This is a genomic window from Lactobacillus sp. W8093 (genome assembly GCF_016100925.1).
Classification (GTDB): domain Bacteria; phylum Bacillota; class Bacilli; order Lactobacillales; family Lactobacillaceae; genus Lactobacillus; species Lactobacillus helsingborgensis.
This window is the reverse complement of sequence record NZ_JACFRL010000002.1, coordinates 115,344-173,014: the sequence shown is the minus strand read 5'-3', so window position 1 is coordinate 173,014 and position 57,671 is coordinate 115,344. Positions and strand designations below refer to the sequence as shown.

General features: G+C 37.0%; 48 protein-coding genes, 1 tRNA gene and 1 pseudogene (2 of these 50 cut by a window edge). 14 read left to right on the top strand and 36 right to left on the bottom strand.

The annotated features are described in order from the left end of the window. On the top strand, positions 1 to 206 hold the 3' end of the coding sequence (locus H3T47_RS02075; RefSeq protein ID WP_199282381.1) for a hypothetical protein. It extends 349 nt beyond the left edge of the window; 206 of the gene's 555 nt are visible here — the last part of the coding sequence; its start codon lies beyond the left edge, outside the window; the stop codon is at positions 204 to 206. Between the two features lie 186 nt (positions 207 to 392). On the opposite strand, the gene H3T47_RS02070 is transcribed toward H3T47_RS02075, so the two are convergent. The 4 genes from H3T47_RS02070 to H3T47_RS02055 form a co-directional block, all read right to left on the bottom strand. Continuing rightward, positions 393 to 1,877, bottom strand: coding sequence for a restriction endonuclease subunit S (locus tag H3T47_RS02070; RefSeq protein ID WP_199282380.1), 1,485 nt, complete (start codon positions 1,875 to 1,877; stop codon positions 393 to 395). Position 1,878: 1 nt separating this feature from the next. Further along, on the bottom strand, positions 1,879 to 3,354 hold the full coding sequence (locus H3T47_RS02065) for a class I SAM-dependent DNA methyltransferase (protein WP_199282379.1): 1,476 nt from the start codon (positions 3,352 to 3,354) through the stop codon (positions 1,879 to 1,881). An 11-nt stretch (positions 3,355 to 3,365) separates the two neighbouring features. Then, positions 3,366 to 5,669, bottom strand: a complete 2,304-nt coding sequence (gene hsdR, locus H3T47_RS02060) for an EcoAI/FtnUII family type I restriction enzme subunit R (RefSeq protein WP_199282378.1) — start codon at positions 5,667 to 5,669, stop codon at positions 3,366 to 3,368. A 305-nt stretch (positions 5,670 to 5,974) separates the two neighbouring features. Further along, positions 5,975 to 6,047: transfer RNA gene (locus tag H3T47_RS02055), tRNA-Thr, on the bottom strand. A 154-nt stretch (positions 6,048 to 6,201) separates the two neighbouring features. Between H3T47_RS02055 and H3T47_RS02050 the strand changes: the two genes are divergently transcribed. Together H3T47_RS02050 and H3T47_RS02045 are read left to right on the top strand one after the other, a co-directional pair. Continuing rightward, positions 6,202 to 6,903 carry an MgtC/SapB family protein gene (locus tag H3T47_RS02050; protein ID WP_199282377.1) on the top strand — a complete coding sequence of 234 codons (702 nt, stop codon included), beginning with the start codon at positions 6,202 to 6,204 and terminating at the stop codon, positions 6,901 to 6,903. Between the two features lie 116 nt (positions 6,904 to 7,019). Beyond that, positions 7,020 to 8,219 (top strand): DUF2974 domain-containing protein, encoded by a 1,200-nt coding sequence (locus H3T47_RS02045; protein ID WP_199282376.1) that lies wholly within the window; start codon positions 7,020 to 7,022, stop codon positions 8,217 to 8,219. Positions 8,220 to 8,298: 79 nt separating this feature from the next. On the opposite strand, the gene H3T47_RS02040 is transcribed toward H3T47_RS02045, so the two are convergent. The 16 genes from H3T47_RS02040 to H3T47_RS01965 all read right to left on the bottom strand — a co-directional run bounded on the left by H3T47_RS02040 (position 8,299) and on the right by H3T47_RS01965 (position 27,322). Then, positions 8,299 to 8,457, bottom strand: a complete 159-nt coding sequence (locus H3T47_RS02040) for a CsbD family protein (protein WP_109585634.1) — start codon at positions 8,455 to 8,457, stop codon at positions 8,299 to 8,301. Positions 8,458 to 8,626: 169 nt separating this feature from the next. Then, positions 8,627 to 10,006, bottom strand: coding sequence for a replicative DNA helicase (gene dnaB / locus H3T47_RS02035; RefSeq protein WP_038520455.1), 1,380 nt, complete (start codon positions 10,004 to 10,006; stop codon positions 8,627 to 8,629). 37 nt (positions 10,007 to 10,043) lie between these two features. After that, entirely contained in the window at positions 10,044 to 10,499 is a 456-nt protein-coding gene (rplI, locus tag H3T47_RS02030; protein WP_199282375.1) for a 50S ribosomal protein L9, read from the bottom strand. 12 nt (positions 10,500 to 10,511) lie between these two features. Next, positions 10,512 to 12,533, bottom strand: coding sequence for a DHH family phosphoesterase (locus H3T47_RS02025; protein WP_199282374.1), 2,022 nt, complete (start codon positions 12,531 to 12,533; stop codon positions 10,512 to 10,514). 285 nt (positions 12,534 to 12,818) lie between these two features. Then, entirely contained in the window at positions 12,819 to 13,058 is a 240-nt protein-coding gene (gene rpsR / locus H3T47_RS02020; protein ID WP_038520445.1) for a 30S ribosomal protein S18, read from the bottom strand. Positions 13,059 to 13,080: 22 nt separating this feature from the next. Next, positions 13,081 to 13,590, bottom strand: a complete 510-nt coding sequence (ssb, locus tag H3T47_RS02015) for a single-stranded DNA-binding protein (protein WP_038520442.1) — start codon at positions 13,588 to 13,590, stop codon at positions 13,081 to 13,083. 54 nt (positions 13,591 to 13,644) lie between these two features. Then, a complete protein-coding gene (gene rpsF / locus H3T47_RS02010; protein ID WP_034978626.1) occupies positions 13,645 to 13,938 on the bottom strand; it encodes a 30S ribosomal protein S6 in 294 nt (97 codons plus the stop codon). A 205-nt stretch (positions 13,939 to 14,143) separates the two neighbouring features. Then, positions 14,144 to 16,627 carry a DNA gyrase subunit A gene (gene gyrA, locus H3T47_RS02005; RefSeq protein ID WP_199282373.1) on the bottom strand — a complete coding sequence of 828 codons (2,484 nt, stop codon included), beginning with the start codon at positions 16,625 to 16,627 and terminating at the stop codon, positions 14,144 to 14,146. 9 nt (positions 16,628 to 16,636) lie between these two features. Then, entirely contained in the window at positions 16,637 to 18,601 is a 1,965-nt protein-coding gene (gene gyrB / locus H3T47_RS02000; protein ID WP_199282372.1) for a DNA topoisomerase (ATP-hydrolyzing) subunit B, read from the bottom strand. Beyond that, on the bottom strand, positions 18,591 to 19,730 hold the full coding sequence (gene recF, locus H3T47_RS01995; protein ID WP_199282371.1) for a DNA replication/repair protein RecF: 1,140 nt from the start codon (positions 19,728 to 19,730) through the stop codon (positions 18,591 to 18,593). The genes gyrB and recF overlap by 11 nt, the downstream gene beginning before the upstream one ends. 6 nt (positions 19,731 to 19,736) lie before the next feature. Next, positions 19,737 to 19,946 carry a S4 domain-containing protein YaaA gene (gene yaaA / locus H3T47_RS01990; protein WP_199282370.1) on the bottom strand — a complete coding sequence of 70 codons (210 nt, stop codon included), beginning with the start codon at positions 19,944 to 19,946 and terminating at the stop codon, positions 19,737 to 19,739. A 224-nt stretch (positions 19,947 to 20,170) separates the two neighbouring features. Then, positions 20,171 to 21,301: a DNA polymerase III subunit beta gene (gene dnaN / locus H3T47_RS01985; protein ID WP_199282369.1), complete on the bottom strand. Its 1,131-nt coding sequence runs from the start codon at positions 21,299 to 21,301 to the stop codon at positions 20,171 to 20,173. Positions 21,302 to 21,473: 172 nt separating this feature from the next. Then, positions 21,474 to 22,841: a chromosomal replication initiator protein DnaA gene (gene dnaA, locus H3T47_RS01980; protein ID WP_038520426.1), complete on the bottom strand. Its 1,368-nt coding sequence runs from the start codon at positions 22,839 to 22,841 to the stop codon at positions 21,474 to 21,476. Between the two features lie 663 nt (positions 22,842 to 23,504). Further along, the gene (locus tag H3T47_RS01975; RefSeq protein WP_199282368.1) at positions 23,505 to 24,161 is read right to left on the bottom strand and encodes an ABC transporter ATP-binding protein; all 657 of its coding nucleotides are present in this window, start codon (positions 24,159 to 24,161) and stop codon (positions 23,505 to 23,507) included. Positions 24,162 to 24,163: 2 nt separating this feature from the next. Further along, positions 24,164 to 26,353, bottom strand: a complete 2,190-nt coding sequence (locus H3T47_RS01970; protein ID WP_199282367.1) for a hypothetical protein — start codon at positions 26,351 to 26,353, stop codon at positions 24,164 to 24,166. 120 nt (positions 26,354 to 26,473) lie between these two features. Beyond that, positions 26,474 to 27,322 (bottom strand): helix-turn-helix domain-containing protein, encoded by an 849-nt coding sequence (locus H3T47_RS01965; RefSeq protein ID WP_199282366.1) that lies wholly within the window; start codon positions 27,320 to 27,322, stop codon positions 26,474 to 26,476. A gap of 466 nt (positions 27,323 to 27,788) precedes the next feature. Here H3T47_RS01965 and rpmH point away from each other — a divergent pair, with 466 nt between their 5' ends. The 8 genes from rpmH (at position 27,789) to H3T47_RS01925 (ending at position 37,857) form a co-directional block, all read left to right on the top strand. After that, positions 27,789 to 27,929: a 50S ribosomal protein L34 gene (rpmH, locus tag H3T47_RS01960; protein WP_003549412.1), complete on the top strand. Its 141-nt coding sequence runs from the start codon at positions 27,789 to 27,791 to the stop codon at positions 27,927 to 27,929. A 52-nt stretch (positions 27,930 to 27,981) separates the two neighbouring features. Next, positions 27,982 to 28,350, top strand: a complete 369-nt coding sequence (gene rnpA, locus H3T47_RS01955; protein ID WP_038524829.1) for a ribonuclease P protein component — start codon at positions 27,982 to 27,984, stop codon at positions 28,348 to 28,350. Between the two features lies 1 nt (position 28,351). Further along, positions 28,352 to 29,215 (top strand): membrane protein insertase YidC, encoded by an 864-nt coding sequence (locus H3T47_RS01950; protein ID WP_046327842.1) that lies wholly within the window; start codon positions 28,352 to 28,354, stop codon positions 29,213 to 29,215. A gap of 106 nt (positions 29,216 to 29,321) precedes the next feature. Continuing rightward, positions 29,322 to 30,707 (top strand): tRNA uridine-5-carboxymethylaminomethyl(34) synthesis GTPase MnmE, encoded by a 1,386-nt coding sequence (gene mnmE, locus H3T47_RS01945; protein ID WP_199282365.1) that lies wholly within the window; start codon positions 29,322 to 29,324, stop codon positions 30,705 to 30,707. A gap of 12 nt (positions 30,708 to 30,719) precedes the next feature. Beyond that, the gene (mnmG, locus tag H3T47_RS01940) at positions 30,720 to 32,618 is read left to right on the top strand and encodes a tRNA uridine-5-carboxymethylaminomethyl(34) synthesis enzyme MnmG (RefSeq protein ID WP_038524822.1); all 1,899 of its coding nucleotides are present in this window, start codon (positions 30,720 to 30,722) and stop codon (positions 32,616 to 32,618) included. 275 nt (positions 32,619 to 32,893) lie between these two features. Next, on the top strand, positions 32,894 to 34,708 hold the full coding sequence (gene spxB / locus H3T47_RS01935) for a pyruvate oxidase (RefSeq protein ID WP_199282364.1): 1,815 nt from the start codon (positions 32,894 to 32,896) through the stop codon (positions 34,706 to 34,708). A 109-nt stretch (positions 34,709 to 34,817) separates the two neighbouring features. After that, positions 34,818 to 36,203: an NADP-dependent phosphogluconate dehydrogenase gene (gene gndA, locus H3T47_RS01930; RefSeq protein ID WP_046327839.1), complete on the top strand. Its 1,386-nt coding sequence runs from the start codon at positions 34,818 to 34,820 to the stop codon at positions 36,201 to 36,203. A gap of 97 nt (positions 36,204 to 36,300) precedes the next feature. Further along, on the top strand, positions 36,301 to 37,857 hold the full coding sequence (locus H3T47_RS01925; RefSeq protein WP_199282363.1) for a ClC family H(+)/Cl(-) exchange transporter: 1,557 nt from the start codon (positions 36,301 to 36,303) through the stop codon (positions 37,855 to 37,857). Between the two features lie 168 nt (positions 37,858 to 38,025). Here the strand turns inward: H3T47_RS01925 and H3T47_RS01920 are convergent. From H3T47_RS01920 to H3T47_RS01905, 4 genes and pseudogenes are all read right to left on the bottom strand, one after another. Next, positions 38,026 to 38,815 (bottom strand): annotated as a pseudogene (locus H3T47_RS01920) (MFS transporter); the annotation flags it as partial. A gap of 166 nt (positions 38,816 to 38,981) precedes the next feature. Continuing rightward, positions 38,982 to 39,317, bottom strand: a complete 336-nt coding sequence (locus H3T47_RS01915; protein WP_199282362.1) for a hypothetical protein — start codon at positions 39,315 to 39,317, stop codon at positions 38,982 to 38,984. 98 nt (positions 39,318 to 39,415) lie between these two features. Beyond that, the gene (locus H3T47_RS01910) at positions 39,416 to 40,726 is read right to left on the bottom strand and encodes an NCS2 family permease (RefSeq protein WP_109918971.1); all 1,311 of its coding nucleotides are present in this window, start codon (positions 40,724 to 40,726) and stop codon (positions 39,416 to 39,418) included. 303 nt (positions 40,727 to 41,029) lie between these two features. Next, positions 41,030 to 42,337 (bottom strand): NCS2 family permease, encoded by a 1,308-nt coding sequence (locus tag H3T47_RS01905; RefSeq protein ID WP_046327835.1) that lies wholly within the window; start codon positions 42,335 to 42,337, stop codon positions 41,030 to 41,032. Between the two features lie 223 nt (positions 42,338 to 42,560). Between H3T47_RS01905 and H3T47_RS01900 the strand changes: the two genes are divergently transcribed. After that, on the top strand, positions 42,561 to 43,352 hold the full coding sequence (locus H3T47_RS01900) for a Cof-type HAD-IIB family hydrolase (RefSeq protein ID WP_199282361.1): 792 nt from the start codon (positions 42,561 to 42,563) through the stop codon (positions 43,350 to 43,352). On the opposite strand, the gene H3T47_RS01895 is transcribed toward H3T47_RS01900, so the two are convergent. The 5 genes from H3T47_RS01895 to H3T47_RS01875 form a co-directional block, all read right to left on the bottom strand. Continuing rightward, positions 43,349 to 44,197: an amino acid ABC transporter substrate-binding protein gene (locus tag H3T47_RS01895; protein WP_199282360.1), complete on the bottom strand. Its 849-nt coding sequence runs from the start codon at positions 44,195 to 44,197 to the stop codon at positions 43,349 to 43,351. The genes H3T47_RS01900 and H3T47_RS01895 overlap by 4 nt on opposite strands. Then, positions 44,198 to 44,851: an amino acid ABC transporter ATP-binding protein gene (locus H3T47_RS01890; protein ID WP_046327832.1), complete on the bottom strand. Its 654-nt coding sequence runs from the start codon at positions 44,849 to 44,851 to the stop codon at positions 44,198 to 44,200. 15 nt (positions 44,852 to 44,866) lie between these two features. After that, complete coding sequence (locus H3T47_RS01885) at positions 44,867 to 45,508, bottom strand: amino acid ABC transporter permease (protein ID WP_038524791.1); 642 nt, start codon at positions 45,506 to 45,508, stop codon at positions 44,867 to 44,869. A 266-nt stretch (positions 45,509 to 45,774) separates the two neighbouring features. Then, positions 45,775 to 46,464, bottom strand: coding sequence for a deoxynucleoside kinase (locus H3T47_RS01880; protein WP_046327831.1), 690 nt, complete (start codon positions 46,462 to 46,464; stop codon positions 45,775 to 45,777). Between the two features lie 12 nt (positions 46,465 to 46,476). Next, positions 46,477 to 47,127, bottom strand: coding sequence for a deoxynucleoside kinase (locus H3T47_RS01875; protein WP_038524784.1), 651 nt, complete (start codon positions 47,125 to 47,127; stop codon positions 46,477 to 46,479). 763 nt (positions 47,128 to 47,890) lie between these two features. On the opposite strand from H3T47_RS01875, the gene H3T47_RS01870 reads away from it, so the two are divergent. Next, positions 47,891 to 49,519 carry an ABC transporter ATP-binding protein gene (locus tag H3T47_RS01870; RefSeq protein WP_199282359.1) on the top strand — a complete coding sequence of 543 codons (1,629 nt, stop codon included), beginning with the start codon at positions 47,891 to 47,893 and terminating at the stop codon, positions 49,517 to 49,519. A 233-nt stretch (positions 49,520 to 49,752) separates the two neighbouring features. On the opposite strand, the gene H3T47_RS01865 is transcribed toward H3T47_RS01870, so the two are convergent. The 6 genes from H3T47_RS01865 to H3T47_RS01840 all read right to left on the bottom strand — a co-directional run bounded on the left by H3T47_RS01865 (position 49,753) and on the right by H3T47_RS01840 (position 55,655). Beyond that, positions 49,753 to 50,265, bottom strand: coding sequence for an Asp23/Gls24 family envelope stress response protein (locus H3T47_RS01865; RefSeq protein WP_199282358.1), 513 nt, complete (start codon positions 50,263 to 50,265; stop codon positions 49,753 to 49,755). A 24-nt stretch (positions 50,266 to 50,289) separates the two neighbouring features. Next, positions 50,290 to 50,472 carry a DUF2273 domain-containing protein gene (locus tag H3T47_RS01860; protein ID WP_038524776.1) on the bottom strand — a complete coding sequence of 61 codons (183 nt, stop codon included), beginning with the start codon at positions 50,470 to 50,472 and terminating at the stop codon, positions 50,290 to 50,292. An 11-nt stretch (positions 50,473 to 50,483) separates the two neighbouring features. Beyond that, positions 50,484 to 51,038 (bottom strand): alkaline shock response membrane anchor protein AmaP, encoded by a 555-nt coding sequence (gene amaP / locus H3T47_RS01855; protein WP_046327830.1) that lies wholly within the window; start codon positions 51,036 to 51,038, stop codon positions 50,484 to 50,486. 156 nt (positions 51,039 to 51,194) lie between these two features. Next, entirely contained in the window at positions 51,195 to 51,920 is a 726-nt protein-coding gene (locus H3T47_RS01850) for a glucosamine-6-phosphate deaminase (protein WP_046327829.1), read from the bottom strand. A 161-nt stretch (positions 51,921 to 52,081) separates the two neighbouring features. Then, on the bottom strand, positions 52,082 to 54,427 hold the full coding sequence (locus H3T47_RS01845; RefSeq protein ID WP_199282357.1) for an ATP-binding cassette domain-containing protein: 2,346 nt from the start codon (positions 54,425 to 54,427) through the stop codon (positions 52,082 to 52,084). 136 nt (positions 54,428 to 54,563) lie between these two features. Beyond that, positions 54,564 to 55,655, bottom strand: coding sequence for a YdcF family protein (locus tag H3T47_RS01840; protein WP_370567560.1), 1,092 nt, complete (start codon positions 55,653 to 55,655; stop codon positions 54,564 to 54,566). A 217-nt stretch (positions 55,656 to 55,872) separates the two neighbouring features. Here H3T47_RS01840 and H3T47_RS01835 point away from each other — a divergent pair, with 217 nt between their 5' ends. Continuing rightward, positions 55,873 to 56,550, top strand: coding sequence for a CPBP family intramembrane glutamic endopeptidase (locus H3T47_RS01835; protein WP_199282356.1), 678 nt, complete (start codon positions 55,873 to 55,875; stop codon positions 56,548 to 56,550). A gap of 71 nt (positions 56,551 to 56,621) precedes the next feature. Here H3T47_RS01835 and H3T47_RS01830 read toward each other — a convergent pair whose 3' ends face one another. Continuing rightward, positions 56,622 to 57,671 carry the 3' portion of a heavy metal translocating P-type ATPase gene (locus H3T47_RS01830; RefSeq protein WP_199282355.1) on the bottom strand. 822 nt of this gene lie beyond the right edge of the window, so only the last 1,050 of its 1,872 coding nucleotides appear in the window; the start codon falls outside the window, past its right edge — the gene reads right to left on this strand; it ends in the stop codon at positions 56,622 to 56,624.

The window sequence follows — 57,671 nt, the reverse complement described above, 5'->3', positions numbered from 1 at the left end:
TAATTGCTTTCACTAATGACACAATTTCAGACAAATTTTTTTTAAATTTAAAATTCAGTCAAGAACTTCTTTATATAAGCTTTACAATTAACAGCAAAAACATTTTATTAACTCTTTCTTCAAACGATTTAAAAAAATTAATATTAAAAAGCAACGATTTTTCCTTTGCAGTTAAAAGTAGGCAAAACCAAGATGCCATACTTTAATATCTGTTTTTAATAAAAATATTAAAAATAAATTTGACAGATTTAAGAATAAAGTTAAACACTTCTGTTCATTAAAGAATAATCTTTTTACGCTAGATGAATTATTTTAGTGCAAATTAGATTGCATCAATTAATAAGTTAATGTAGGTGTTCAACTTAAAATTGCAATTTACGTAAATTATATTTTTAAAGTTGATTAATTAAATAATCTAATTTTTCAATTTTTGCAACGATACGTTTTTGTTCCTCTAAAGGAGGTAAAGGAATTACAATACTACTAAGTTTAGTACGATTTACTATAGGCAACGTTGTCTTTGATGCTTTTTTCCATAAACTTTGTTGCACGATTCTACTATTTATGCATGCAAGTATATATTTGTAATAAACGTGTTGTAACGGCGTTATAGTATTGATTTGTTGGTTACACGATACCGGACGATCTGTTACGTATGATTTACCTATCGATCCAATACAAACCGTTAAAATAGAATGTTTTTCTATCAATCTTCCATTTTTTAAGCCTTTTTCAGATAAGGCTTGGTTTTTGTAATTTATTCTATCTTCATATATATCGCCTGGTTTAATAAAAGGTATATAGTTTCCTAAGTAATTATTTTTGCCAATTGATGGTGTTGTTCCAGTTTGTAAATAGCCAATTTCTTTAATTCTTACCCACTTCCAACCATCAGGAATATCAAAAGGCTTCTCTTCATCAGTTATTTCAGGTAATTTCTTAGTCTTTTTGATCTTGCCTTCTTGAATTAATTTTTCTTTTTCAGTCTTTATTTTTTCTAGCAATACACTAGCTGGCTCATCATCTGGGTTCTGCTTAACTAGCTTACCTTCCATTGAATACTGTAAAATAGATTGCTTTAGCCTATCGTCAAATTCATCATCGATTTTCTTCAAGCGATTATATGCTTCAGCATACTTATCAACTAATGGCATTAGCTTTTCAATCTTTGCTACTATGCGTTTTTGCTCTTCAAGTGGGGGTAATGGAATAAGTATGCCCATTGTTTTTGTTGATCCAATATTTCCTTGATTAGCTGTTCCTGTTTCATTTTCAAATACTTCATCTAAAATTAGAGGAGACTTCAAAATATAGTTTAGCCAATCTGGATCACATAAAATATATCTTAAACATCCTACTCTTTGATTCAAAAACATGCGATTACTATTTAAATCTTTTTGTTTAACAATTAATGTAAAAAAATAATCTCTCTTTTTTCTAGTACCTGTCATTGTAAAAAGAATATCATTATCTAATATTCTATATTGTGACGTACTTTCGGCATATTCATCATCAATGTAAACCGGCTTAGCCGACACTAGTAATCTATTATTTTTTACATTTCCTAATCTAATAACTTGGTTTTTAGAGATTTTTACATAATTTTTACTCTTATATGCAAACCCATTAATAAAAGTAGCCAACCCTTCTAATCTCACCCATTCCCAGCTATCAGGAATATCAAACGGCTTCTCGTCTTCTTCAATAGCATGTAACTTTTTGCTCTTCTTAATCTTACCTTCCTTGACCAATTTCTCTTTTTCGGCCTTAATCTTTTCAAGTAAGATACTTGCTGGTTCATCATTAGAATCTTGCTTAACCAGCTTACCTTCCATGGCATATTGCAAAATAGAAGCCTTTAATTGCTCTGGAGTCATCTTAATCATCCTCCTCAAGCAATTTCTTAATTACAGCTAATTGCTGATCAATCTGTTTATTCAACTCTGCACGCTCATCTTGATATTTATCCATCAATTCAAATGGAGGTAATACTTCTTCGCTCTCAATTGGAAAACCGCAAAGATCAAAGTTATAGTCATTATCAGCTAATTCTTCAGGAGTATACGCACGTGACTTGTAATTATCATTTTCATCTTTAAGCTCATGACGATTATTCCACCATTCATGCACTGGATCAAAGTGTTCTAGCTTCATTGGACGAGTCTTTGAAAAATGTTTGTAACCTTCTGGCATATCTAAACGATAGAACCAAGTTTGTTTGGTAGACCCAGTTTTATCAAAAAACAAAATATTAGTAGCAATTGAAGTATATGGACTAAAAATACTACCAGGTAAACGGATAATTGTATGAAGATTGAAGTCTTTAAGCATACGCTTTTTAATATTTACCTTTGCCCCATCATTACCAAATAAAAATCCATCAGGTAAAATGACACCTACACGACCATTTTCCTTTAATCGGTACATAATTAAAGCTAAAAATAGATCTGCCGTTTCGCTACTTTGAAGATCAGTTGGAAAATTTTGTTTAATAATTGGTAATTCAGACCCGCCAAATGGTGGATTCATCATGATCACATTAAACTTATCTTTTTCAGTATATTCAGTTACTTTCTTTTCTAAGGAATTACCATGAATAATGTCAGGATTATCAACATCATGTAGCAATAAATTAGTAACCGCTAAGATATAAGGTTGCCCCTTTTTCTCAATACCAAAGACTGCATTATCATACTTTTGTTGGTCTTCGACAGTATTAACTTGTCTTTTCAAGATATTCAATGAGCTAATGAGGAACCCACCAGTACCACAGGCTAAGTCAGCTATTCTTTCACCTAATTTTGGTTTTAAAGTTTCCGCAATGAAATCAGTCAAAGCACGTGGCGTATAAAATTCACCGGAACTACCAGCACTTTGTAATTCTTTTAAGATGCTTTCATAAATGACGCCAAATAAGTGACGATCCTTAGGATCAGTGAAGTCAACTTCATTAACAACATTAACTACCTGACGCAGCAACACCCCATTTTTCATATAATTGTTAGCATCAACAAAAGCATCTTTAACAATCGCTTTACTAATTGGTGTATCAGGCGTTACCGTGGTTTCTTTTAAAGTTGGCAAAAGCTGATTGTTAATAAAATTAAGCAATTCATCACCAGTTAAGGCTTTACCATCTTTATTATCCTTAGCCCATTCACGCCAGTGCATCCCTTCAGGAATAATCGATTCATAATCATCTTGATTAATCTCCCAAATAAGTTCACGGTCATCATAAACCTTTAAAAATAAAATCCAGGATAGTTGTTCAATTCTCTGTGCATCACCATTAATCCCTGGATCATTTCGCATAATATCTCTAATTTTCTTAACAAACTGAGTTGTACCAACCATTAAATATCTCCCTAACTATAAATTTTTTCTTTTATTTGCTTTATGATGTTTTCATAGTTTTTCTTACCACCAAAAGTCAGCATAATTTTTACTGCGCCACCATACTGATCAAATTCAGGTAAGCTCAACACTTGATTACTTTCCAGATCAGCAATTCCATTATTCTTGTACTTATCTATTAATTTATTTAATATTTCACGAGCAGCACCTTGATACTTATCTAACAAACCTGATTTTTTAACATTGTTAATTCGTTCAGCTTTCGTCAATGGCTTCTGGTTATAAGCTAAATGAACAATTAAGTCAAATGGATCTAGATCTTTAATATTTTCTTGTTTCATAATTTCTTGGTAAAGAATTCCATGCTCTTCTAAACTATCAAGTAACTCTTGTTTTTTAGTAGCAGAATTCCAATCTTGTAAAAATTTATCAAGTGTTGCATATTTACCTAGAATATTTTTCTTTGTATAGTCCGTTAATGACGTAGTGATCAAATCACCATGATCATCTAAATACTGTGTTTGATCACCTAATACTTTAACTGAATGACTTACTTCATATTTTGTATGTAAGCCTTCATTAACTTCACTACCACTATTTTTACGATCATGACCAGAACTATTATTACCATCGGCAATCTCAATTGGTTCACCATCAAAGGCTGGATCAGCAAATAATCTTGAAACGCCACGAAAATCAATAATAGTAAAATATTCTTTTCCATGTTCAGGATCAAGTCGAGTTCCTCTACCAATAATTTGTTTAAATTCTGTCATTGAGTTAATGTTTGAATCTAACACAATTATCTTGCAAGTTTTCACATTAACACCAGTGGTCAATAACTTAGATGTAGTCACAATCGTCGGAAATTTACTAGTTACATCTTCAAAGTTGCTTAATTGAGCCTTACCTTCCTTGTCATCGCCAGTAATTTGCATGACATATCTTGAATCTTGTGCCACTAGATCAGAATTTTCATTCACAAAGGCTTGGCGCATTCTTTCTGCATGCTCGACATCCTCACAAAAGATAATTGACTTATCCCAACGACTATTATTATCTTTCATATAATCACTAACATATTTAGCTACTCGTTCAGTTCGTTGTTCAATTATTAATGATCTATCAAAATCACTTGAAGTATAGAGCTTTTTATCAAAAATTCGGCCGTGTTTATCTGTTTCACCTTTAAGTGGATGAAAGCCATTAACATCAACATCTAAGTTAACTCTAACTACCTTATAAGGGGCAAGGAAACCATCTTCAATCCCTTGTTTAAGTGAGTAAGTGTAAATAGGTTCTCCAAAGTAATCAATATTTGAAGCCCCTTTTTCTCTTTTAGGTGTAGCTGTCATACCAAAATGGGTTACATTAGGACCATCAAAATACTCTAAAATCTTATGCCATTGACTATCTGCTCTAGCTGAACCACGATGAGCTTCATCAATAACTACCAAATCAAAGAAATTTGGTTTAAATTGTCTAAATGGTTCATGTCCAGCATCTTCCTCTTTACCTACTAATTGCTGATAAAGTGCAAATTGAATAGGATAAGAACTATCCAATTTTCCGCCTTGAACTTTAGTTATTTTTCCACTTAATGGACCAAAATCATCACTCATAGCTTGATCAACTAAAATATTACGATCAGCCAAATACAATACTCTATGTTTAATCCCGGCTTTAAGCAATCGATAAACTATCTGAAATGCTGTATAGGTTTTACCCGTTCCTGTTGCCATAACTAACATAACTCTTCGTTGCCCGTTAGCTATCTTTTCAACAGTCCTATTTATAGCGATCCTTTGATAATATCTTGGAGCATAAGTATCTCTTGAAGAATAAAATGGAACTTCTATTGCCTTGATTTGCTCAGGACTTAAAGATAATTCCCTTTGATATCTCTGCCAAAGTTCTTCTTTAGTAGGAAATTCATCTAATTCAAGAGTTCTTTCTGTACCTGTGATCATGTCATGTTCAGCAAAAGCATCTCCATTTGAAGCATAAGCAAAAGGAACTTTTAAATCTTTTGCATAATCTATACCTTGTTGTAATCCTGCACTAGGAGATGGATGATTTTTCCTATCTTTAGCTTCAACAACTGCTAATGGATAGTTAGGCTTGTAATGTAATAAGTAGTCTACTCGCTTTTGTTTTCCTCTTTTAACTACATTATTAACAACATTAATACGACCATCAGTGTATGAATATTCCATTAATGAATCGGATTTATTCCATTTAGCAGTCTCAAATATTGCTGGAGAGATGTATCTATTTTTGATATCTTCTTCAGATAGAGTCATCTTTGAATCCATAATAGCTCCCTATTAATTAAGTAAAATTATCGTTTATTTAAAAGATTAGTTATCTTAATTATAACAAAACACACAAACTAAATTCACTCAAATACAAAAAAAGCGGGTATGAAACCCGCTATTTAGTCATTTTGCCACTCTTTAAAATTACAAATTTTCCTAACAATAATACTTGTGTGTTTCTGTTTATTCATTTCAATATTTTCAAAAATGTTTCATTTTAGTTTAAGACAAGCAAAAAGTCTTTCAATCAATACTTCTAAGTACCGATTAAAAGGCTTTAAATAATTTATCGCATAACATAATGCTGACTAGAGGATTCGAACCTCCGACCTCATCATTACTAATGACGTGCTCTGCCAACTGAGCTAAGTCAGCATTGTCATATCTCGACAACGATATTAATTAAAACATATTCTATTAGTTTACGCAAGCATTTTTTGACTTTTTCCCAGTTTTTGTGATAACTGATATTTGGCGTACTTTTTTAAGAGTATAATATAAGAATAGATTTAGAAATGGAGTGGATGTAATGGCAAATTTAGCATCGATTAACGCAGAACTCCCATGGCTATTAAGAATTGTAGTAGCTTCTTTGTGCGGAGCGTTGATCGGTTATGAACGTGCGATTCAAAGAAAAAGTGCCGGAGTGCGGACACATATTGTAGTTGCCTTTTCTTCCGCGCTATTTATGATAGTTTCAAAGTATGGTTTTGGCGATTTATTAAAAATGTCAGACGTTGCTTTGGACCCTTCTAGAATTGCTGCGCAAATAGTTTCAGGTATTTCATTTATTGGTGCCGGAACAATTTTAATTAAAAAGCAACAGATTTCCGGTTTAACAACTGCTGCTGGTATCTGGGCAACAGCTGCTATCGGGATGGCAATTGGTTCTGGTTTATACTTTATTGGTATTTTAGCAACTGCCTTGCTCTTTGTTATCCAGATGATGTTTCACGATGATACCATAATTGATAAAATCATCATGCATATCAGGTTTAATATCCAGATAGAAGCCATCAATAAACCGAATATTTTGCACACTATTGAGCAGGAGCTTGAAGCAAATCATGTTGAAAATGTTTCTGTCAAGATACTGTTTGTTAGTGACGAGCGAATTATCTTTTTTGTAGATGGTATTATTAACAATAATATTGATGAAAATGATATTATTATGGCTCTACGCAAATATCCTGATATTAAGCGTATCAGTTATGCCAGTATAGACAAATAGTACAAATAATCTTTAAGCAATAGTTAATTCTATTGTTTTTTTTGCATTAATTAGCTACTAATTACTTTTACTTATTACAATGTTAATATAAGTTTTTATTCGAAAGGAGAAATGTTATGGCTGGTTCCCTTGACTATTTACGTTGGCGTGGTGATTTAACTTTTTCTGAAAAACCATTTAACAGTGTTGATGCCTCACTGCTATCATCTATTGCTTATTTACCAGCTGACAGTTCTGCCAACGGGCATACACTAAAAGAAGTGGCAGAAAAACTCCGCAATTTGCCCTCTTTCCAGCATCAAATGCATACAGAAACGGCGACCGAAATTTTTTTATTACCTGAAAGCCCCCGAATTGGAAATATTAAAATTTTAGATTGGACAGACAAACTGGCAAAAGACCCACATCCCTTGCAATTCACTGCTGCCACCTTTTCGCTTGATTCAGATACCATTGCCATTGCCTTTCGCGGAACAGATGGTACCATGATTGGCTTAAACGAAGACATGGGCATGAATTACCTGCCGGAAATTTACGGTCAAGATGTCGCAGCCAAGTATCTCACCGCTATTGCAGAAAAATTTACTAACCAAAAGATTTTTTTACTTGGTCATTCAAAGGGCGGCAATTTTGCTCAATATGCTCTAAGCGCTGTTGAGCCTGAAATTCAGAACCGCGTAATAAAAGCGATTAGTTTTGACGGACCGGGCTTTTTCCATAAAGTATATACGAGTTCTGGGTTTACCGCTTCAATGTCTAAAATGAAAACCTATATCCCTCATGGTTCAATTTTTGGTGCTATGCTTGATCATCCCGAACAAACTTTAGTGGTCAAAAGTACAGTACCAATGCGCAACCAACATGATCCGCGCCGCTGGTCTGTAGGTAGAGACAGTTTTACCTTAGCTGACGGACTCTCATCAGGCAGTCGCGTAATTAGACACGCGCTCATTAATTTTAATAATTCTATACCTGACCAAGAAAGAGGCACTGCCTTTTCAGATCTATTTGAGGCCTTTGAAAATTATGACATTGATGAATTAAACCAATTAACCAGTAATAAAATAGTGGGAACATATCGGTTTGGACGCGTCTTTCTCTCTCTTGAACCCCAAGAGCGAAAATTGCTGACCCAAGTCTTGAGCAATATCTGGAATTCATATAAAAGGAATATGACTTTGCCCTTGATGGCCAGCAATTATGAACTTTATCCTAAAAGCAACGATTCAAATAAAGCACCAGTGTTTTACGAATTTTACGACCCAGATCGTCCGAACCTTAAACTACCAGAAAGTGTTCTACGTAAATTAAAGTAAATTGTTTCATGTGTAACCCAAAAAGAGGCTGGAAAACTAAAATGTTTTTCCAGCCTCTTTTATTTAACTAATTAACTAGTTATTTCTTCATTTTATCCTTAACGTCATCAACTTTATCTTTGACGTTTTCAGTAGCTTCTTGTGCCTTGTCTTTAACATCTCCAGCAGCTTGTTGAACCTTGCCTTTGACTTCTTTAGCTTTGCCAGCTACCTTGTCTTTAAATCCTTTATCGGCCATCTTAATCGGTCCTTTCCCAAAAAATTAGCGAAAATTTTCTATTCACACCTTAATAGTACAATGTTGTAAAAATATTGTCATCAAAAACGCTTTATTTTTTGTTAAAAAATGCAATTAAAATAAAAAGCTGTGGCATTTTAGTCTAAATTACCACAACTTTTATTACTTATTATTCATTAGGCTGATCATGACTATAATCGAGGTTTGAAAAGCGATTATACGGTTTGGAAAACATTAACTTGACTGTTCCCCTACTACCTGAACGGTTCTTTTCGATAATAACTTCCACTTCACCGTTATCATCTTCTGCCGCCACTTCTTTATCCTTATTACCATCTTCCTCATCACGATAATAATCATCACGATAAAGAAACGAAACAATATCCGCATCCTGCTCAATTGAACCGGACTCACGAATATCAGATAAAACTGGTCTCTTATCTTGTCTTTGTTCAACTGACCGCGATAACTGTGACAAGGCAATCACAGGCACGTGCAGCTCCTTGGCCAATTTCTTTAGTTGCCGTGAAATAGCTGAAACCTCCTGCTGACGTGATTCACTGTGAGGACCTTCAATTAACTGCAAGTAATCAATGACTATTAATCCCAAATTGCCTTTTTCTTTGGCGAGCCTGCGTGCCTGCGCTCTAATTTCACTCATTTTAATACCGGGAGTGTCGTCAATGTAAATGCTGGCTGTTGCTAAAGAACCCGAAGCTGCAACCAATTTAGGCCATTCATCTTCATCCAGTTGACCAGTTCGCAAATGTTGCGAATTAATCAAGCCTTCTGATGCCAGCATTCTTTGAACCAGCTGTTCGCCACTCATTTCCAAAGAAAACATTGCCACTGTTTTATCTGTGTGCAAGCCTACATATTGCGCCACGTTAAGCGCAAAAGAAGTCTTACCTACTCCGGGACGGGCAGCCACAATTACCAGTTCATCATCGTGAAAACCAGTAGTCATTTTATCAAGCTCAACAAATCCAGTGGGCAGTCCCGTAACCATGTTGCCATCTTCTGGAATATCATTGATTTCATCAATAGCTGAATTAACAATATCCTTGATATTGCGAAAACCATTGGCATTATTTTCTGATGAAACATTCATGATCTCGCTTTCGGCGTTATCTAAAATGTCAGTAACATCATCAGAATCCTGCATTGCATTCGTTATAATTTTTTGGCTGGCAGAAATAAGCCGCCGCAGCAGCGCCTTCCGATGAACGATTTTAGCATAATAAGTGACATGGGCAGCTGTTGGTGTTGCCATAGCTAATTCAGAAACGTAAGCAATACCGCCAATATCGTCTAGTTGATTTTTCTTAGTTAATTCATCTTGCAGAGTTAACGGGTCGATTGCATCCTCACGATCAGATAGATCAAGCATAGCCTGAAAAACCAGCTGATTGGCCTTTTTATAAAAATCGTCGGGTTGAACCTCTGCACTCGCATCAGCAATTGCATCAGGATCAATAAAAATTGCACCTAAAACTGCCTTTTCCGCCTCATCATCGTGCGGTATTTGCTGTGAGACAATATTATCCATTAATCACGCCCACTTTTTATCAGAATCTATTTCAGGGCTAATCCTGTTCAGTAATATGAACGCGAATTTTGCCTTCTACGCCCTTGAATAACTTAACCGGTACATTAGTGTAGCCCAATGATTTAATCGGTTCAGGCAGGTTCAATTTGCGCTTGTCAATTTTAATACCAAATTGCTGCTCCAAGCCTTCCACAATCTTTTTTCCTGAGATCGAACCGAATAACTTTGAGTCAGAACCGGCCTTAGATTTGAAATTAACAATTGTTTCATCCTTATCAAGTTCAGACTTGATTTTTTCAGCTTCGGCCTTTTCACTTTCGTATGCTGCTTTTTCATTAGCAGCTACTCTTTCCAAAGTGTGCATGTTAGCTTTGGTAGCTGCTTTAGCTAATCCTCTTTTAAATAAAAAGTTTTGGGCATAACCATCAGGAACATTTTTAACTTCTCCACGTTTACCGCGACCTTTAACATCTTTAGTAAAAATAACTTTCATTGTGCTCTCCTTTTATTCATTTTCTTGTTCATAAGTATTCACTGCATCAAGTAATTTGGCAAGTGCATCCTTAACAGTAATCCCTTTAATTTGGGTGGCAGCATTAGACAGATGACCGCCGCCGCCGAGTTTTTCCATTATCACTTGGACATTAATATCACCCATTGAACGGGCTGATATACCAATTGTATCTTTGTCACGCCGAGTAATAGCAAAACTAGCTTCAACGTTTTCCAAATCCAGAGCAGTATCCGCAGCCTGAGCAGTAACAATTGGATCTATTTCCTTGTCATCAGGTCCGCATAAAACAGCCATCTTAGGCTTGATCATCTGTAAGCTGCTGACAAGACGAGTGCGTTCCAGAAAACTATCAATATCTTCTTTTAGCAACTCGCTAACACCCATCGTACTTGCACCAATTGAACGTAAATAGCTGGCCGCATCGAACGTTCTAGTACCCGTACGCAATGAAAATTCTTTGGAATCAACCGTAATTCCTGCCAGCATTGCCGTAGCGTCAAGATCTGTTAAAACGCGCTTACCAGAACTAGGCTGCTGGTATTCCACCATTTCAGTTACCAGCTCACAAGCTGACGATGCATAAGGCTCAACGTATGTCAGCATTGGATTTTCCGGAAATTCCTCGCCGCGTCGGTGATGATCAATCACAATAATTCTGTCTCTAAGCCGTTCGTATAATTCTTTTGAATATGTGATAGAGTATTTCGAATGGTCAACCATGACCAGCATTGACTTGGCAGTCAACTCATTTAGTGCATCATCTGGGGAAATGAAAATATCATTATCTCCCTTTACTTTTGCCATTTTCGCAACTAAACGACTGACATCATAGTTGGTTTTATTGACATCTAGGACAAAATTAGCTTTTACATGGTGCAAACGGGCGATTTTGACAACACCTATCCCACTACCAACCGAATCCATATCTGGGCTGGCATGACCAACTACAAAAACGCGATCCGCTTCTTTAAAAAGCTCGCTAATTGCTTGTGAAACCATTCTGGCTCTGACCCTGGTTCTCTTTTCCATCGGATTAGATTTACCACCAAAGAAACGGGCAGCCTTTCCTGGCTGGCTAAGAACAACCTGATCGCCGCCCCGACCCAGTGCCAAGTCAAGGTTAGATTGCGCCTGATCAGCTAATTCGGTAATCAAACTACTACCAAAGGCAATTCCAATAGACAACGTCAAAGGGGTATTATTACGACTTGTTTCCAAGCGTATTTTATCCAAAACAGAAAATTTATCTTTTTCCATCTGAGTCAAATCTTGCATATGAAGCAAAAGCAAAAAATGATCTTCGTCGATACGCTTAAGATAGGCGTTGAATTTTTTCGCATAATCACTCAGAGTATTTTGCACATAAGCACTGGTAGCGGTCAGCTCTTGATCATGCATTGTTTCACTTAACTCATCATAATTATCAATAAATATTTGTCCGATGGCTAATAATTCATTCTGATAGCGTTCTTCAATTTTGGCATAACGCGTAATGTCAAGCAAATAGACAACGCCGAGATTGTCCTGAATAACCATTTCAAATTGATGACCATCCCAATTTACTATATGATTTTCGGCAGTTTTTGCCTTTAATGATTCATCAATTAATTTATCTAGTTCTGGGTCAACCGCGGCTATTGTATGACCAATTAATTCTTCATTTTTTAAATAGAGTTGTAAGTAAGGATTCGCCCACTGAATTTGGCGATCCTTATCATATAGCAAAATGCCCAGAGGCATTTTAATCATTGCTTCTTGCTCGCTGCGCTTAATCCGATAAGATAAACTGACAGCAAAGTTATTCGCATTGCCAGCTAAGATATATGCGCCATAAACAACACACGCCACAGTCAAAATAAAGATCAAGACCATAGCCAAGCCAAATAATGGGCTCATAATCATGGCAACGATGCTGCCTAAAAGCGACAAGGCTAAGATGATAATAACAGAAGCTGTTAGTCTGGAATCTTTAATAAAAGCAGGAAATTCAAGCTTACGTAAAAAATCTTTCATGTAAGGTCCTTCCTAAATTAATGTATAATACATCATTATTATTATACATTGGATTGACTGGATAAGAAACTCCCCAATATTAAGGTTAAAAATATCACTATGTCAGTTTCAGTTACTCTAATTTCACGTCCTGCACTATTGTTAAATTACTGCGATCCTGTTTTAGGTAAAATAAAATCTCGAAATTAAGTAAGCTTAATCTCGAGATTTATCTCATTAACAGTCTATATTTTGATATTAAGTATTCAGTAGCACTACTTAATTCCTGTTAGTTAGTTGCTTTTATTAGTCTTCAGTAACAAATGGCAACAAGCCCATAATGCGAGCTCTTTCAATTGCCTTAGCTACTTTACGTTGGTTCTTAGCGCTGGTGCCAGTGACACGACGTGGTAAGATTTTACCTCTTTCGGAGATAAAACGTTTCAACAAATCAACGTCCTTGTAGTCAACGTAATCAATATGGTTGGCAGCAATGTAGTCAACCTTACGACGACGATGGGCGCCGCCTCTTCTTTGTTGAGCCATATCCTAGGTCCTTTCTATCAATTTAGAATGGTAAATCATCATCAGAAATATCAATGGTATCGCCTGAACCGGCAAATGGATCCTGAGTATTATCTAGGCCATTGTTCTGGTTTGGCGTACCCATATTAGGGTTGTTATTGGTATTTTGATTACCATAATTACCATTATTATTTGGTGTGTAACCACCATTTTGACCACGGGCTTCACGATCTTTACGTGATTCAAGCAATGAGAAATTATCAACGATAACTTCCGTTACATATACTCTTTGCCCGTCTTTATTATCGTAGTTTCTGGTTTGAATTCGGCCATCAATACCAACAAGTGAACCTTTAGACGTAAAATTACAGAAATTTTCTGCTGCTTTGCGCCAAATGACACAACTGATAAAATCTGCACCTCTCTCACCTTGAGCGTTAGTATATTGACGATCGACGGCAAGAGTAAACGTAGCAACCGAGATTCCACTCCCAGTAGTACGTAATTCAGGATCACGTGTTAAACGGCCAACAAGTACAACTCGATTAATCATACTTTAGGTCCTTCCTTTCCTAAATCACGAAAACGATAACGTTTTTGTTCTTAATTATCCAACTTTAACAGTCATTGAACGTAAAACGGCAGTATCAATCTTGGATAAACGGTCAAATTCGTTAACTGCGTCAGCGTTATCAGCAGTGAAAGTCATAACGTGATATAATCCCTCACGATATTTATTAATTTCATATGCGAAATGACGCTTTTCCCAGTCTTTTGACTCAACCATCGTACCACCATTATCGGTAATAACTTTATCGTAGTTTTCAACCAACGCCTTTTTTGATTCTTCATCAATGTCAGGCTTGATAATATAAGTTATTTCGTACTTAGTAGTTGTCATACTAGTGCACCTCCTTCTGGACTAAATGGTTCTTGCTAAAAATCAAGAACAAGGAGTAATGAAGTTTATTACTCGCAATCTCTAATTCTAGCACATAAATAAAAAATTACCAAACTATCTTCACGTGATCCACTAAGAAATTTTCATCTCTTACTAATAAATACGTTAAATAATTTGCTAATTTTTTAAAATTTTATTTTAGTAGTTAATCCTGTTCGTCCTCAGTTTCTTCAGCAGCGACTTCTTGATCTTCTTCGGCAGGAACTACCGCAAGACTGGCAACTTTATTGTTGTCATTAACTTTGATCAAGCGAACACCCAAAGTGCTGCGCCCTGTTTGAGAAACATCCTTTGTCTTAAAGCGGATCATGATACCATCATCAGTAATCACCATGATATCCTGGCTGCCATCAATCACTGTCACACCAGAGAGTGGACCATTTTTCTCGGTAATATTTGCAGTCTTGATACCTTTTCCGCCGCGACCTTTAGTTGGGTATTCGGCAGCTGCTGTTCTCTTGCCGTAGCCTTTTTCTGAAATGACTAACACTTCATCGCTATTCTTAATAACGCCAGAGCCAACCACATAGTCATTTTCGCGTAAATTAATTCCGCGAACACCGGCTGCTGTCCGGCCCATTGCACGAACTGTCTGCTCATTAAAGCGCACGGCATAACCTAAGTGAGTACCGATTAAAATATCTTGTTTGCCATCAGTAGCCAAGACATTATTCAACTCATCGCCATCACGCAAGGTTAAAGCAATTAAACCGCTATTGCGGATATTGCCAAATTCACTGACATGTGTCCGTTTGACCGTCCCCATCTTTGTAATGAAGAATAAGTATTGGTCATCCGCATCTTCAGGAATATTAACAATCGTTTGGATCTTTTCGCCCTTTTCCAGTTGCAATAAGTTGACTATCGGGAGACCCTTGGCTGTACGGCCAAATTCCGGAATTTCATAGGCTTTCTTCGAATAAACTTTGCCCTTGTTGGTAAAAAACAGCAGCATATCATGGGTACTGGAGTATATGAGGTTGGCAATAAAGTCACCGTCTTTAACGCCCATGCCCTTAATACCTTTACCACCACGATTTTGGGTCTTAAATTCAGTAATTGGCATCCGCTTAATGTAGCCACTATGAGTTAAGGTCAGTAAAACATCTTGTTTTTCAATTAAATCTTCATCTTCAATTGAAACAACTTCACTGGCACCGATCTTAGTCCGCCGATCATCACCAAAGCGCTTTTGAATATCCAGCAATTCATTGTAGATTATTTCGTTAATGCGCTCCGGCTTTGCCAAAATATCCTTATAGTCGGCAATTTTAGCTTGTAATTCCTTATATTCAGCTTCAACCTTGTCACGCTCAAGACCAGTTAACCGTACCAAGCGCATGTCTAAAATGGCTTGTGACTGCTTGTCATCAAGACCAAAACGACTGATTAAGGCAGCTTTAGCAATATCACTTGATTGACTCTGCCGAATGATGTGGACGATTTCGTCAATATGATCAAGGGCAATTTGGAGACCTTCAAGAATGTGTGCTCTAGCTTCGGCTTTGGCTAATTCAAATTTAGTTCTACGGGTAACAACATCTTCTTGGTGCTCCAAATAATATTGCAGCATCTGCTTGAGGCTTAAAAAGTGCGGTGCGCCATCGACGATTGCTACCATATTCATACCAAAGTTAGCCTGCATTTGCGTCAGTTTAAACAAGTTATTTAAAACCACACTAGCGCTGGCATCACGGCGGATATCAATAGTAATTCTCATCCCCGTTTGATCTGATTCATCACGCACACCAGTAATACCATCAATTGTCTTCGCACGCGCTAAATCAGCAATTTTCTTAACCAGTTCAGCTTTATTAACCAAGTATGGTATTTCAGTGACGACTATTCTTTCACGGCCACTTTTTTCAGTTTCAATATTGGTATTAGCACGGACAACAATATTGCCGCGACCAGTTTCATAGGCGCGATATATGCCGCCGCGACCCATGATCGTTCCACCTGTAGGAAAATCAGGACCTGGGATTGCCTTCATCAGTTCTTTAGTAGTGACAGCAGGATTGTTCATTAGCATGTGCAGTCCCTTAATCACTTCTGAAAGGTTGTGTGGCGGAATATTGGTAGTCATACCAACCGCAATACCGCTAGTACCGTTAACTAAAAGATTTGGTATTCTAGCCGGCAATACTACCGGTTCATTTTCAGAATCATCATAATTACGTTGCCAATTGACAGTGTTTTTATTGATATCCCGCAGCATTTCAACGGCTATTTTGCTCATGCGCGCCTCAGTGTAACGCATTGCGGCGGGCTCATCACCATCAACCGAACCAAAATTGCCGTGTCCGTCAACGAGCATATAGCGGTAGCTGAAGTCTTGGGCCATATGAGCCATTGCCAAATAAATTGAGGAATCGCCGTGAGGGTGGAATTTACCCATAACCTCCCCTACAATTCTGGCAGACTTCTTGTATGGTTTATCTGGTGTAACACCTAGTTCACTCATACCATATAAAATCCGGCGTTGAACCGGCTTTAAGCCATCACGCACATCGGGTAAAGCCCGTGCGACGATAACGGACATGGCATAATCCAAGAATGAACTATTCATTACGCTGGTCAAATCAACGTTTCTTATTCTGTGATCTTGACCTTGATTGTCGTTATCCATTTAAACCTCCTATGCATCCAAGTTTTCAACGTATTTAGCGTTAGTTTCAATAAAATTGCGCCGTGGTCCTACTTCATTACCCATCAACAATTCGAAAACCTCATCGGCATTTTTAGCATATTCCGGGCTAACACGGTCAAGCCGTCTATTCTCAGGGTTCATAGTCGTATCCCATAATTGTTCAGGATCCATTTCACCTAATCCCTTATAACGTTGTACCAACGGTTTGGGACTCGGCTGCAAACTGCCCAGGTAATCATGCAATTCTTCGTCGGTATCTAAATATCTGACCACTTTGCCTTGGCGCACTTGATATAGAGGCGGACGTGCAATATAAACGTAGCCCTTTTCAATCATCGGCCGCATATAGTTGTAAAAGAGGGTCAAGAGCAGTGTCCGAATATGAGCCCCATCGACATCGGCATCTGTCATAATGATTAATTTGTGATAACGTGCCTTAGACACATCAAAATCTGCGCCAAAACCGGTTCCTAAAGCTGTAAACAGTGACCTAATTTCTTGGTTAGCCAAAATTCTATCCATTGACGCTTTTTCAACGTTCAAAATCTTACCACGGATTGGCAAAATCGCCTGTGTTAATCTTGACCGACCTTGTTTAGCAGAGCCTCCAGCCGAATTACCCTCGACTATAAATAATTCAGAAATGCTGGGGTCATTACTAGTGTTGTCAGCTAACTTACCAGGTAAATTAGCGATCTCCAATCCGGATTTCTTACGTGTCATTTCACGCGCACGTTTAGCAGCTGTTCTAGCACGTTCAGCCAGTTGTGCTTTTTCAACAATCTTCCGGCCAACTTGCGGATTTTCCATTAAGAAACGGTTGAAGGTTTCAGAAAAAGCGTGATCAACGGCTGTTCGAGCGTCCGAATTTCCTAATTTGGTCTTAGTTTGACCTTCAAATTGCGGATTAGGGTGCTTAACCGAAACAACAGCAGTCATTCCTTCACGAATATCTTCCCCTGAAAGATTATCATCACTATCTTTTAATAACTTGGTCTTATGGGCATAATCATTAACTACCCGCGTTAAGGCTGTCTTGAATCCTGCTTCGTGCATTCCGCCTTCATAAGTATGGATATTATTGGCAAAGGTCATTAACGTTGTTTTATAGCCTTTTGTATACTGCAAAGAAACTTCAACGTTGATATCGTTATCGTTACCTTCTACATAAATCGGCTCATTGAATAATACTTCTGTATCACGATTTAAGAATGAAACGTATTCCTGGATTCCGCCTTCATAGTGATAAACATCGGTTTCCGCGCTTTCTTTACGCTTATCTGTAAACGTTAATTTCAGGCCCTTATTTAAAAAGGCTAACTCACGGATACGGTTTTTGAGGATCTTATCATCAAATGAAGTGGTTTCAGTAAAAATGTCTGGATCTGGGAAAAAATGGACGATAGTACCATGCTCAGATAATGGAACTGTCCCAATCATTTTCATTTCGTCAACTACACGGCCACGGCTAAAATCAATAAAATATTTTTTACCGTCACGCATAGTCGTAACGTCTAGTTTGGTTGAAAGAGCATTAACGACTGACGCACCTACTCCGTGTAAACCACCAGAAACCTTATAGCCGCCACCGCCAAATTTACCACCGGCATGTAAAACAGTAAAAACAGTTTCAAGAGCTGGTCGGCCAGTTTTCTTTTGAATATCTACCGGAATACCACGACCATCATCTTGAACAGTAACACTGCCGTCTTCATTGATAGTGACTTCAATTTTAGTAGCAAAACCGGCTAGACTTTCATCAATACCATTATCAATTATTTCCCAAACCAAATGGTGCAAGCCCTGAGAACTGGTAGAACCAATATACATTCCTGGACGCTTACGAACTGCTTCAAGTCCGCCTAAGACTTGAATCTGACTGGCATTATATTTATCGGCTTCTTTTTCATATTGCTTAATTTGATTGAGATTTTCTTTTTCATTATCTGCCATGCAATTTCCCCTCTTCTAAATAAATTTGTCCAGATTTAATTTGGTATATTTTCGGTTTTTTAATTATTTCCCAGGAAATACCCGCAAGATCTGTTGTCGTAATAAATGTTTGTGTTTTGCCGTGAATGTAATTAAGTAAGGCACTTTGTCGTTTATGATCAAGTTCGCTCATAACATCGTCAAGCAGCAATAATGGATATTCAGCAGTTATCTGGTGCACAAGCTGTATTTCGGCCAGTTTAAGACTGAGCGCTATGGTTCTTTGCTGCCCTTGAGAACCATACAAATGCGCATCTTTACCATTAAGTGTAAACTCAATATCATCTCTGTGAGGACCACTCAAAGTAGTACCTTTGAGAATTTCAACCTTCTGATTTTTTTGGAAGTTAGTCAGTAACTTATGATAAACTTCTTCAACACTATCTTTTTCTGTTATTTCCTTAACTGACGGTTGGTAAGTTACCTGCAAATTTTCTGCACCGGTACTAATGTGATTATAGGCATCTTGAGCGTACTCATCTAAGCTTTTTAGGAATTGAAAACGGCGAACAACTACTTCTGCTGCAACTCCGGCCAATTGATCAGATAAAACTTCCAAGAACATGGTATCGTGTGCATCACCCTTTGCTAATTGCTTTAAGTAATTATTTTTTTGCTGCAAGACTTGCTTGTACTTGCCAGCAAAATAGAGGTATTCTGCACTAATTTGCCCAAATTCCTGATCCATAAAACGTCTTCTCAGACTAGGTGCGCCTTTAATCAAATCTAAATCTTCTGGAGAAAATAAAATAGCGTTCAATTGTCCCACATATTTGGACAACTTCGCTTGTTCAATCCGATTAACCCAAACTTTTTTACCCTTTTTAGTAATTAGAACCCGCAGAGATAAGTCAATTTGGCTTTTATATACATGACCAGATACATTGGCATAATCTTGACCAAAAGCAATTAATTCTTTGTCATTACTAGTTCTGTGAGAACGTGTTAAAGCCAAAAAGTAAATTGCTTCGAGTAAGTTAGTTTTGCCCTGCGCGTTTTGACCTATGAAAATATTGACGTTGGGATCAAAATCAACCTCAAACTGCTGCAGATTACGGTAATTTTGTGCAATAAAATGCTTGAGATACATTTAATGCTACCGCAATTCATAAGTTTCTTGGTTTACTTCAAGCTTGTCACCAGAGTGCAATTTCTTGCCGCGTCTTTGTTCTTTGACCCCATTCAGTAAAACTGGATTATCTTGCAGGTACCACTTAGCCTGACCACCAGAAGAAATGATACTTTCTTCTTTTAAAAATTGCCCTAGAGTGATGTACTCACTCGTTAACTTAAACTCTTTGATCATAACCACCTTCACCACTTTAAATACCTATAATAAGTATATTCGTTTCACAAGTAAAAAACAACTAAAAGCCCGTATAAAGCCATATAAACGGCTTTTTTTTAAATAAACAATTCATAGTAAATGACATTAAAAATAAACTGACAAGCATTTTCGGTCGATTATAAAAAGTTGGCTCTAAAAAAAGCCATCAAATGATGACTTTTTATTTATGCTCAATTTAATGATTAAAATGTTCTAACTGGGGTAATCAGTTGGACAAAATCAATAGCGCTTTTATCTGGGTTGACCGTAAATGGTCGCAGCGGTTGCGTGAATGACATCACAACCGAATCAGTTACTGAAGCTTTCAAGGCATCACGCAAATAATCTGGATTAAATGAAATTTTCAGATTTTTACCTGTCAGCTTTTTAAAGCTGACATCTTCTTCAACATTACCAATTTCAGCGGACTCACCAGACAATTTGGCAATTTGCTTGTCGACATCAAGAGTTAAATCAACTACGTTATTGCGTCCAGCATGTGTCAGTAAACTTGCCCGATCTAGTGCGCTGGAAAGTTCCATTAAATCAAATTCCACAATTGTTGTGCTATCTGTTGGGATTAGGCGCTCAGTATCAGGGTAGCTGCCTTCAAGTAAACGTGAATAAAACAGAATATTGCCGATTTCAAAAAGAACCTGATTTTCTCCCGGACATACTCTAATTTCAGGATTAGTTTCACCAATAATCCGAGCAAGCTCAAGCAAGCTTTTTCCAGGAATGATCAGATCAGTCTTGGATTGCGGACCATTTTCTAAAGCTAAGGCCCGGCTGGACAACCTATGGGAATCGGTGGCTACAGCATGAATCTTATCTGGGCTAAAAGTAAAATGCACTCCCGTTAATACTAAGCGGCTTTCTTGAGTTGCAACAGCAAATTGAGTTTCATTGATAATTTCGCGGAAAGTTTTCCCCGAAATAACAAAAGAGGACTCGTCAGGAATTTCCGGTAATCTTGGGTAGTTATTGGCATCTAAACCATTAATTGTAAACTCACTATTTTCAGAGATAATTTGAGTTTGAAAGCTTTCTTTAACTTCTAAAGAAAATTCTTTTCCAGGTAATCGTCTAATAATTTCACTAAAAAAGCGTGCTGGCAACACAATTGAGCCGGTAGAGCCCACAGTTAGATCTTCACTAACCGGAATTTTAATTTCTATTGAAATATCAGTATCACTACCAGTTAAGAGTAATTCATCTTCAGATAAGTTAAGCTTAATTCCACTGAGAATAGGGATAGTTGCTCTGGAAGAAATGGCATGCATTACATTGTTTAAATTGTCTAGAAAAAGATTTCTGTTTACGGTAAATTTCATTTGGAGCCTCCTGTTATTTTGTCTATTTCTTTTATATTAATTATATATTTAATTAGTAGTATTAGTAGGTCTTGTGACTTCTGTTGAAAAGTTATCACAGCCTTAAAATAACGTAATTATTGCGGTTAAGAAAATGTGTACAACTCTGCTATTTTTCCACAGTGAATAACTTTTAGCGGTCAAGCATCTGCTTTAAATCAAAGACAGCGGTCTTAATATCGGAATTAGTTTTTATTTCCCGGCTGATTTTTTCATAAGCATGCATAACGGTTGTGTGATCCTTACCACCAAATTCCTGGCCAATTTTAGGAAGACTGGAATCCGTTAGTTCACGGGACAAATACATTGCTATTTGTCGTGGTACCACAATTTGGCGTACACGCTTTTTACCTTTTAATTCATGCGTTGAAGTTTGAAAATAATTTGCAACTACTTCTTGAATTTTAGAGATTTGCAAGCCCTGATTTTTCTGGACTAATTTGAGATCAGCCAGCGCCTCACGCGCTAGATTGACATTAATGTCTTCATGTTCAATTGTGGCGTGTGCTTGGACTTTTACTAAAGCACCTTCAAGTTCACGGATGTTGGTATCAACTTGAGAAGCGATATAGTCTAAAGTATTGTCATCAATAGTTAAGTTTTCGGCTTCAGCTTTTTTGCGTAAAATTGCAATTCGGGTTTCTAAGTCGGGTGGGGTGATTTCAACCTGTAGGCCCCAGGTAAACCTTGATACCAAACGTTCGGACAGATCTGGTATCTCGGTTGGAAGCCGGTCGCTTGTCATGACTATCTGCTTTTGGTCATTGTAAAGCGTTTCGAATGTATGGAAAAATTCTTCCTGAATACCTTCTTTTTTTGCAAAAAATTGAATATCGTCAACTAATAATAAATCGCATGTGCGGTATTTAGCGCGGAACTGATCCTGAGTTTTGTTCTTAATTGAGTTAATGAAGTCATTAACGAAAGTTTCACTTTGGATGTAAACGACTTTTGCATTGGGGCGCTCAGCCAGCATTTGATGGCCAATAGCCTGCATCAGGTGCGTTTTTCCTAAACCGACACCACCAAAAATAAAAAGGGGATTATAAAAGCTACCGGGACTATCAGCTACTGCCAAGGCAGCACCTGCTGCTAATTTGTTTCCTTCACCTTGAACAAAGTTGTCAAAAGTATATTTTTCATTGAGTTTCAGGCTGCGCACAAATGCATTATCTGTTTGTGGGCGGGTATTCTCAGAAACTACTTGAGTTTGCACTTTTGGAGTTACTAGTCTTTCTGTACTTTTATCACCTTCAATTTGAAAAACTGGCATAACTTCAATATTGGCATACCCGTAAGCAGATTGAATTAATTGCGACGCCAAATTTTTTTCCCAATATCCCTTGGTTACAGGATTTTGGACTGCAATTTTCAATTCATGAGTTTCCTTATTATAGGAAAGAGGCCTGGTGTTTTTAAACCAGGCGTTATAAGCTACCTCATTAAAATGTTCGTGCATTTCGCTAATAAAATGATGCCAAAATTTATTAATATCAAACAAAATATTTCCCTCCGCTTACGTTGAGCAACACATATTTTACCATCTAATAAAAATGTTTTCCACAAGTGAACAACATTAATTCAGAATTAACAAGTTGTGGATAGATTAATAGGGAAAATGCACAAAAAAATGCTGAATTTTGCTAATTAATTATTTATGTACAATAAATTTGTGGAAATTTTATACTGCTATGACAGTAAAAGAGCATTCTTGGGTGACAATATATCCACATACTGTGCATAAAATTTTAAACAGCTTGTAGATTGTGGATAAAAGTGTGGAAAATCATGTTAATTGCAAAATGTGGATAATTTTTAGAGCGAAAATGTAAACAGACTTAGTGCAAAATAGTTAGCCAATGAAGAACAAAATATTTTGTCATGACATAAAAAGATTAATCTTCAGTTCGAAGGGGGAAAGTAAAGGTAATAATCATTAATTTAAAAGCTTATTGCTGCTTTTGATAATTAATAGCTTATAAGTTATTTTTCGTATAACTTTAGTATTACAGTCTGCAATTTTAAAAGCTACAGAAATTGTTAAATAAGATATAAGTTATATTCCTTGTTATAGCAGAAGCGCAAAAAGACATATTTGAAAAATAGCAAATATGTCTTTTTGGTTAGTTAATTTCTTACGGCATTCTGCATTAACCTTCGTTAATTATTGCCCCTTTGTGAGTACAATTTGGTAGTCTGCTGCCTGGGCCAGTTTCATATCATGAGTGACCATGATGATAGTTTTATGGTGCTCGTGCTGCAATTTTTGGATCAATTTCAGCACATGAAGAGCAAGTTGTGGGTCAAGCGAGCCAGTCGGCTCATCGGCAAGGATTAGCTCACCGGGCTTTAAAAATGCACGTGCTAACGCAACGCGTTGCTTTTCACCAACTGACATTGTTGCAACCGTATCATCCAGCCGGTTTTGCAATCCGACTTCTGCCAAAATGTCTGCAATTTGTTTGTCAGTTTTATTTTTGGGAACGCGGCTAAAGTTTAGAGCCAACTTGAGATTCTGCCGCACGGTCATGTTGGAAACGAGCGCAAACGTCTGAAAGAGGTAATTGATATCATTGCGTCTCGCCAAAGTTGCTTTTCTGCTGTTAACCCCCGGTGCAGCCTTGTTATTTAAAAGGTAGGATCCGCTATCGAACTGCTCCAGTAGCCCGATGATGTTCAAAATGGTTGATTTGCCAGAGCCTGACGGACCAATCAGGGCAGCAAAATCGCCATGATTAACGGTCATTGAAAAATGGTTGAGAATGGTCCGTTTGCCGTATTTTTTCGTAACTTGTTCGAGTTTAACAATTGCTTGGGCCATGGTTATTCCTCCTTTAAGCTGTATAACAGCTGCTTGGTGCTGCTTTGCCGCAAGTAAAGCAAACAAAATAATATTTGTATGATGAATTTAATAATAATAACCAATGTTCCGGCTTTTGAACGGATAAAAATGGTTGTCAGCAATTCAACTACAAAAGTGATGCTCAAAAAAGCTAGCGGCTTGGTGTAAATACTATAAATGCTGTAACCTAAGAATTTTTTGATATTGAAAAGTTCCTGTTGAGATACTTGGTAGATTTTAATAATAGCGTAAATCATGACCAATGAGAGAGCCAAAAGGATGATCCCCACGATACCAAAGAGATAGAGCGTGTAACTAAGGTCTTTTTGGATACCTTTAATATAGTTGCCGATAGTGGTAAAGGCAGGCTTATAGGGGCTAATTCGGGGGCTGGAAAAAATCTTTTTCTTGGTTGTATTGGACATTTTACTAGTAGAAAATTTTGCAAGACCGCCAAATCCCTGCGCACTTAAGTTGTCACTTTCAAAATAAGACATGTTAGCTGGCGTTGCGACCAAAATAATTGCCTGTTTCATCCGTAAGGGCTCTGCAGTCTTAGTTGCCCAAGTGAAGAAATCTGTTTGTGGTCGATAGGAACCAAAGATAAATTGCCGCTGCTGGTTAAAAACGGTAGGAGTATCTTGCGGACTAATCGACTGTGTGTCGTCTTTTTGCAGCCATTTTTTAAATTTAGTAGTTGTTGAGAGTGAAAGCGAGGATGGAAGTAGGTAGAGACGTTTACCTTGTTCAGCAGCTTCCAGCTTTTTCGTGGAGACTGTTATCCCTAATTCTTTCAAGTAGTTAGGGGAGACCGTCAGTTTTAAGAAGGGTCTTTTGCTGGGCATATTAGTCCCAGCGGCTACCAAATCTTCAATCATCTTGGTGGTATAAATAGTTGTACCAACAAGATATACGCCATTTTCTTGATAAATATCCTTGTACCATTTATAGAAATCTCTACTTCTTTTTTTGAAAGCCTCTTGCTTGCTTTGATTTTGTTTGCTAAATTGGGAACTTTTTAGAATGGTTAGATGTGAAACATCTTGCCAACTTTTGGACATTTGATAAGTGTTATTAAGTGTTTGTAGCGGCCCATCGAGGGCGTAAGAACCAAAAATAATGCTGGCACTTAGTAGTATATAGCCTAAAATTGATAATGAGAGTAACGCTTTGCGCGGAAACTTATGCTTTAAGATGTCAAGAAAGGACATATTCATTACTAGAGAGCTGGCGAGCAGGGCTAACAGTATGACAAGTGCAGTACTTATGAGATTGACTGTAAAAAATAGCGACCATAAGGACAGGTACTTGCCGGAAATGATAGTGCCAAGCGGTACAGTAACAATGCTCATCGCGAATGCGGTAATGACATAAGGCAGGTAAAGTCGCAATAAAAAGTTGACTTTTGACCAGCCCAACAAAACCAGATCGCCTAAAAGTGCTAGTGACTGCAGAAGATTGAGCAAGAAAAGAACCAAAAGCCCCAGAATGTTCAAGGCTAACCCAGTCAACAAGATAGTTGGCATCATACTCTGTTCTACTCCCAAGCCGCTTAATTTCATCTGCAACTGTTTTCTAGATTTCTGGGTGCACTTTGCCAGTCCCGTTAAAAAACTAACCTGCTGTTTGCCGCTAAGCCCAATCACTTGGTAGGTGCCATTGATGCTGTGGTTCTGTTTGACCAGATCTTCAAGCTTGAAGACTGTCAGATGCTGCCCACCAGCGAAATTTGGTGTTTTGGCAATGCTTTTGTAATCTAGTGCATTGCCAATAGTTTGTGTATCTGGAGATTGCAGCAGCTTTTTCAAAGTTTCGGGTCTAATAATGGTATGACCAGCAAAGGTTAATGGTAAGGGATGCTTATCAACATCTCCCATAATACCAAGCTGGGTTTCTTGAATGCTGCCATTTTGACCTACACTTTGATCTGCGCGAACGATTACTAACTTATTCTTGATCGCTTGTTCGGCGAGAAAGTTCAAGACTTTGTTTTGCTGTGTGTCTGCAACATTTTTAAGGTAAAAAGTTGTTTTGGGCACATTGGGATAGTCGCTAATAGCGTAGTTATAGTTTCGTCCGATAAAAAAAGCCGCCAGCAAAGCAAACAAAACACTTTGGCAGGCAACCAAAAAAAGAGTAAGTAATTTAATCTTTTTATTTTGAAAATTCACGGCAGTTTATCCCTCTCCTTATTTTATCTATACAAGTTTAGTATATTTGTAAAATATTAAAATAATATAAAAAAGTCATATTTGATATTTTTGCTCAAATATGACTTTTCAACTAATTGATTACTTGTTTTCTGAAAAAAATTTAGTTAGCTCTTTGCTATACGCAGGCATACCTATAAATGAAAGAAAATCAATTGCCTTCAAACAGTTATCAATATAAGATGGTTCTTTAGTGAAATGGTAGTTGAGCAAATTAATTGGTACTAGTAAAACATCTTTATAAAAGCATAATTCTGGTATAGTGGAAATATTATTTGCAACTTTTACAAAAGGCTTTGTCTCGTCGTAGCGTTTGTTTTCGATACATAAAAATAACAAATTGCCGATAATTCCTAAAATTCTTTTTTGTATTTCAACATCAGTGCTGTTTTGAAACTGACTAACAATTTTTCTAGCGATCAGTAAGTTATCATCAATATTATAAAGTTGCATAAAAGCACAATATATGGCTAAGGATTGCTTGTCAAAACCTCTGAGGCTGAAAATTTCTCTTTTGATAATTGCTTTCGTTTCATCATCTAATTTTTCAATATTGCTTTTTGCAAGAGCGGACAAGCTTTTAGCCAAGGTAAATAAGTTATTTTGATGAGGCAATTTTTCGAGTTCAATTACACGTTTTAGTTGTTCAAATTTACTGTTTGAATTTTGATAATAAGCATTGACTAGCAAATTTATCAGTTCTCGTTCGCGTTCATACTGCAACTTTCTTTTGGGTCTTAGTTCGCTAAAAAAATTCGCAGCCGAAATTCCGTTGTGATCAAGCAGGTCAATTAAGTTATCAGCTGAGATGTGATTGAGTCCTTTTTCTACCTTAGAATAAAAGGAGGGACTGACGGTATTGCCGACCCATTCCTTTTGGGTCTTGTTAGCGCGCAAACGATATTGTTTTAATAGTTCACTGGTTGTCATTGTTAGTTCCTCGCTCGTAAGATAATTTAATAATTAAGTTTAATTCTAATAATTATATCAGAATATTATTATAGGAGCTATTTAGTTATCAATATGATAGGGAACTCAATGAATTGAAAAAATGAACTGGTAGATTTGCCTGCTTGGCACCGATTTGCCTTTTCTTAATCACTAGCCATTAATTGAAATTACACATAATGATTTATCCTAGAAAATATTTTTACTATTAATGACGTATAATGACGTAAAATTAAAAACTGCCACACGCTTTAAAGAGTGAAATCAAGACTATAAAAGTGATTGAACATCCTGCTGACATGGCTTAGAATATTTTTGTGTTAAGGCTAATATATTTAGGTAATAAATTCGCAATTTTTTGTCTTTTTACTTGGTTTTTTACTTTAATCATGGTATTCTAGATATTAAATTGTGCAGTCTGCATACAAAAAATTGGAGGTGTAGTTTAATGACAACTAAAAGAACTTACCAACCTAAAAAGCGTCACCGTTCAAGAGTTCATGGCTTTATGAAACGGATGAGTACATCTAATGGCCGTAAGGTTTTGGCTAGACGCCGTGCAAAGGGTAGAAAAGTCTTATCTGCTTAAACCACTGAAATCCCAGTGGTTTTTTTAATTTATAAGAGTGGAATGAAACGTTTTGAGAAAGTCTTATCGCGTTAAAACAGAAAATGATTTTCAAACAGTTTTTAAGTCGGGCAATTCAGTAGCCAATCGGGCCTTCGTTATTTATCAATTAGATAAACCGGAAAATGAACATTTTCGTGTTGGTATTTCCGTTGGTAAAAAAGTCGGTCACACTGCTGTAGTCCGCAATCGCCTCAAACGTTATATTCGTGCTGTTCTTACGGAAAACAGGTCTTTAATCAATCCCCAGATTGATTTTTTAGTAATCGCTAGACCTTATGCGCGTAACTTTAAATGGGTGGACGTTCGTAAGAACCTATTGCATGCACTCTTTTTAGCCAATATAATTAAAGAGATACCGAATAAAGTTGAGGAAGATTAGAGTGAAAGACATTTTAACCAAAAAGAATGTCAAGCGTCTACTTGTGCTGCTGACAGTAGTTGCTTTAGCAGTTGTTTTAACAGGTTGTGCGTCATCTAACAATACAGAACCCGTTTCACATACAAGCGGCAGCTGGTGGAATCGCTGGGTCATTTATTATATGTCCACGTTTTTACTTTGGCTGTCTAAATTAATTGGTAATAACTACGGTTGGGCAATTATCATCTTTACTGTTATTGTGCGGCTTATTTTGTATCCTCTTAGTGCCATCCAAATTAAAAGCACTACTAAGATGCAAAAAATTCAGCCGGAGATGGACGCTCTCCGTAAAAAGTATCCTGGTAGCGACACAGAATCGCGTACTTTGCTTTCACAGGAGACTAACAAATTATACAAAGAGGCTGGAATTAATCCTTATGCTGGCTGCTTGCCTTTAATTATCCAAATGCCGGTTATGCTTGCTTTATACGGAGCAATTGCTCAAACACCGCAGCTTATGACCGGACATTTCATGTGGATGGATTTGGGTGTACCCGATCCCTACTATATTATGCCGATTTTATCTATGGTTTTAACCTTCTTATCGACATATATCAGTCAGTTGTCAACACCAAAGGAATCACAAACTCTGTCATCTAAAATAATGACTTATGGTATGTCAATCATGGTTGGTGTAATGGGTATTTATTTCCAATCAGCCATTGTAATTTACTGGGTAGTTTCAAACTTATTCCAAGTAATCCAGACCTTCATCTTGCAGAACCCGATTAAATACCGCCGTGAGCAGGAGGAAAAGGCACGCCAAGAGCGTGAACGCAAGCGTCAGTTGAGAAAGACTTATAAACGGCTGAAACGCAAAAAATAATTTTTAATCTAAAGTATTGATTTAGATAAAGTAGTCAAAGTGCTTTATCCATCATGATTATTCATGGTGGAATAATGCGCTTTTTTTATTGAAAAAGGAGAAAATCATGGCCCAAACTTTAACGGAGTTTGATACGATTGCAGCAATTTCAACACCAATTGGTGAAGGTGGCATTTCTATTGTCAGAATGTCTGGTGAAGATGCAGTTAAAATTGCCAATCAGGTTTTCAAAGGTGCTAATTTAACTAAGGTACCAACACATACTATTCATTATGGGCACATAGTTGATCCAATAAGCGGGCAAGTCATTGATGAAGTTATGGTTTCTGTGATGCTTGCTCCTAAAACATTTACCCGTGAGGACATTGTTGAGATCAATTGTCATGGCGGTATTGTTGTTACCAACCATATTTTGCAATTATTATTAAAAAATGGTGCGCGGATGGCTGATCCCGGCGAATTTACTAAAAGGGCATTTGTTAATGGCCGGATTGATTTGACACAGGCTGAAAGCGTGATGGATATCGTGCGTGCCAAAACTGATAAGGCTAGACAAATAGCAGAAAAGCAGCTGGAAGGTGGCTTGCTTGAAAAAATAAGGGCAATGAGGCAGGAAATTTTGGATACGCTGGCTAATGTAGAAGTTAATATTGATTATCCAGAATATGATGCTGATACCGTAACGGCTAAACAAATGACGAGTGTTTCTCAATCAGTTATTAAGAAAATAGATCGCTTGCTCAAAACGGCAAGTGAAGGAACGGCGTTACGTAACGGCTTGGCCACCGCGATTATTGGTCGACCAAATGTCGGAAAATCATCTTTGCTTAATTATCTAACGCAAAGCGATACGGCTATCGTAACGGATGTTGCGGGCACAACGCGGGATACGCTGGAAGAATATGTTTCGGTTAAAGGCGTCCCCTTAAAATTAATTGACACTGCAGGTATTAGGCATACCGAAAACAAGGTAGAAAAAATCGGTGTCGAGCGCTCGAAGAAGGCTTTGGCAAAAGCCGACTTAGTTTTGCTTTTGTTTGATTCAAGTAAGGAACTATCAGCAGAAGATAATGCTTTAATTGCTGCAACAGCGGAGAAAAAGCGGATTGCCATTTTGAATAAGACGGATTTAGGGCAAAAAATCACTGCCGCTCAAATTAAACAGCTGACTAAGAGCCCCGTAATTGCTATTTCAATCTTGCAGAAACAAAATCTTGAGCAATTAGAAAAGACAATTAAAGAACTATTTTTCCAGGGGATTGAGAATTCTAATGATCAAGTAATGGTAACCAATCAAAGACAGGTTGGACTATTAGAAAAGGCTAAAAAGCAGCTCCAAGACGTTATTCAAGCACTAAAAGACGAGGTGCCGCTGGATATTGCGCAAATTGACTTCAATGGTGCTTGGGACACTTTAGGTCAGATAACAGGTGAAAGCAGTCCGGATGAGTTGGTTAATGAACTGTTCAGTCAATTTTGTTTAGGAAAATAGGTGTGAAAATTAATGATTAAAAGTTATGATTCAAATGATTATGATGTCATTGTAGTCGGTGCGGGACATGCTGGTAGTGAAGCGGCTCTAGCAAGTGCCAGAATGGGGCAAAAGACGCTGCTTTTAACTATTAGCCTGGATATGGTAGCTTTTATGCCCTGCAATCCTTCAGTAGGCGGACCTGCTAAAGGAACAGTGGTACGCGAAATTGATGCCCTGGGCGGTCAAATGGGTAAAAACATTGATGCTACCTATATTCAAATGCGCATGTTAAATACTGGTAAAGGCCCTGCCGTGCAAGCATTACGTGCACAGGCTGATAAATGGCAATACCACGAGCAGATGAAAAAAGTGATTGAGGACACGCCAAACTTAACTTTGCGGCAGGCGACAGTTGATGAACTGATTGTTAAAGATGGAGTTTGCTCAGGTGTAATTACTAATACAGGCGCTAAATATCATGCTAAAAGTGTTGTTTTAACTACCGGAACATCAGCTCGCGGACGCATTTTTATTGGCGAATTGAATTATTCATCTGGTCCCAATAATACTATTCCTGCAATTAAACTATCAGAAGATCTAGAAAAGCTGGGCTTTAAACTGCGCCGTTTTAAAACGGGAACGCCACCACGTGTTAATAGCAATACTATTGATTATTCTAAAACAGAGGAAGAACCCGGTGACAAAATTCCGCGACACTTTTCTTATGAAACTAAAGATGAAGATTATCTCAAGGATCAAGTTTCTTGCTGGATGACTTATACTAATAAAACTACACACAAGATAATCAATCAGAATTTGACCCGTTCTCCTATGTTTTCAGGAGAAATTAAGGGCGTGGGGCCGCGTTATTGCCCGTCAATTGAAACTAAGGTAGTACGCTTTGCGGATAAGCCGCGTCATCAGATTTTTTTGGAACCAGAAGGAAAAGACACTAAGGAAGTCTATGTCGGCGATTTTTCAACCTCCATGCCAGAAGAAATTCAGCTAGAAATGTTGCATTCAGTAGCTGGGCTTGAAGATGCAGAATTAATGCGGCCAGGCTACGCCATTGAATACGATGTGATTGATCCGTGGCAATTAAAACATACTTTAGAAACCAAAAATATTAAAAACTTATTCACAGCGGGGCAAATGAATGGTACTTCAGGCTATGAAGAAGCTGCTGGGCAGGGACTGATCGCTGGTATTAACGCTGCTTTACGCTCAGCTGGTCAGCCAGGATTTACCTTAGGCCGTGACGAAGCATATATTGGTGTTTTAATTGATGATTTGGTCACCAAGGGAACAGAAGAACCATACCGCTTATTAACTTCAAGAGCCGAATATCGTTTGATTTTACGTAATGACAATGCTGATTTACGTTTAACTGATTACGGCTTTCAGCTTGGCTTAATCTCTGAAGAGCGTTATTCCAAATTTTTAGCAAAAAAAGAACAAATTGCACAAGCTGCTAATGCTGTTAAAAATATTACGGTTCACCCCACTCCCGCAGTACAAGATTATCTTGCAAGTATTGGTGAAGAAAAATTAAAAGCGGGTGTCAAAGCCGACGTTTTTCTTAGAAGACCGCGAGTTAAAGTTGCTGACATTGAACGTTTGACGGGAATGAGTATTTCAAATGAGCGCTACGTGAGAGAACAAATTGAGATTAACGTCAAGTATGCGGGCTATATTAAGAAAGAACAGCAGCAAATTAACAAATTGCATCGCCAAGAAGCAAAGAAAATACCAGTTGATATTGATTACGATGCAATTGATGGGCTGGCAACAGAAGCGCGGGAAAAGTTTGCCAAAATCAGACCGGAAACAATTGCCCAGGCTGAACGTATTTCTGGAGTTAATCCAGCAGATATGGCAATTCTAAGCGTTTACGTGCAAAATGGGCGCTATACCAAAATTAACAAATAAATTTAGTAAAAATTTAAAAATTATAAAAAATATTTTTGCTGACTAATCTAGCCCAAAAAATGCACAAATTTTATGGTAATGATCAAACAATCACAAGTATTGATTATTGCTATTATCAAAAAGTTATAAATTAATTGTACAACATTGTGAAGATAATATTTTTACAAAGCGCTTACACCTTGCAATAATCGTAAATTTTGCTCACTTGAAATTGTGAAATTATATGTTTTAATACAATATGTAAGTAAACATGTATTTAAGGAGATGCACTTAAAATGGCAAAAATTAATGGCGCAAATGCCATGCTCCAAGTTTTATTGGACTGGCATATTGATCATATTTATGGTTTTCCGGGTGGCTCATTTGACTCAACAATGAACGCTATCCATGACTTTAAGGGTAAGTTGAAGTACATTGAAGTTCGTCACGAAGAAGCTGGCGCTTTGGCAGCTTCAGCTGAATATAAACTCACTGGCAAACTTGGTGTATGTTTTGGTTCAGCTGGTCCTGGTGCTGTTCACTTGATGAATGGTTTGTATGACGCAAAATACGACAAGGTTCCTATGGTAGCTATCGTAGCTAACGTTCCAACTAGCCGTCAGGATATGGATTTCTTCCAAGCTTTTGACGAAAAGCCTTGGTTTGATCCGGTTGCTGTTTGGAACCACCAAGTTAAGCGTGCAGAACAAATTCCTTCAATGATGGATGAAGCAATTCGTCAAGCTTATGCAAAGAAGGGTCCAGCCGTATTAATTCTTCCTAAGGACTTCGGTTGGGACAAGATTAGTGACAGCTACCGTGTAAATTACAATGCAATGCAAGCTGTTCCAAACTATGCAGCTCCTAAAAAAGAAGAAGTTGAAGCAGCTGTTAAGCTTCTTGAAGAAGCAAAGAACCCAGTTGTTTACTTCGGTCTAGGTATGAAGGGTCATGGCGATGTCTTAGAAAAATTTGCTGAAAAATTCAAGACCCCATTGATGTCTTCAGTTATGGCTAAAGGTGTTGTTGAAGATAGATGCCCAGCTTATATGGGTTCAATTGGTCGTGTTGCACCTAAGCCAAGTGATGACATTCAAACCCATGCTGATGCAGTTATCTGGGTTGGTAATGACTCACCATTCTCATTGTTCTTCTTTGACCCTAAGGCTAAGGTAGTACAAATTGATGTTGACTCAGAAAAATTGGGTAAGCGTCACGCAGTTGATGTTCCAATTTTGGCTGACGGTGCTAAGACTTTGCAAGCTATGATTGATGCAGGTCAACCTCGTGAAGAGTCACCACTCTACAAAGCTGCTATTGCAGACCGTGAGAACTGGGAAGAATGGGAGCACAGCTTTGACGATTCAGACGAAATGCCAATTCGTCGTGAACCAATTTTTGACATTATTAACAAATACGCTGATGACGATGCACAATTTGCTATTGATGTTGGTAACATCAACATTGACTTCCAACGTTTAGTAAACTTGCATGATGAACAAACTTGGGCAACTTCAGGCTTATACGCAACTATGGGCTTCGGTTCTCCAGCTGCACTTGCAGCAGCAACTGTTCACCCAGAACGCGAAGTTTGGAACTTGAGCGGTGACGGTGGTTTCGCTATGATGAGTCAAGAGTTGTTGACTGAAGCTCGTTACAACATGCATATCTTGAATGTTGTCTTCACAAATGATACTTTAGGTTTCATTGAAGCTGAGCAAGTTGACGAATCACACCAACCATTATCAGGTGTTATTATGCCTAATAACGAATGGGCTCAAGTTGCTGAAGGTATGAACGTGAAGGGTGTAACTGTACGTACTAAGAAGGAATTCGAAGACGCAGTTAAGGAATTCAAGCAAATGGATGGACCAATGTTAATCGACATCAAGTTCACTCATGATATGCCTTACTCAACTGAATTGAACACTCTTGATGACCCAGAATTCGTTAAGAAGTATCAAGCTGAAGGATTGAAACCATTTAGCTACTTTGCTGAAAAGTATGGCTTGGTTGAAGATACTGCTTCAGGCGCTTCAGAAGCTGAAGAAGAACCAGAGCCAGAACCAGAAGAAGAACCTGATACAACTTCAGGTGCTTCAGCTCACTAATAAGCTAAATTATTAGAATGAAAAAAGCGGAACTTTTTGAAAGTTTCGCTTTTTTGCTGTCTTACAAGTATAATAATAAAGTATGATTTTTAATGATGGAGGACTATCAATGCAACAATTCGGTATTATAGGCTTATCGGTTATGGGTAAGAACCTGGCTTTAAATATTAGAAATAATGGCTTTTCCGTTTCTGGCTTTTCAATTGATAAGCCAGAAGTTGATGCTTTTGCTAAATATAAGGATGCTAAACTAAAACCAACTTATACTTGGGAGGAATTTGTTAATTCACTGGAAAAGCCACGCAAAATTTTAATTCAAATTGCCGCGGGTAAGCCCGTTGATGAGACTTTGCAAAAATTATTACCTTTGCTTGATCAGGGTGATATTTTGCTTGATGGTGGCAATTCTAATTTTCATGATACCAATCGCCGTTTTCATGAAATGGAAAAACATGGTATTCATTTTATTGGAATGGGTGTCTCAGGTGGTGAAGAAGGTGCTTTAAATGGCCCTGCACTCATGCCGGGTGGTGATGAAGAAGCCTATAATGAGGTCGCACCTATATTAGAGGCGATTGCAGCTAAAAATGAGGAAGGTCAGCCATGTGTCAGCTTTATTGGTCCAGAAGGTAGCGGACATTATGTCAAAATGGTTCATAATGGTATCGAATATGGCATCATGCAGGAATTTTCTGAAGTCTATGATATACTGCGAAAAGTTGCAGGCAAAACAAATGACGAAATGTCGGCCATCTTTGCTGACTGGAACAAGGGTATAGTCAAGGCGTATCTTAGTGAAATAACTGCTGAAGTTTTAAAGCAAAAAGATGAGTTGACCCCCGACCATGTGATTGATCATATTTTGAATGTTGCATCTTATAAGGGTACTGGTAATTGGATGCTTGAAGATGGTGTGCATTTGGGTGCGCCGATTAGCGTAATCGCTGAAGCAGTTATTAGCCGTTTTATGTCTAAGGCAACTACGCGTGAAGGTGCAGAAGTAAAATGGAGTGGTGCTGTACCTGACGACTTGGTTGATAATCTCGGTCAAGCTTTGCAATTGAGCCAAGCTGTAGCTTATGCTCAAGGCTTCCAACAGTTAAAAATGGCTGCGGATGCTTATAATTGGGACTTACGTTACCCAGCAATTGCACAATCATGGGAGGCAGGGTGCATTATTCGCTCATCAATGTTAAAAGATATTGAAAAAGCTTTTGCTGAGGGTAAAAAGCTTGATAATATGTTCCAAGATCCATACTTTAAAGACTTGATGAACAAGAATATTCCAGCATTACGGGCTGTAATTGAACTAGCAACTAAAGCGGGCATTCCAACACCGACTTTAAGCGCATCACTGAATTACTTAGAATCAATCTTTAACCCGAGTTTGCCGGCAAATCTCATTCAAGGGCAACGTGACTACTTTGGTGCCCATACCTATCTCAGAAATGACCGTGACGGTGTTTACCACACCCAATGGTATGAAGAAAAATAATTTTGTTACACGTGTAACAACTGAAACCAGTTAAGTTCGAGCTTTGACTGGTTTTTTGCTAGTGTGAAAAATATTTTAGCTAAAGAGTGGAGGTACTATGAAAAATAAAAAAGCGCAAATAAAACTTTTGGTCCTAGCCATGGTGGTAGGACTCTGTAGTGGCATAGTAGTTGGTTTTTTTCGCTTTGGCATCGCCAAAATGACAAAGCTATGGTTGACTCTGTTTCACGTGGCACATAAAAACTTTCTCTGGTTTATGCCCATTATTCTTGGTCTGATGGCGGTAGGAATAATTGCAGGCTATTTTGTTAAAAAATACCCGCATGTTGGTGGTTCAGGCATACCTGAAGTAAAACTGCAATTGGCAGGGAACCTGACTTTAAGCTGGTGGCCGACACTATGGCGTAAAGTAGTAGGAGGCATTTTAGTTATAAGTACAGGGCTGTTTTTAGGACCTGAGGGTCCTTCTTTACAAATAGGCTCAACTATAGGTCAAGGTGTCGGAGAAAGCGCTAAAGAGTCTAAAACAAACGCTCGCGTGCTTTTAGCAACGGGAGCAGCCAGCGGTTTGGCTGCCGCTTTTGGGGCTCCGCTAAGTGGAGCCTTATTCGTACTTGAAGAAGTTTTTCACAACTTTTCTCCCCGGGTCTGGATGAACGCACTTGCAGGTGCTTTAGTAGCTGATTTTGTTGTTTCCAATATTTTTGGGCAGAAGCCATCTTTATCGCTTGTTTATCGTCATTCCTTTCCTGTAAAGTTATATGGCTATTTGCTCATTTTAGGTTTGCTCTTAGGATTATTAGGTCATTTATATAAAGCTGGACTCTTTAAGGGTAAAAAGTTATACACAAAAATTACTTTCTTACCTAGCTGGCTCTACGGGTTGATCCCACTATTTTTGTTAATCCCAATTGCCTACTTTTGGCCACTAATAACCGGTCCAGGTAATCGTTTGATTTTAGCTTTACCACAAATAATTAAACACAGTGGCTGGAAGGTAATTGGCATTTTGGTATTTTTCTTTATCATTAGAATAGTATTTTCCATTATTTCCTATGATTCAGGACTGCCCAGTGGCATTTTTCTGCCAATATTGACAATGGGGGCTTTAATTGGTGCAGTCTATGGCTTAACTTTAGTGCAGCTTCATTTATTACCAGCAAAATTGGTTATTAATCTAGTAATTTTTGCTATGGCGGGGTTTTTTGCTGCGGTAATACGGGCACCTTTTACCGCCATAATGCTTATTACGGAAATGGTTGGCTCATTACTACATTTAATGCCACTTGCCGTGGTGGCCTTTGTGGCACTGCTAGTCGATGAATTTTTAAATGGAGAGCCAATATATGGTACGCTGGCACGTGCAATGTTGACAAACAGTAAAAAGCAGCAGGTTAAAATTTCTGGTGAAACTGATCAATTGACTGTGCCTATTTATGAAGATAGTCAATTAAACGGGAAAATGATTATGCAAATCAAATGGCCTCAACATACTTTAGTTAAAGCAGTTTATCGCGATGGCAAGTCTATTATTCCCAATGGTCAGACTAAAATTAAAGCAGGTGATTCTCTGATTTTGACCTTAGATGCAGGTCGCCGAGGGGCCGTATTTAGCCAAATTAAACGGATGCAAAAAGTGCGCTACGACGGCTAAAAAAGACACGCTAGTAGAATAGCGTGTCTTTTATTTCGGCTCTATAATTTATCCTGTTGATGACTTATCCATATGGTAAGCTGTTAATAGGTTTTTTATTGCATAAAAAAGGAGGACATCTTCCTCTTGCTTCTTGTAATAAATATTAACACCATTCAATATTTTATAGAAGGTTTGACAAGCATAAAAACTGCCGCCTACTAGTGTACTTCTGATATACTTTTTGCTAAAAAGTATTGTCCAAGAAACTTGTCCTTGCTTTTTAGAGCGTTTAAAGTGACAAGAGATGCCCCATTTATGACCTAAAATTCTACCAATTAATCGTTTGCAGTTTTAACTTTACCCTTACTTGCTAACCATCTAGGAGAAGGCGGCAAGGGAAAGAAACTACGGAAAAGAGCTGTGAGCAATGCTGGTATGGCACCAGTTGCTAAAATAATTTGCCAGGTATGTTGAGACCATATCCTTCAAGATAAGTCCCAGTTAAGTACGAAACAATAAAGCCTAAAACCCAGTAGATTAATAGGTGACTTTGTCGTTTATTATCCTCACCTTTAGGCAGCCATTCAGTTAATAAAGCATTTCCCGCTGTATAATCAATTGCCATCATCAGTCCAATGCCAAACCTAATTAAAAAAGTCAGCGCTAAACTGCTTGTAAGGGGATGTAAAAGTGAAAGGATAGCTAATATATACATGTTGCTCATCAATAATTGGCTACGACCAATTTTATCGGATAAACGACCGATAAGTGCGCTGCTAGATAAACCAATCAGTCCACCAGCACCGATAAGTCCGATCCACATATCACTAATTTGAATATATTTTGCAGCATTAGTCAATGCGCTGCCAGTAATCCCTAATGAAAAGCCACAGATAAATTGGCCCAAAACAATGGCAGTCAATACCCGCAAATGAACTTTTGAAAGTGGCGCTTTTTTATAATCTTTTTTGGCTATTTTTCCTTTTTTCTAGCATAGTAATAGATTAAGCAATCACTGCTCAACCTACTTTATAACATCCCTTTCAATAAATGACTTAACTGTTATCTAAAATAACAAATTTTTAGTGTTCGTGCAAAAAGACTGGGGAAAGGTAGCTTGAAATTTAAGCGCTGGTTACCCTTTATTTTTGAAAAACTAAGCCGAATAATACCAATATTAAAGCTGCTAAAAGCCAGATACTGAAATTTACCACTGCTTTTGCCGTATTTTTGTTATCACGGCTAATATGATTGATCAAATATTCGCCAGCAAATAGTGTAAAGCTAAAAGTGATGAGCCATAAAATGGCGCAAAGCCTTCCAGTAATAGAATAGGGGAAAAAGGCTGAATTAAAATTGGTTAGTAAAGCAACAAAAAAGAAAGTAGTGGTACCGGTATATTGATTAAGCAATTTTTTGGCAGTTTTGGGCATAGTAATTTCGCTTCTTTCGCTGTTAGTTAAAATATTATGCTGCATTATAATACTAAACAAACAAAAAATAAATATTTATTAAATATGTAGAAAACAAAAAATCACTTCTAAAGAAGTGATCCTTAATAATTAAATTAATATTTTTACATATTTGTGATTAAGAAAAAGAGCACGAACACAACTAGTAAGACGTACATCATTGGTGAAACTTTTTTGGCTTGCTTAGAAGCGATCATAGTAATCGGGTAGGCAATCATACCAAGAGCCAAACCATCTGAAATACTATAAGTTAGTGGCATGCCAACTACAGTTAAAAATGCTGGAAAAGCAATCTCAAATTTGTCCCAGTTAATTTTTTTCAGGTTTCCTGCCATTAGCACACCGACAATGATCAATGCAGGTGCAGTTACAGTGGTAGGAATAACAGCTAACAGCGGGCTGAAAATCATTGAAATCAAGAAAAAGATTCCTACAAAAATGGCAGTTAATCCGGTACGGCCTCCCATTGCAATTCCCGCACTTGATTCTACAGAAGTCCCGAGTGGTGCTGTGCCCAAGACAGCTCCTTCAACCATTGCTAAAGAATCAGAAATAAAGGCCCTGCCGATACGTGGAATCTTACCATTTTCATCGACCATACCGGCTTGTTCTGTCATACCAATCAGGGTACCTGCGGTATCGAAAAATGTAACTAAAAGAAAAGTTAAAACTACCATAAACAATTGTGGAGTATTAATGTCTTTTAAATGAAAAACAGCCTGCCCAAAGGTAGGGGCAATACTGGGAGCACTGGCAATAATACCTTTAGGAACAGCGACTTGACCGATAATCACCCCGAACACAGCTGTTACCACCATGCCGATAAAGATTGAACCGGGAATATTCATAGCCATTAAAATTACTGTTAAGGTTAAACCAAAGAGGGTAATCCAAACAGCTGGTGAATTAAACTTACCTAGAGTAACTAAATTTGAGTCACTGTTTACGATTAATTTACCATTTTGCAAACCAATGAATGCGATAAATAAACCGATTCCAGCTGAAATAGCATATTTCAAATCTTGTGGAATAGCATCAACTACTATTTCACGTAATTTCAAGACTGTTATCAAAATAAACAAGATAGACGCTACTAAAACTGCAGCTAAAGCTGTTTGCCAGTTAATATGCATGCCGCCACAGACATTGTAAGCAAAAAACGCAGCACTACCTAATGTTGGCGCTAAAGCTACAGGATAATTTGCTACCAAACCCATAATGAAACAACCAATTGCAATTGAAATTGCTGTGACAGTAAAAGCTGCTCCTTTATCAATACCAGCTGCGTGTAAAATGTTAGGGTTAACAAAAAGGATGTAGGAGAGACTGACAAACGTGGTTAATGCAGCTATTAATTCACGTTTAACAGTGGTATGAGCATCGTTTAAATGAAAGACTTTGTCTAATGTCGTCATTTTTTCCTCCAAAAATATTTAAATTACAAAAAACTAATATATCTAGTATATAACTTATTTGTACTGTGAGTTACCCGAATAGAGAATATTTCCCAGGAAATAATTGCTATTGGCTAGTTTTGATTAGTATCTTTGTGATTGGTTAAAATAAAATCATTGCTTAATTATTAAAATAAGGCTCCACCAAAATTTAGTGTGCAATAAATCTAGTTTGGAGATTAGATAAATAGTTAGTAACTCTTATAAAAAATGTGTTAAAAAAGCAAATATATTTTAAATATATTTGCTTTTTAGATATTAATTTTAGAAGTTCAAAACCCATAAGAAGACTATAAATACGAAGAACAGTATCCACATCATTGGGGTAACTTCTTTAGCACGTTTAGCTGCTACCATACAGATTGGATAGGTTATCAGTCCTAAAGCCAAACCATCTGAAATGGAATAGGTAAGAGGCATACCAATTAATATTAGGAAAGCCGGCACGGCAATTTCCATTTTATCCCAATGTATGTGTGCCGTATTTTGTGCCATCAGGACACCAACAATAATTAATGCCGGTGCTGTCACGTGAGTGGTAAATAAGCCTAAAAGTGGACTGAATATCATTGATATTAAGAAGAAGATGGCTACGAAGACAGCTGTTAAACCTGTCCGTCCGCCAACCGCAATACCAGCACTTGACTCAACGAAAGCACCGACTGGTGAAGTTCCCAAAATTGAACCAACCATCATGGCTGTTGAGTCAGAAGCTAAAGCTTTGCCTACACGTGGCATTTTATTATCTTTCATAAAACCAGCTTGTTGGGCTAAACCGATTAAGGTACCAGCAGTGTCAAAGAATGTAACCAAGAGAAAAGTCAATACAACTACCCACATTTGTAAAGTATTAATATCTTTCACATGAAAAATTGCTTGACCAAATGAAGGAGCAATACTTGGCGCTACTGAAACTATTTTGGTTGGCAAAGAAATCTGTCCAGTTATTACACCAAAAATGGCAGCTAAGACCATACCGATAAAAATAGCACCGGGTACATTTAAAATCATTAAGATAACAGTGACAATTAAGCCAAAAATGGTAATCCAAACGGCTGGATCATGAAGGGAACCTAGTCCAACTAAAGTAGACTTATTTCCTACGATTAAGCCACCGTCTTGCATTCCTAAGAATGCAATGAACAAACCAATTCCAGAAGAAATTGCGAATTTTAGGTCAGAAGGGATAGCGTTGATAATCTTTTCCCTTAACTTAAACATAGTGATCAGAATAAAAATAATTGAAGCAACAAAAACTGCCGCCAAAGCTGTTTCCCATGAAACATGCATACCTACACAGACTGTATAAGCAAAGAAAGCATTGATGCCTAAAGCTGGGGCTTCGCCAATAGGATAATTGGCAACTATACCCATTATTGCTGTACCTAATGCACTAGCTAAAGCTGTTGCTGTAAAAACAGCACCTTTATCCATGCCACTAGCACCCAAAACACTAGGATTAACAAATAAAATGTATGACATGCTGATAAAAGTTGTTAGACCAGCGAGAAATTCAATTTTAACGTTGGTTTTATATTTATCGAGTTGAAAATAACTCTTTATAAAATTCATCTAACCTCTCCCAAATTTATTGTTCGTCTTTTAATATTAATTAGACAACGATTATAGTTTACCATTCATGAAAATAAATGTAAACACGAATTATAAGAGGTAAAAGTATAGCAAAAAGCAATTATTCTCAACTATAAGCCAAAACCGCAAGTTGACCGCACGATAGGATAATCGGTAAAATGAAAATAAATATCATAGATATTGCAGTCCATAAGGAGGAAAAATGGCTAAACTGATTTTTTCGGATATTGATGGTACCTTAATCAATTCAAAGCAAGAAGTTACCCCGAAAACTAAACTTGCTATCCGTCAGCAAATTATTAAAGGCAACGTCTTTATTCCGGTTTCTGCACGTATGCCACAAGCAATCATGACTGTCGCAGGACAAATTACCAAGTCTTGCCCAATGGTCGCATACAACGGTGCTTTAGTGCTAGATGAGATGGGACAACCACTGAACTCCTATTTTATGACAGCTGCTAAAGCAGCAGAAATATGCACATACATTGAAAGTAAAAATAATGGTGTCGTTTGGAATGTATATAGTGGCAATAACTGGTATTATTTCCCGGGAAATAATAATAGGCGAGTTAGAAATGAAGAAGCAATAGTAAGAGTTAAGGCACAACAGAGTTCTATTGCTGAAGTCAAAAAACTTAAGGGTGTGCATAAAATTTTGCTCATGGGGGCTCCAGAATTATTAGATGCCACGCAGAAAGACTTACAGGGTTTGTATCCCGAGTTTTATATAGTAAAATCTGCGTCTAACTTGTTAGAAGTTGTTGTTAAAGGGGTCTCTAAAGGACAAGGTGCTAGAGCGATAGCACAGGAATTTGGAGTAGATTTAAAGGACTGCTGGGCTTTTGGTGATAATTATAATGATGAAAAGATGCTTGAAGCGGTTGGTCATCCAGTAATAATGGGAAATGCTCCTGAAAATTTGAAGAAAAAATTTAGAACTACATTAGATAATAATCACGATGGTATTGCCTTAATACTCAATCAATTAAACTAGTTTATATAAAGTAATGGAGATTCGGCCTTTTTGCCAAACCATTTGTGGTCAATTTTTGTAATAGTGCCATTTCTAGCTAATTTGGTCAATGCGTGGTTAATTTTGCGTTTTAAAGTTATATCACTTTTTCTCATACCCACACCAAATTCTTCTTTAGGAAATGGACTATTAATTTGAGTATAATCTTCTGGATGCTTTTGTCGGGAAATGTAATAGTTGGCATAAGTACTATCAATTAATAAACCTTGAATACGACCGGCATTAAGGTCAATAAAGGCATTTGTAAAAGAATCATAGAGAATTGGCTCATGGTTTTTAATTCGCTTTTTAAAAACCTGTGGATATTGCATTACATCATTGTAGCCGGAAGAACCTGTTTGTACACCCAGCGTCTTACCTTTCATGGCAGCGATCTGATCTATCTTATTTTTTTTAAGGCTTACTAAAACTTGGGTGGAATATAGGTAAGTTTTACTAAAATTAATTTTAGCTTTCCGTTCGGGATTTTTACTAAAGCCATTCCAAATGAGGTCAATCGTACCGTTTTTAAGTTCAGTGGTGTTCATTGACCAATCAATAGTCTGGAAACTAACTTTGATATCATAAAGATCAAAAACGGCTTTAGCAAGATCGACATCATAGCCGATTAACTGACCATTCTTTTGCCTAAAATCCATCGGTACAAAAGTATCATCAACACCAACAGTAATGTAACCACGCTGCTTTATGTGAGACCAATTGTCTACCGTATTCGCTTTTCTATTCACTGATATGCCGCTACAAGCAGAAATGAATAAGGTACAAATTAGAGTTATTAATAAAGCCGCAAGGCGCTTAATTTTCACTTACATTACCTTCTTATCATCTAGAGCTTTAACGGTAAAAATCTGATCAGCCACTTGGTGTGCAAATTCCATGTCATGAGTGACAATAATTTGAGTCATTTGGTTGTCGGTTTTTAATTTTAAAATTATTTCGCCCACTTTTGTCCGCAATGCAGGGTCTAAAGCAGATGTGGGCTCATCATAACATAAAATGTGAGGCTGCATTGCTAATGCCCTGACAATAGCTACTCTTTGCTGCTGGCCACCTGATAATTGGTACGGATAAAGGTTTTCTTTTCCGTTTAAATCAAGCTGTTTTAATAATTTACGGGCTTGCTTTTCAGCTTGACTAGCTGTTTCTTTTAAAACTAACGTAGGTGCAAGAGTAATGTTATCAATAACGGTTAGGTTGGGAAAAAGTTCGTAACTTTGAAAAACGACACCAATAATGTGGTTTTTGCTATCAGGCTCAGCTGGATTAAATTCTTGTCCGTTCCAGAGAAATTTACCGGAATCTATTTTTTCTAACCCACTTAAACAACGTAGTAGCGTGGTTTTTCCAGCACCTGACGGTCCTACAATAGCTAGAATTTGTCTGTCCGGGATAGTGAGATTTAATTTATTGAGTATAAGGCGGGAACCAAATTTTTTAGTAATGTTCTTAAGTTCTAGCATAATATTTCCTTTGCATTATTTCCATTTAGCAAAATTGTGTTCGATTTTTTTCAGTAAGAATGATGCAATACCGGTCATCATTAAATATATTATTCCTACTATTACTAATGGAACCAGTGTTACGTCTCTAGCAGTGGCGACATTCCCAGCTCGTAATAGTTCTCCCAAACCGATAACATAAACCAGAGAAGTATCTTTTACTAAATTAATGACTTCGTTGCCAATAGAGGGAATAACTATTTTACTAACCTGGGGAATAATAATGTGAGACAAAGTTTGCCAATAGCTTAGCCTTAAAACCCGAGCACTTTCATATTGACCCACCGGTATTGATTGAAAGCCACCACGAAATATTTCTGCAAAATAAGCAGTGTAGTTTAAGATGAAAGCAAAAAGTGCAGCATCGTATCGTTGAAATATGATACCAATGATTGGCAGACCATAAAAAATAAAAATTAGTTGTAAAAGCAATGGAGTTCCACGCATAATCCAAATATAGAATTTTAGTATTAAGCGCAGTGGCTTAAAGCGAGAAAGTAAACCTAAACTAACGATGATTCCCAGAGGAATAGAAACGATCAAAGTCCAAAAGAACAAGATCAAAGTCATTTTTGCGCCTGTGATTAAAGAGGGCATGATTGAGATGATATAGTCCATTTTCTTCTCCTTTGTATTTAGCTGAGACCGAGTTTAAGTTGGTAAAAATATTTCTACATAACATAATTAAAAAAATATGTGAAAAAAGATATGATTTAATAATAACACAAATCTAGCGCCTTATTACTTTTGATTAAACAATCTAAAGCCTGTATTTGGTCAATTTGAGGCTTGATTATTAAATGACATAAAAAATAGTATAACACTAAGTGAAAAAGAACCCCTAGAGTAATAACTAGGGGTTCTTTGAGTAAGCTAACTTTTGTTTATTGTTCTTCTATTTGAATATCTGTTGGTTTGTCCCAAGAGTTGGGTAATTTACCCATTTCTTTTAGCTTGGTAACAATTTGATCTAGTACAACTTCTCTGGCATGTTCGTCAGTCATGAAGTCCAGCTTGTCACCATCAATCTCCATTTTAGGAGAATAATCGTATTTTTCGTACCATGGTTTGTAATAGCGCAAAAGCCGTTTATAGTAATCTTCCAGTGTCGCGTCATAGCTCAGCTGTTCGTATGGTCGACCACGTTTTTGGATCCTTTTAATCATGGTATCGTATGAAACATTAATGTGAACCAGCAGATCTGGGTTTTTCTTTGGCATGTGCTTAAGTTCACCCATCATGTTGTTGAGAAGTTCGTAATATGTATCTACTTCTTCACTCGTTGCGCGCCCAATATCAGCGTTCATTTGGAAGAAAAGGGCATCCTCATAGATTGAACGATCAAGAACGTTGTTATCGTCAGTTAGTGCGTTTTTGATGCTACGAAAACGAGTGTTAAGGAAAAACACCTGAAGTAAGAATGCGTATTTTTTAGGATCAGCGTAAAAGAGTGGCAAAACTGGGTTATTGTCGACACTTTCGTAAAATGGTTTAGTTCCTAAATATTTGGCTAAAATACTGGTTAGACTGGATTTACCGGCTCCAATTGGCCCGCTTAAAACAATAACTGTCATCACGTTCCTTCTCTATTCTAAATTGCCTATTGCATGCAATTTGTCATCAATCTGACGTAAAACTTCTTTTTTGGCATCTTCATCGCAGATAAAATCGTATTTATCCCCGTCGATTTTAATCTTAGGAGATGCATCATAATTTTCATACCATGGTTCATAATACTTAATTAACCTGGCATAGTAGTCTTTTAAACTAGGATCAGTACTGATTTGTTCAAATGAACGTCCACGTTTTTTAATGCGTTTAAGCATAGTGTCTAAAGAAACGTGAATGTAAATCAGTAAATCGGGCTTTTTGCTGGGATTACCGGGAGTATCTTCCATCATATTTTCAAGTAGACTATCATATATCTTAAATTCAGTTGGATCAGCCACTTTGCTGTCTGCATTCATTTTGAAAAAGAGTGCATCTTCATAGATTGAACGGTCTGAAACACTATTTTTTTCTCGAATTGCTTGGTTAATTTGTGCTAAACGGTGGTTAAGCAAGTAAATGTTAAGCAAAAAAGTATAGCGTTTCATGTCTTGGTAATATAAAGGAAGAACAGGATTATTATCTACTCCCTCGTAAAAAGCTTGTGTACCTAAGTGCTCAGCTAAAATACTAGTTAAACTGGATTTACCGGCTCCAATTGGCCCACTTAAAACAATAACTTGGATCACGTTCTTTCTTAAATATTAAATACAACATATAGATTCTTATCTAGTTTAATACGAGATATAGTGGTATACAAGCAAAAAGTAAATTTAAATTGTGCCTTAAAAGTCAAGTCATTTTGTATAATACAGAATAAAAAATTAAGCTTTGATAAAGTAACTAAATTGTTGCTTAAGTTGAATGTTACACGTGGAACTAAAATTAAAAATTAACAAAGCCAATTTTAAAATTCGGACTGGAAAGTCTTAATTTGCTAGGGCATGTTAGCGATATTATTAGGTATCAATCCCTTTAGTCCGTACTTTAATTCTTTTAATGCTGTAATAAACAATAATTCCTGGTTTAAATTGATTTAATTATGATAGATGATTTTGCGCTTATAAAGCAGAATATTTTGTCTTTTTTCAGTCCCAAAAAATTGTTCGTAATATTTATATACTGCCGTGATGAGACAACTCTAAACTAAAAAATTAAAAATAAATTGCATTTATGTTAGTAAAAACATAAAATAATAAGTAGATTATAAAAGAAACAGCGAATACTTCAAATAAAAAGGTATACTGATATGTTTCATGCTGTAAATGATACGACGGGCTTTTTAGGAAGAATACAAAAACTATTAAAACTTCCAATAATAATTAAATTATTTAAGAGTCTGCAGCTTTGAAATAGGTCAAAGATTAATGTTCTTTGCAAACTGTTTCTCTCAAGAAGATATGTCATTTTAGTATTAACCCTGAAAATAGGGATTTAGACAGGAAGTAAATCATGGACAACACTGTAGCAAAATTTTCGCTTTGGACCTACGTTAAACGTAATTCAGGTATGTATGTCATTCTGGCTATTTTATATTTTGGGCGGAATTTAGCGCAAATTGGTGCCAGTATTTTTCAAGGTAATGCACTTACTGCTTTGACACAGCACAGTTTAAAGGGCTTTATTGTTGATACAGGTTTAAATTTGCTTAGCTGGGGCTTTTTCCTAATTTTCTTTTTTTGTAGTTCACGGTATTCCGCTGTAATTGTCAGGGCTGTTGATAATTCTATTAGGAGTTCATTAGCCCATGTAATTGGTCGTCAAGAGTATGAAAGCTTTAACAACCATACGGAAGCTGACTATGTTTCTTGGTTTACTAATGATATTAACCAAATTAATCAAGATGGCTTTTTCAGTTTAGAGCAAACATATAGCAGTGCACTCTTAGGTATTATTGCCAGTGTCATCCTGCTTTCTTATCATCCGCTCTTATTTGTCACCACTTTGGTTTTTGCTGTTGTTATGATTTTATTTCCCCGTCTTTTTAAGAAAAAGTTGGAGGAGTTATCGCAAAAACAAAGTAGTCAAAATGAGGTGTTAACGGCAAAAGCAACCGACGCTCTTGAGGGTTTTGTCAACCTGCTCACGCTTGGTCAGCAAAAATTGCTCAATAAGATAGTCTATGCGGCATCAGATAAAGCAGGAAGGGCACGGGTTAATTATATTACGGAAATGTCCTTTTCTAATTCACTAATTAACCTGATAAGTATATCTGCTCAAACTATTTTAACCATTGAATCTGGATATCTGGCGTTTCGCAACCAGCTTCCTATCGGTGCTATTTTAATTGTTGGTTCATTGTCCGGTAACGTTTTTGGCAGCTTGACAGAAATCAGCATTGATCTAACTTCAATTCGGGCCGTGCAGCCTATTTTTGATAAGTACAATAAACTAGCTAATGCGCACAAGAAGACAGGGGACAAGGATGCTGCTCCTTTGACCCAGCAAATTGCATTTAGCGACCTTTCATTCAGCTACCCCAATAGTGATAGACCTATTTTAACGAATGTTGCTGGCAGCATTAAGCGAGGCGAACGGGTAGCTATTGTTGGTCCATCAGGCTGCGGTAAGTCGACCCTGGTAAAATTAATTGGTGGTTTATTAACCGGATATCAAGGTTCGCTTACTTGGGATAATGATGAATATCGCGAACTTAATTTAAGTTCGCTGCACAAGCAGATTGCTTACATTGACCAGTCCGCGTATATTTTTGACGGCAGCCTGCGCTATAATATCACTTTAGATCGCGAGGCAACAGACAAAGAAGTCAACGCTGCAATTACGCGCGCCGGTCTCGAAGAATTTGTTGCAGATAATGCCAGCGGTCTTGACACTGTTTTAAAGCACGCCGGTAACAATATTTCAGGTGGACAAAAGCAGCGCATTGCACTAGCACGGCAACTGTTGGGTAACCCGCAAGTTATTCTGGCCGATGAAATTACCTCTGCAATCGACGAAAAAGATGGACAAAAAATCGAACAGAGTCTGCTTGATTTGGACAACATAACGTTAATCTATATTTCCCACCATTTGCGACCTGAAATCAAAAAGCAGTTTGATCAAGTAATCGAATTGGGATGATAGAATACTACATTTAATGACCTGTTAAAAAGCTGTGAAACTCTAATCTTTTAGATTATGGGCATAGTGTTTTATGCAAATGTGGCTATTACCTAAAATTCTACAGAAATAAAAAGAGGGCCTAGCTCTAAAGTTGGAGCTGGCCTTCTTTTTGCATGATATTGTAATGGTCTATTTTTATTTACATGCCACTATATAAGTTACTTCCAATTTGTCGATTGAGATTGAAAATACTATTTAACTCTAGATTCTTTCTTCTTTTCCTCAACTTTATCTTGAGCTTTGTCTTTTTGATCGCTGATTTTATCCTTAGTGTCGTTAGCAGCACCGGTGATACGGTCCTGTAAGCTGACAGAATCTTTTTCATGCTGCTCTTTAGTTTTAATATCAACTACAGTAACGTTGACTTCAACTGTATCAAGACCGGTCATTTCTTTGACTTTTTCTTGGATCTTTTCTTTAATTTGATCATATAGCTTGGTAATGTCTACGCCATATTCTGCAACGATCTCAATATCAACGGCTACTTGCTTTTTGCCTACTTCAACATTTACACCTGAAGTGACGTCATCGCTATTAACTATTTTATCAGCAATATTTGAGAAAAAGCCGCCGTTAACTGTTAAAAGACCTTTAATGTCAGATAAGGCAATACCCACGATTTTTTGAATCACCTTTGAATCATATTTTAGATCGCCTTTAACTTCAGGTTTTGAACTTCCTTGATTTGAACTTGATTGTACCATATTGCATTTACTCCTTATATTAAATTATTTATTCTGCAACATCTTTTTAAATACCGGCCAGTAATGACCAACTAAAAAGCCACAGACTAACATTACAATGACGAAAATAGTTTTGAAAAATCCCAGTACCAAAAAGCAAAATGCCAGTAACAAACCAATTACAGCACCGCTTATTTCTGGGAGGTATTTTTTATATTCTTCTTTCATCTTAACCTCCTTTATTGAACGCGCTTCTCAGGTTTAGCTCCTTTGTGATAATTGGTAAACTTGATGTTAATTTTTGGCTTTTGTTCAATTCCCAGCAACTGCTTTAGATTCTTTTTTAATTCTTCAAGGTATTCATCAAGTAGAGCAGAAATGTTTTCACCTGCACCAAGGTCACCGCCAATTTTGATTTTAATATGGCGTTTTGTTAACTTGGAACTAACTTTAGCATTATTTAGGTAAGGCAAATCAGCAAGTGAATTCATTACAAAGCTGTTGATAGCTTTTGATGTGACTTTAACTTGACCATCACGTTTGTGAATTAGATTAAAGTATCTTTGGACTGGCCAGAATAGGATGACAAATAAACTGATAATTAGTATTATAAAGATAATTGCACTAATACCAATTAAGTACCATGTAAAGATGGGATTAAGAGAACCTAAATGCGGTAATTTAATCCTTAAATATTTTTGCCAAAAACTGCTGGTTTCCCATAATAGGTAAACGGGAATTGGTAGCAATAATATTATGCATAGTACTAATAGCCATTTCTTAATTCTTTTCAACTTATCACCATCCTCTCAGTGTTCACCTTAATAATAATACTGATTATTTTAACAGACTAACAATATGCTCCATATATATACATTAACAGTTTGCGAATTTTTACACACAAAAAGCGGTGCTTTATGGCACCGCCTTTATTTGCAAAAACGAACTGATTATTTTTGATATTTAGCACTTAACTTGCTTGCTGCAGCCTGATCAACAATTACAGTGACATTTTGATGTTGTTGCAAAACTGAAGCAGGTACATCTTCTGTTACTGGGCCTTCAACCATTTTAGCCACAGCATCAGCTTTATTGTCGCCAAATGCCATTACCACAATTTCTTTTGCAGACATAATGTTAGCTATTCCCATACAGATTGCAGTCTTTGGCACATCATCAATGTTATCAAAGAAACGTGAGTTAGCTTTAATAGTATTGTCTGTCAGTTTTACTTCATGGGTAACGGAATCAAATGATGTTCCTGGTTCATTAAAGGCAATATGTCCATTTCTACCAATGCCCAATAACTGGATATCAATTGGATTCTCTGCAATTATCTTGTTGTAATCGTCTGAAGCTCCTTCAGGATCCTTGATTGCTTTAATACCATCTGGCACATAAGTCTTCTTAAATGGCTTTTCATTGAATAAGTATTTTTGCATAAAGTAATGGTAGCTTTGGTCATTGTCAGGAGCTAAACCAACATATTCATCAAGGTTGATGCTGGTTAGGTTACTCGTATCCATGTCGCTCTTAACCCATTCTTGGTATAAAGCAACAGGAGTAGAGCCAGTTGCTAAGCCAATAACTTTGGCACCATTAGCGATACTTTTTTCAAAAATTTCAAAGCCCTTTTTACTACCATTAGACTTGTCACTTGTAATAATTACTTTCATTTTATTTACGCCTCCATGTTTGTTACCTTAATTATAAATTGGTATATGCCAATTTGTCAACTGGTATAAAGTGCATTAATTACTATTTTTTAAATATAAAAAGAGTTCAATTAATGTTACATGTGAAACACACGTTAATTGAACTCATTAGCAATTATTAATTATTCACTTCTTAATGCAATTGCTGCATCCTTTTTGGCTGCCATACGCGCAGGCAAATGTCCACCAAGCATTGTCAAAATAGTGGAAATAATAACTAATACCACTGCGTGCACCGGATTTAGCTGTGCAACATTAGATAGGTCCGTAATGGAGTAGAGAACAGAGTTAATCGGGAATACCAGCAGCCAGGCAATGAATACGCCTAACACGCCGGAAAAGATACCTAATATAAATGTTTCTGCATCAAAGACACGGGTGATATCTTTTTTGCGTGCACCTAAGGCCTTCAAAATACCAATTTCTTTGGTTCTTTCCAAAACAGAAGTATAAGTTAAAATTCCAATCATGATCATTGAGGTTACTAAAGAAATAGCGGCAAAAGCAACTAAGACGGTAGTAATACCATTTAGCAAACCGCCAGTCATTGAAGTTACAGCGTTTGACATGTCAGTATAGATAATTTTATCTTGTTTCTTTTTGCCCTTGTTCCACTTATCTAAATAATCAAGTACTTTGTCTTTAGCATCAAAATCGTTAGGATAAATCATGATACTGGTTGGAATTGTGGAACCACCAATTGACTGTATCATTTGCTTCTTTTCCCGTGTATTCATATTTTGACCAGTCATCACATTTTGAGTGATTTTCTTTTGGGCTTTTACTATTGCTGAATTCTTATTTTCCTTAATAATATTTTGTGCCAGCTTATCACTGTAGGCAATTCCAGACGATAAAAGAGCCGTCGAATTTTCATTTTTAGGTCGGATGACGCCAACAATTCGGAGAGTAGTTTTACTATTTTCATACATCGAATTGCTTACTTTTTGCGGTATGAACATTCCAGTAGGCAGTTTTTGATAATAATCATCGTTAGCAACAATTTTAAATTTTTGCCCAACTAGCTTCTGGTATTTTAACCTTTCTCCTGTTTTAACTTTTAAACCCAGGTTTTTAAGGATGTTAATATTTAGCTTGTTTTTGTTGTCAGTCACTAAAACCAGGTCAGTGGACTTATCTGGCCAAGCACCAGACAATAATTGGTAATTTTCTTTTAAAAAATTGTTTTTGCTTTTTCTTAGAGTAGTAGGAAAGACGGAAGAGCCCAGACCAGTGGCACTAATTGCCTGCATGCGCATCTGAGCAGCAGCCTGTGAGCCGTTTGAATCAGCGGAGATTGGCGAAAATTGCACAGGCTTAACTTTATGGTTTTTACGCGTCAAGATATTTAAATTAACGCCGCGCTGGTATGAAATGCTGTTGGCATAATTAGGATTGATCTTTTTAACGTAATTAACGTATTTTTGATCAATTTTGTTTTGGTGAGTTGACTCTTGCAGCCTATCTTTTTCAATTGTGATATAGCCGTGATTTTTGACATTTTTATCAGATTCATTGCGGTCTTGCACACTGCTGGCATCCGTAGCAGTTTGATTGATGGTAACGGGATATTTAGCCAGTGCTTTGCTCATCGTCGTGTCAATCTGTTTTTGAAAACCGTTAGACAAAGCCAATACAACTGCAATAGAAATAATGCCGATACTTGAGGCAAAGGCAGTTAAGGTGGTTCTGCCTTTTTTAGTCATGATATTGGTAAAGCTTAATTTAATAGCATTCCAATAGGACATTTTTGTCCGTTTTAATTCAAAAGTATCTTTCTCTTTTTCAGGAGTGAAGGGGTTGGAATCATTTAAAATTTTGCCGTCTTTAAAATTGACGATTCTGGTTGCATATTCTTGAGCGAGCTCTGAATTATGGGTAACCATAACTACTAGGCGGTCTTTTGACAGCTCTTTGATTAGTTTCATGATTTGCTCGGAAGTTTTGGTGTCAAGAGCACCCGTTGGCTCATCGCAAAGCAGAATATCAGGATCGTTTGCTAAAGCACGGGCGATGGCAACCCTTTGCATTTGTCCACCAGAAAGCTGGTTGGGGTTTTTAGAAATATGATCCTTTAATCCGACTTGCGTTAAGGCATTGACTGCCCGCTGATGTCTTTCCGCAGCTGAAACGCCAGACAGATTCATTCCTAATTCAACATTAGCAATGATTGATAAATGTGAAATCAAATTATAATTTTGAAAAACAAAACCAACGGAATTGTTCCGATAAGCATCCCAATCTGTTTCTTTAAAATTCTTAGTGGATTTACCATTGATAACTAGATCGCCACTATCATAGCGATCAAGTCCGCCCACAACGTTTAAGAGCGTTGTTTTACCAGAACCACTAGGTCCTAATATTGCGACGAATTCCTGGTTACGAAAAGATATGGAAACATCATCAAGTGCATGGGTGACAGTATCACCGACATGATATGATTTACGTAAATCTTTTAACTGCAGCATGTCTTTTTCTCTTTCTTTTTAATAATTAATTAATAAGAGATAGTTTAACATTTATAAAATCGCAAAGCCAAAAGAAGTTGTTTTTAAGACCAAACTTTATTTTTTCTAATGATAATAATTCTGCTAATTAAATTTTTTAATGAATAAGACCAGTTAAATCAAATAAAGCGTAAATAATGAAGAAGAGAATAATTAAGAGGATGGCAACAATGTGCCTTTTCTTTTTTAAGAGTAAAACTGCCGCAAACTCGCGCACAATAGCATTAGGTAGAAAATAGAAACGAGTATAGCAGCCTACGCCATTTGCGTTTAAACCTGCTGCTTTAGCATAAAGAGAAGCCCTGAAAATGTGATAGTTATTACTGAAAAACTTAGCTCTGTAGTCTTTACTCCCAAAATCTTTTGCTGCCACTTGGGCAGAAAATTTCATGTTTTGGAAAGTATTTTTGGAACGATCTTCAAGTAAGATTTGGTTAGGCTCAATTCCCCTTGCGATAGCATATTCGGTCATAGCTTGAGCTTCAGAAACTTTTTCATCTCCGCCTTTACCACCGGACATGATCAGTTTAGGCATTTTTCTTCCCTTAGTAACTTGCTTTTGAGCATATTCAATGGCGCGATTAATGCGACTTGCTAATAACGGTGTAACAGTTTCACCGTGTGAAAGTCCTGCTCCTAAGACAATTAGGTAGTCTTGATCATACTGTCTTGGTACAATTTGATAAAGCGTGAGATTGACTAAAAAATCATAGGCAACAAAAAGTAAATAATCTAAGACACCAGTAGGGGCATACAAAAGAATTCTTACCCAAGAAGGCAGATTTCTAAAGGGACCAATCAATGCAATGAGCCAAATAACTATTATTCCGATACCAATAAATAAAGTTAAAAGGTTAGATAGAGTATGACTTTCCCTTTTCCATACAATATAGGCATTCCATAAGAAAAACAGCCATGAAAAAGCCGCCATCAAAGTTATTGCCGCTATAAACAGCACTATTATAATTTCATAAGCTAATATGAGCGGCCGAATACTGGTAGATAAAATCATCACTGTCAGCCACACACCAAGCATCAGTAAAAAAATGGTAAATAAAATGCCATTAAGTAATCTGCGTGGTTCTTTTAACCATGAAATTAAAAATACTGCAAAAGATGTCAGCATAATAAGCGATAGAATTATAAAAGAGCGGTTCTGGTTTAGTATTTCAAAAATTCTGATCATAATAACCTACCTTAGATGTTAAAACTAAGTCTATTATAATAAAGATGAATAAAAAGTCCTAGTAAATTAAAATATGATAAAATAATAAAGTTATTTCCCGGGAAATAATCTAGTAGGCAATATTTTGTTTCAAACTGGTTTTAATGAATTGGTAGCACATGCCACGAAAACTTGTTGTTAGCTGACTATTCTGATTTTAATATTAAAAGGGTGCAACATGATGAAGAAAATTTTTTATTTCTTAGGCAATATAATTATTATGATTGCTGCTTTTATAATTTACAGCTTCGTACAACAATTTTACTTTTACCCTTTTAAATTAAAAAAAAGACTGGGATTAACTAGTTCTTCTTTTGTTATTCTGGTACTGGCAATTACAATTATAACTTTGTTATTAATCTTTTTCCTGTATCGCATGCAATTAAAGCAAAGTAACAATTGGAACTACAATAGCAGACCACATTGGCATTTCAAGAAAATATTGATTGCCCTTTTAGGAACATTCATGCTGATTATTGCTAGTGCGGTCGTTCAGTTTGCTTTGGGACTAGGTCTTGAACAAACTTCCACCAATCAAAATTTGCTTGATCAAATTTCCCATCAGTCAGGTTATTTCTATCCGGTAATGGTTATTTTAGTGGGACCGATGTTTGAAGAACTCATCTTTCGTGGATTATTCTTCAATACTTTCTTTAAAGAAAAGAACAAATTAAATAAGTGGCTGGGGATAATTCTAAGTGGTCTTATTTTTGGCTATGTTCATGATCCCGGATTAACTAAATACATATTAGTTTATTGGGCACTAGGGTGTGTATTAGCATGGGTCTACACTACCACCAGGGATCTGCGCTATTCAATGCTGTCACACATGCTTTTTAATTCACTGGGTTTTGTATAAAAAAGCCTGATAAGTTTGCATCAGATATTAAATGCAATTATCAGGCTTTTTAGTTGAAAAAATTTTAAAGTTTACTTAGAGGCTTTAATGCCGGTTTGTGCAGGATTTTTGGGAGTAGTTTTTGCTAATAGCGCAAGGCTGATCGAAATCATATCAACAACTTCCTGTAGAATTGCTCCCCAAAAAGCAGGAATAATACCGGTAAAAGCAATCAATTCGATGATAACTACTATCGTAATAGCGGTTAAAACATCAATGTTAGCAACTTTCATAGTATGCTTGGATATTGCCACTGCATCATTAATTTTTGATAAATCATTAACCATAATGATGGCGTCCGCACTTTCACTGGCAGCAGAAGCGCCTTTTGCCCCCATAGCAATACCAACATCAGCAGCTGACAAACTAGGTGCATCGTTGATACCATCACCCGTCATTACTACGGGTCTATCTTCATTTTTGACATCTCTAATAGCAGCAATTTTTTCTGCTGGTAATAAGTCGTAACGGATATCAGTAACACCTACAGACTGACCAATTTTATCAGCAACATCTTTATGATCTCCGGTTAGCATCATGATATGAGCACCACTTTGACGTTTCAAGCGTGCTATTGTTTCTGCACTTTCCGGACGAACTTGATCTTTAAAGGTAATGCAACCAGCATACTTGTTGTCAATGGAAATGTAAACAGCAGTAGCGTTAATCGGAGCAGTTTTCGTTTCAGGGCTAACATATTGTAATTTACCAACTTTGACTAAATGATTTTCTACCGTACCACTGATTCCTTGACCGGTGGCTTCTTTAATATCTGTTGCTGGTTTTAAAAGCTTTTTATCAGCTACATTTACTAATGAATTGGCAATAATGTGGCTAGACTGTTGTTCTACACTGGTAGCATAGCTTTGCAAAGTTTCTGGACTAAAAGCCGCACCATTATTTGCTGGAATGATTTTATCAATTACCAGCTGGTTTTCTGTTAGTGTGCCAGTTTTGTCAAACGCAAATGTTTTAGCCGTAGCTAATTTTTCTAAAGTAGGACCAGACTTAACTATGATGTGGTGTTTTGACATTGAGCTCATGCCTGATACTAAGGCTACAGGTGCAGCTATTAATAAAGG

Excerpts from the sequence above, each read along its gene's own strand:
- H3T47_RS01865 (WP_199282358.1), bottom strand. The coding sequence starts at position 50,265 with ATGGTACAATCAAGTTCAAATCAAGGAAGTTCAAAACCTGAAGTTAAA.
- H3T47_RS02040 (WP_109585634.1), bottom strand. The coding sequence starts at position 8,457 with ATGGCCGATAAAGGATTTAAAGACAAGGTAGCTGGCAAAGCTAAAGAA.
- rpsF (WP_034978626.1), bottom strand. The coding sequence starts at position 13,938 with ATGACAACTACTAAGTACGAAATAACTTATATTATCAAGCCTGACATT.
- H3T47_RS02025 (WP_199282374.1), bottom strand. The coding sequence starts at position 12,533 with ATGAAAGATTTTTTACGTAAGCTTGAATTTCCTGCTTTTATTAAAGAT.
- H3T47_RS01910 (WP_109918971.1), bottom strand. The coding sequence starts at position 40,726 with ATGACGACATTAGACAAAGTCTTTCATTTAAACGATGCTCATACCACT.
- H3T47_RS02050 (WP_199282377.1), top strand. The coding sequence starts at position 6,202 with ATGGCAAATTTAGCATCGATTAACGCAGAACTCCCATGGCTATTAAGA.
- H3T47_RS01890 (WP_046327832.1), bottom strand. The coding sequence starts at position 44,851 with ATGCTAGAACTTAAGAACATTACTAAAAAATTTGGTTCCCGCCTTATA.
- H3T47_RS02065 (WP_199282379.1), bottom strand. The coding sequence starts at position 3,354 with ATGGTTGGTACAACTCAGTTTGTTAAGAAAATTAGAGATATTATGCGA.
- H3T47_RS01915 (WP_199282362.1), bottom strand. The coding sequence starts at position 39,317 with ATGCAGCATAATATTTTAACTAACAGCGAAAGAAGCGAAATTACTATG.
- rplI (WP_199282375.1), bottom strand. The coding sequence starts at position 10,499 with ATGAAAGTTATTTTTACTAAAGATGTTAAAGGTCGCGGTAAACGTGGA.
- gndA (WP_046327839.1), top strand. The coding sequence starts at position 34,818 with ATGCAACAATTCGGTATTATAGGCTTATCGGTTATGGGTAAGAACCTG.
- H3T47_RS01965 (WP_199282366.1), bottom strand. The coding sequence starts at position 27,322 with ATGACAACCAGTGAACTATTAAAACAATATCGTTTGCGCGCTAACAAG.
- H3T47_RS01850 (WP_046327829.1), bottom strand. The coding sequence starts at position 51,920 with ATGAAAGTAATTATTACAAGTGACAAGTCTAATGGTAGTAAAAAGGGC.
- H3T47_RS01870 (WP_199282359.1), top strand. The coding sequence starts at position 47,891 with ATGGACAACACTGTAGCAAAATTTTCGCTTTGGACCTACGTTAAACGT.
- H3T47_RS02045 (WP_199282376.1), top strand. The coding sequence starts at position 7,020 with ATGGCTGGTTCCCTTGACTATTTACGTTGGCGTGGTGATTTAACTTTT.
- H3T47_RS02070 (WP_199282380.1), bottom strand. The coding sequence starts at position 1,877 with ATGACTCCAGAGCAATTAAAGGCTTCTATTTTGCAATATGCCATGGAA.
- dnaB (WP_038520455.1), bottom strand. The coding sequence starts at position 10,006 with ATGGATAATATTGTCTCACAGCAAATACCGCACGATGATGAGGCGGAA.
- mnmE (WP_199282365.1), top strand. The coding sequence starts at position 29,322 with ATGGCCCAAACTTTAACGGAGTTTGATACGATTGCAGCAATTTCAACA.
- H3T47_RS01860 (WP_038524776.1), bottom strand. The coding sequence starts at position 50,472 with ATGAAAGAAGAATATAAAAAATACCTCCCAGAAATAAGCGGTGCTGTA.
- mnmG (WP_038524822.1), top strand. The coding sequence starts at position 30,720 with ATGATTAAAAGTTATGATTCAAATGATTATGATGTCATTGTAGTCGGT.
- gyrB (WP_199282372.1), bottom strand. The coding sequence starts at position 18,601 with ATGGCAGATAATGAAAAAGAAAATCTCAATCAAATTAAGCAATATGAA.
- hsdR (WP_199282378.1), bottom strand. The coding sequence starts at position 5,669 with ATGGATTCAAAGATGACTCTATCTGAAGAAGATATCAAAAATAGATAC.
- H3T47_RS01975 (WP_199282368.1), bottom strand. The coding sequence starts at position 24,161 with ATGGCCCAAGCAATTGTTAAACTCGAACAAGTTACGAAAAAATACGGC.
- H3T47_RS01835 (WP_199282356.1), top strand. The coding sequence starts at position 55,873 with ATGAAGAAAATTTTTTATTTCTTAGGCAATATAATTATTATGATTGCT.
- H3T47_RS01880 (WP_046327831.1), bottom strand. The coding sequence starts at position 46,464 with ATGACAGTTATTGTTTTAAGCGGGCCAATTGGAGCCGGTAAATCCAGT.
- yaaA (WP_199282370.1), bottom strand. The coding sequence starts at position 19,946 with ATGATCAAAGAGTTTAAGTTAACGAGTGAGTACATCACTCTAGGGCAA.
- rpmH (WP_003549412.1), top strand. The coding sequence starts at position 27,789 with ATGACAACTAAAAGAACTTACCAACCTAAAAAGCGTCACCGTTCAAGA.
- recF (WP_199282371.1), bottom strand. The coding sequence starts at position 19,730 with ATGTATCTCAAGCATTTTATTGCACAAAATTACCGTAATCTGCAGCAG.
- H3T47_RS01905 (WP_046327835.1), bottom strand. The coding sequence starts at position 42,337 with ATGAATTTTATAAAGAGTTATTTTCAACTCGATAAATATAAAACCAAC.
- H3T47_RS01900 (WP_199282361.1), top strand. The coding sequence starts at position 42,561 with ATGGCTAAACTGATTTTTTCGGATATTGATGGTACCTTAATCAATTCA.
- rpsR (WP_038520445.1), bottom strand. The coding sequence starts at position 13,058 with ATGGCTCAACAAAGAAGAGGCGGCGCCCATCGTCGTCGTAAGGTTGAC.
- H3T47_RS01845 (WP_199282357.1), bottom strand. The coding sequence starts at position 54,427 with ATGCTGCAGTTAAAAGATTTACGTAAATCATATCATGTCGGTGATACT.
- gyrA (WP_199282373.1), bottom strand. The coding sequence starts at position 16,627 with ATGGATAACGACAATCAAGGTCAAGATCACAGAATAAGAAACGTTGAT.
- H3T47_RS01885 (WP_038524791.1), bottom strand. The coding sequence starts at position 45,508 with ATGGACTATATCATCTCAATCATGCCCTCTTTAATCACAGGCGCAAAA.
- ssb (WP_038520442.1), bottom strand. The coding sequence starts at position 13,590 with ATGATTAATCGAGTTGTACTTGTTGGCCGTTTAACACGTGATCCTGAA.
- spxB (WP_199282364.1), top strand. The coding sequence starts at position 32,894 with ATGGCAAAAATTAATGGCGCAAATGCCATGCTCCAAGTTTTATTGGAC.
- H3T47_RS01925 (WP_199282363.1), top strand. The coding sequence starts at position 36,301 with ATGAAAAATAAAAAAGCGCAAATAAAACTTTTGGTCCTAGCCATGGTG.
- dnaN (WP_199282369.1), bottom strand. The coding sequence starts at position 21,301 with ATGAAATTTACCGTAAACAGAAATCTTTTTCTAGACAATTTAAACAAT.